The sequence below is a fragment of the Pseudomonas sp. 2995-1 genome (assembly GCF_002742505.1).
GTDB classification, from domain to species: domain Bacteria; phylum Pseudomonadota; class Gammaproteobacteria; order Pseudomonadales; family Pseudomonadaceae; genus Aquipseudomonas; species Aquipseudomonas sivasensis.
Genome location: NZ_LJSA01000377.1, coordinates 230,011 through 285,672, shown reverse-complemented (window position 1 = coordinate 285,672; position 55,662 = coordinate 230,011). Strand labels below are relative to the sequence as shown.

The following is a 55,662-nucleotide window of genomic DNA, read 5'->3' as shown; positions in this document are numbered from 1 at the left end:
ACAACGAAAAAGCCCAGCAGTCGCGCTGGGCTCAGATATGAAAACTCAATAAAAAATATGAGCCGTGCTACTTAATCCTTGCAACGCGTTTGCGGCGACTCCGTACCTGCGAGCCTTTTTGGCAATGCAAACGGCAGGTTAGGGATAGAGGTAAGCTCGACTACGCCAAACATGCACATAAGCGCCGCATTCCCATCCGCGTTTGGTGCGCTGCTGAGTCCAACCAGGGCCTCATAGTCTTTCCCGGGCTCCAGAGTGAATACTTTCGCCTGGCCTGGGCAAACAGCGTAAGTGCTGCCGTAGCTGCCGGCGGACGCACCCAATGTTGCTATCTGAAAGGGTGCATCCGTTTTAACGCGGTACTCAGCCACAATCTCGGTGTATAAGCCTTCGGCCATCCGAACAGATCCGATGTACTGCTGAAGCTTGGGTGAAACCCTTCCCGGCATTCCAAGACTGGCGGGCTTAAGTGGGTACTGGGGGTAGTTAATGCTCGGCTGCCCTTCCTCTGAGAAGCGGCCAGCTTCAGCCATTTTGTGGCGAGTATCCGGGGCGCAGCTGCCCGTCACACTATCGCCAAACACATTAGAATTGGTGATCACACGAACGCGAGCCGTATTGTCGGCCTTAGGTGGATCGACATAGGGAACAGAGGGGAACCCGCCACAACCAGCAAGGGCGATAGACGAAGAAAACAGGAGCAACCAGGTATCACGCATGTACTACATCCTTGAACTTACCTAAGCGCCATCGTGTGCGAATCAGACTAAAAACTCTAGACATTAATCCTCAGTAAAAACCTGACAACGCGCTTTATATTTTCTTGCTTGCCCGGTTTGTCCCGCCTCTTGGGCATCTAAAGTATCTGCGCTGCGACGGCAATAACAGTTTGCGTTTTTGAATCAGCTCAGGCATCACTCCCTGCTCAGAGCGGAAGATGTGGTGGGGTCGAAAAAGAAAGGACCTTAGTGACAGCTAAAGCCTCCAAAGGCTGCATGAAATTGATAGACCGAACGATCGGAAGGCTAACTAGTCCAACGCTTACCGGATCAGATAACGCAGCGTCCGCAGTTCGGCCATCACCCTATCTCTCGGTATCACCACCCGACAGACCTCTCTGAATTCCAGTTTCCAGGATTGACCCTTTTGGGTATGGCTTCGGCCAAGAGGCTCTAATGGAAAATTTAATACCCTATAAAATTCATTATCTACACGATGGGAAGCCGGAGCACTTCTATACGAATGCAACGGCGTTCAGCGAAAGCGATGCGATTCGCATGGCCACAAGACACGCTGGTGAGGGCCCTGAATATTGGATACCGATAGGTCTGTCTCGGGACTCAATATTAAAAATTGCCGACAAGCTGGGTATTACGAAGGTCCGTTGGAATAAAGCCGGGTAAAACCACGGGCGCCGCCGCAGTTCTAACTCGCAAAGTTCGCGAATAAAAAACCCGGCGCGGTGGCCGGGCTTAGTTGGATGATCTCCAGCGCAAGCTCGGCCGTTGAATAAGCCCGAACCGCCCTTGGACGAGATTGAAAAAGAGACGAAGACGGCCCACGTCTGTCGCGGCGTCGCCTGGGGGGAAGTGGTGGAGCGCACTAAAACGGGTGCAGACCGCTTGGTTTTGTGGAATGCCCCTGCCATGCCACCCCTTAAAATCGTCGGTGAATACGCAGAGCGTCAGAAAAAGGGAAAGCCACAGGGCCTTGAGACGCCTTTTATTTTCCTGCCGTCATGGACTCCAGAGCCCCCTAACTCGAACGTTACCTGCAAAGGCATTAATAGGGGCCCGGCGCCGAAAGTTCTTAATACCCGTCGTCCTCTGCCATACAACTGTCGTCACACATATGCGACAATGCGCGCCAAATTCCAACACACATCCCCATTTTTTTGCTCAGCGACCGGGTTTCGCGCCTTGATGTCGCTGTTGATGCATGCCTGACGGCGCCTGCTGCCATGCTCGCAACCCATTGATAGGTAAAGTAATTGATCTCCACAGCTAACATCACCATGCGGTATGAAACGCATTCTGATGATTACTGCTGATCAGTGTTTACTGGGCCAAGTCGTCATGAGTAATCAACGATAAAGTACCGAAATGCACCCGTTGGTCCCAAGATTGGTCCCAACGGGTAAATTTCAGCCCATGCCGAAACTGCATAACCCTTCCCCGGCGGCCTGCCGACTGAACACAAACCACCAAATAGCCCCACTACTCCTGAGACATCTCACATCGCAGCATTCGGTCAAAAGCGGACCTTCGCGATGACTTCTCCAATCCTGAAACCCACGCAAGTGCGTTGCTGGCCACAGGTATTGCCTCAATCGATTGGATCGCTGAACAAATGGGGTATAGCAACGGGAACATGATTCGCCAGCACTATGGAACGTTGATCGACGAGGATGGGCCAGACGTGGTGGGGATACTGCAGTTGGCCCTAAAGCTTTCGCCGGTCACAGCTCTACACTGAACCCAGTGATACCCACCGTTCGGCAAAGCGGCCCACCGCCGTCAGGCTTGCCCAGGTGCGCAATGGCTCACGCCGCGAGCGCACCGGTACCAAGCTCGCAGTTGGGCCGCCCAGTCGGATAGACAATGTCCACTTGCTGATTTGGCCGGCAACACGGCCGACGACGGCTTCCCGGATAGCCTACTGGCTTGCTAGAGCCTTTAGCGTGTCCGATTGGATCGCCTCGCCGATCACGGTGCCAGCTCCTTACGGCGCAAGTCGGCGGCGACATCTACCGCAATAAATAGCGCCTCGACGGTGGACGGGGTCAGCGTGCGCGACGCTTGCACACCTTCCACAAAGCCTTCGGCTCGTTCCTGAGCCAGTTCCAAAGCGCGCAAATCTGCAACACGCCCGAGGCGTGCCAAGTGATTGGCCAACTTGGTGCGAATCAAATCTGGCAGGCTGATGCCGTTAAGAGAGAGCACTCCGCTCATACGTTTTTCGCCACCGTATTGGCTCCCAAGCGATCCGCGACAGCCATCCACACCTCCGCCAGAGTAGATGTCATGGCCAGTTCTGTTTCATTCGCAATCAGTTCCGCATCCCGCAGGGCCTGCGTGTAGCCAACGGTGTTATGGTAGTCACGTATAGCATCCGTCTGGTCTGCAGCAGCATGTAGAGCGTTCAACCGTAAATACCAAGCGCTCTGGGTCCTGGCGTTTGGTAAGCCTGGCTGATCGTTAGTCACGAGTACGCTGTTGGCTTGCATGCCCTAGTCCCTGATGTTATGCGCTAATCAGTACACGGGGCACTGGTACGCCAGTATAGGGGAGCATGGTTACCGCAGCCAACGAAAAAGCCCCCCCAATCAAGCCTTGGTGTGGGGGCCTTTTGAACATAAGCGGCGTATTAGAAACAGTTGTGACGCGGGCTATCAGCCAAAATTTTGCGGAACAAATGCCAGACCTCAGTATCTTTTACAAAAATAACGCATTTGTAGAGATTTTCATGGCCGCGCAAGGCGACTTGATCAATTGGAACAGCAGATGGCAAATTTCCGGAGGTGTCGTTTCCTGTAGGAGTTGCCGCTCCCAACAACTTGAGCATGAAAGAAGCGAGCCGTTTTTACACGCGTCCAACTGCTGATACCAGGGACAGCAACGCAGGCCATGGGATGAGCTGCAAGCTATATTTGAAAAGCTTCAGAGTTTTTAAACGCTAGTCAGATACTACCTACGTCTTGTCAAACGCGCCTGACGATACAGTCCACTAGTTCCGTAATTATCCTGCGCTCATGCAGCGGCAATCTGTTTAGTGCCACTGCAAAATCACTTTCCTCAGGTCGACGTAACCGTTGACCGGTCAGAACGTACAACACGTCGACTCCGATTTGAGCTAGCCGGGCCAAATACAAGGCGCTCGGGCTTCGCTCCCCCCGCTCGTACTTAGACTGTGCATTCGACAGCACGCCGCCAATCGCTGCGAACCTCTGCTGTGTGTACTTCAACCGAGTGCGTTCTTCTTTGAGCCGCATCCCAATTTTGTCCATACATGAACCCCACAAAATTCTCAGATGACTAAAGAATTTTAGGCCACCACTGCAGAGACGGAAACCCGTTATCGATCGCAAAAAGGGGCCATTCGGCGACTCATTGCTACAACGTACAAACGTGGCTCAAGTACGCTCGCCTATCGACACAAGTTCGCACCAAAATGGCGCGACAGTCCCATGGTGGCCCAATGGGGCTATTTCTTAGATGGAAAAACCAAAAATACAAGATTTTCTCTATTAAAATCATGGATTTGCGTGTTTTAAATTGGCGGTGAGGGAGAGCTTCGAACACAGCACGCGTTATCTCGACCTAGGCAAAACCTAAATTATTTACTCGCTCAAAATTTCAAAAAGTCGCTTCTCAAGCGCCACTTTGAACAAGATTCGTAGATTGTCTGCATCGAGATTGGAAATAGTCTGATCTAGTTGAAGTCTTAAAATCAGGTCATGCGTGCGAATCTCACGCCTCCGTGCTTCAAGTGAGGTAGGTGCGTACGCAATCCCGTCGAGTAAATGAGCCGACACGCCATTCGCGGGATGAACACTGGTCCTGGCAACAGACATGGCTTCTTACCCTCGGTCTCAAACGGCTGGAAAAACACGCATATGAATCTGCGCTCACCTGTAGTGAGTAGTGGGTCTAACACTAAGTTCATAAAGAAACGAGTGCCCCCATGTTGCTAGAAAAAATCGCACCAAAAAGACGCGCTAGTCCCATGGTGGTCCCATGGTGGTCCCATGGACCCATTTTTTGGACACCAAAAACCAAAAATCACAGACTTTATCCATTAAAATTAGTGACTTGCGCTTCTTAAATTTGGCGGTGAATGATAGATTCGAACCTTCAATAATTCACTCAGCTAAAGTATTTCACTCGACGCCCGTTCAATGACGGCGTCCGGCCATTAGCCGCCATTTACTAAAAGCCGCTTTCGACGCAAAGCTGGCAATGGCGATACCCCAGACTGATTCCGGCCCGATACGATAGAAGCATTTACAACACTTGGTCGTGCCCAGCCCCATTGTTCGGGAACCTTCTGGCCACTTAATAAGAACTAATGCTGATCGTCTGGAGGGACGGTAACGGGATTAAGAAAAGAGTTCCAGGCCTTGTATGCTTCATGATGCTTTTTGACTTCCTCATCCCAATCAGGCCCTGAAACTCTCTTCGAGACCACCATCATCATTTTGGTGTTGGCGGCATCAAGCTCAACTAGTAGCTCGTGGCATCTAAATCTAAAATCATCTATGTCTTCCATATACTCACCTTGCGACAGGTCTAGCCGGATATACCGGGTCATGCCCATTTTCGTAATGACAAGTCCCCAAAGACAAAGGTTCATTGAGCAGCCGAGTTTCTATTCGGCATGTTTTGAACAGACTGCATCGCACAGCAGCTCCAACAACTCATTCGCCAGGACCGCCGCTTCTTGTCGATAGTCGGTGTTCCAGCGGCACGACCAGTTATCAGGTTTTCCCTCATCCTCCCATTGCGCCAATGCAAGCCCGTTGAGTATTTCCAGCTCGAACCAAACACGCTGCCAAGCGACGGCGTCCTGGACTGACGCCGTGTCTTGCCATAGGAATTCTGTTTGCACGACAAATGCCGACCATGCAAACAGATCCTCTGAGGCTCGCTCACCGATCATTCGGAAGTATTTTGCGCTAGCCAATCAACGATTCCTTGTAGTCGTTTACCTGTTTAGTAAACGTCTATCCCCGGATAGAGATCCGCGGGTGGACGATAATTGGGGTTCTCAAAGCGGCTGTTCTCGTAATGGGTTTTGGCCGTCGGTCCATCGCCGTTATAGGTCACCTGCGGGTTTGGCGTGAGATGCCAACCGCTTCCTTCCTTGTCGCGCTCGATCAGTGATGCGTACAAGCTACAGTTGCCTGATGAGCCGGATGTCAGCCTGAACTGGTAATAGCGTCCGGCTTGGGGCGTGAACTTCGTCGAGACATAGCAGGAACGAGTGCGTGTCCCCTCCCAGAATAGATCCACTTGCGTTTCGATACCGGGTCGGATCTGCGTTTCGTAATAGTCCCATGTAAGGTCTTGCCCTGCCTTTGGCATGCCCACGTCCTGTGTGTGGGTGAACGGCAGGGGGCCGGTGCGAACGGCGCCGCCCGAACGTTTGCCGTTTTCGTATTGGTAAATTTCGGCGTGCTGCGTGTAGTCGACGATACGTACCCAGGCAGGGTTAGGCTCGTTTTCGGGCGCGGTAAAGTAGTTGGTATGGGGCAAAAACTGGCAGCCTGCGAACAACGGCAATACAAGCAGGCAGAGCAGAGGGCGTATCGACATGAAGCCTTTCCTTTTGCGGAGTCAGGGTTACAGACCGCAAAAGAGGAGGCGCATTGCGTAAAGGCTGAAAATTTTGTGGCTGAATCGTCGCGACGATATCGGTTTCAACCGGTCGCGACAGGCAGAAATCGGCCAGCAGCTGCCAGCCGCATGCGTCTTGAAAAGTAGCGGCGCTTCACTCCTTCCACATTTAATTATCTTCGCTGTGCATCTAGTGAATGGGTTGATCCGTATGTGCTCTTGAGGGCTCGAGTGCGATGAGTATCCGAGATTATCAAGCGATGCAGTGCGATGAGTGGTTAGGCATTTCATGATCCGAACCGTCATCTCTGCCAAGGACAGCTACGATCATGATACGACCACAGTTAGGTACTGCCATGAACGCCAAGGATGACGCTCATTTTTTGGACCGCCTATTGCGCGGAGAACAAGACGCATATCGTGATTTGGTGTGCACGCATCAGGGAGCCATGAAGGCCATAGCTTATGGAATCGTGGGGCGGCACCATGCAGATGACGTAGTGCAAGAGGCATGGCTTGCGATTGTGAAAGGCATAGGCAAATTTCAGAGACGATCTAGCTTAAGAACCTGGATGATGGCCGTCACGTCCAATACGGCGAAGTGCCGATATAAAGCTCGGCGAAGTGAGTCGAATTGTATTCCATGTACCTCGTGGATTGAGGGAGGAGGCGTTTTAGTCGTAGGTGATTATTCCTACACTCCTTCCGTGATATCGCATGAAGATAGCCCTGAAGCACTTCTGAGCGAATCCGAGCTATATGCTCGCATCAACATTGCTCTCGAGACTCTACCGGAATTGCAGAGAAGCGTATTGATATTGAGGGAGCGCTCTGGGTTGGATCTAAACGAAATTTCTACGCTTCTTGGGATATCGCTGACTAACGTAAGAGTGCTATTGCACCGAGCTCGTTTAAAGGTTTTTTCTGCAATAGCGAAGTACCAGTCCGCTCTTGATATGTGAGCATTAGGAGGATTTTTCCAACGGTCTGGATGGCTGATTGAATAGCCCCTGTTTCTGTAGACACCTGATGACCGCTTTTGGCCGATTCCTGCCTTCCATGAGGGGCAGCTTTGGGTCGGAAGCAGTCAGTCGCATGTACCTATAAATACTTGGGCCAATTCACCCTAAAGAGTTCAATGCCGACTCCCTCAATACCGTGCGACGCCTTTATGGCTTCATTGCGCCGACTCACAGGCCTTCAACGGCTCCTTCGGGTGCAATGCACAGATGTCGAAACCGTCACGCCGGGTATAGCCCGCACGCTTCATACATACAAATCGCTGGGCCATCTCTTGGAAGCTGGCATTAGGATCGATGCCGGAGCCATTTTTCTCACCGCAAGCTAGCATGGACGCCAAGACATCATTCCTGCTCGCTCCCGGCTTCTCCCATAAGTCAGCATCAGCCGTAGGGGGCTGAAAAGGCTCGCTGAAACATGCGGTGACGAGGGGGCAAATCAACAGCGCAAATGCCACATGTTTGAGCCACATGATCAATCTCCTTATTTTCTGGTGCTGACGGGCATCAGCGCGGGCTCGCCTTCCGGCTAATAATCTTGCACAGGCTCGTGTATCACTTTCATAACAGCTGTGCATAGTCGTGACACCGATGAAGATGTTACCCAACTCCTTTAACAAGCTACTGCCCTCAGGTAGCACGCTGAATCGTCCAAAATTTCGTAGGGACGACTGACCGCTTTTGGCCGCAAGCAGACCTTCATCGCCGCATAACTCAGGAAAATGCATCCTCTACAAATGCCTCTAACGCCTTGTCTTCCAAGATTTCGATGGAGAAGTGCCCAAAGCGCTTGGGCAACCAGATAATGCGTGTCCCCGATGGGGATTGCAGGTTCGCGCGGGCCAATGGCTTTCCGTTTTCGTCTTGTGGCTGAACACCGGCGACCATCAGTTCGTCGTAGGCCTTCTCGATGTCCGGCGTCGAATAGCAGTGGCGATAAATCATCCCTTCTCCCGCGGAGTCTAATAGCTCCCTCAGATTCCCCGCCAATGGCTGTACCAACATGAAACGCTCTTGACCGATCAGCGCTATTGCGTAGCGCACATGCAGGCCACCTCGTTCCCAAACGAGCGTTTTGGATATCCGGGCATTAAGTATCTGTGCGTAGTAAGCACAGGCTTCTTCGAGATTATTGACCAATACATCTACGTGACTGAACTTCAGATCCATTGCAGCCTCCCTGTTGAACCGGCGTCAATGTTGAGCCGGAGACCCTCAAAATTCCATGGACTTCATGAGTCCATATTGTCGGTGTAGCAATGCGCCAATTCGGCGATAAACCCGCGTTCAAACTGGGGTAAGCGAGGAGCTGTCCATCGCTTGATGGCGAACAAAAGTGACTGCCCGCGTATGGCCGAAATCCGTCGTTCATAAGGCGCGGCTCCCGACCCAAAGCCGCCGTTCGCGAAATGCAACGATTGGCCAAAAGCAGACATCGATATATCCCGCTCCGAGGCCACTACTCAAAACGCTGCCCGTCATGCTCCCCTATAGCTGCATTACGGCGAGCGCCCTGCGCAGGGGTTCGTCGGATATTTGGATAGGACCGTGAAATGGCACGTCCATGTCCAACACAAGGTATACGGAAGCCGCAATGAGCAATGACGAGACGATGAACATTCCTATCACCATCGAATTACGGGGTGCGCGGTATCCAAAACTAGCGAAAATGAGCGTCAACCAAGCAACAAGCATCCCAATAAGGGGGCCAGGAATCGCTCCCTCCGACTGCTCGACGATCCTCCAGCGTTGCTCGATGAGCGAATGATATTGCTGGCGAATATCCTGAAGCATCGTTTCATGGTAGCGGTCCGGGGGTTTGATAACAGCCAATGACTTGCCTATGTCATCCAGGTATTTAGCCGCCTCGCTGTTTCGATGCTGCAGCGCCTCGTCTCCCCGATACGGGGTCTCGATAGCGCGCTCAAGATAGGTGATCAGACGATTGCGCGTGTCTTGTGCCGCATCGCCATAGCCCCGCAGTGTCCGATCAAAAATGATCATGCTGGTTGCGTACCCATGGAAGTTTGCATCAATGGACTCGAAGGTGTTTTTGGCAGAATTAATCATCAAGCCAAAGACCAGCGATGTCATAACCACAAAAATATTGGCGACTAGACGAATTACGGTGTTGGTGTCGTCATCCCTGTGGTGGGATGCCAGTCTTGGGTACCAAAACATCATGAGAAGCGAGGAAGCAACCAGGCACCCAAAAATGGCCAATGCGATCCAGAGAGCGTTCATACATCAGGGCCCTGATCAATTTGCGTCAAGTCTTGAAGGATAGACCATTGGGTGTTTTCAGAACTCTGCTCGGCAGTTACCGTCCAGAAATGACTTCAGTATTGGTTTGAACACCGGCGGTGATTATCAGTCGGTATTGGTCTAGCTCTGCCCATCATGAAAGGCAGCAGATCACGAGCGTCTGCTTATGGTCCAGAGTGTGTCAAAGCGCACGTCGAGGTGCATCGCATCCAGCTAGCAATCTGGGCCGATCGCCGGAACACTCTGTCGAATATAGTAATTGTCGAACTCACTGCTTCCGATGAATTGGAAGCCATGGCGGATATAAAAGCGATTCGAAGCGCTTTCTTTGAGAGCACCCACTTTAATAGGGAGCGCAGCCGCATCCGCCTCTTTGAAAATCTGAGTGAGAACAGCAGACCCTACCCCTGACCCTTGCGCGCTCGGTCTCACATACAAGTGGTCGAGCAAGAGTTCATTGTGTTGATGCTTGATCACGACGAAACCAACCCTCTCTCCAGACGCCTCGATGTAGCGTGTGTTGCGAGCCTCAAAACCGCTGAGAAACCGCTCGCGCGCGCGGACTGGATCAAATCGACCAACACGCTCCAGACTTTCGCGCATGGCCTCAATTCGAATGGCTACAAGATTATCCAAGTCGCTCTGTTGAGCCAGGACCAAAATGATTGGGGAATTCTGATTGGGTGCGACGGGCATATTTTGTGCTCCAACTTTTATCCTGGGGAGCCATTGAAGCGGCCCAGATACCGTAGACAAATTTGAGAGTCCACTTCTGGACCAGAGTGTGTAAAACCGCTTAGCCAAAATTGAAGTGTGCGCATCTACGTTAAATCCGAAATTTATCGGCACATCAGCAGATGTGAATTTCGCACAGAAGCGCGATTTTCAGTCCAGTTTTGAGTGCCTATCGCGTAGAAAAACGTTTTTACACAGCCTCGGCCAAGAGCAACCGTTGCGCCTATTCAATAAACCAAGGGCGATTCACCTTTATTTCAAACCGGGTCAGGTATCTGTCCTTCTCACTTACTGCTTGACCCATTCTGATTCATCAGGCTAGTTGAGGCCGCCCTTTACCGACCTTGATAAGGAAATTATGAAGCCTCTCTACCTGTGTTCACTTCTGCTGCTTGCAGGCTGCGCCCCAGCACCGAAATACCTCGTGCCCGCGGGGGCGCCTCAGGCGCTTATCCGTAGCGAGTTGGTGTCGATGGAGAATTATCGAAACAGCGTGTCCCTGGTCGAGGCGCCTCCAATGGCCTGCAAATACGGCAGAACCGTGGCGACTGCGCAGGGAGGGCAGTTGGTTTCCGTTTATAAGAACGTATCGACGCCGGAGGGCTTCTTTCCGATTGAAGCCGGCAAGCCGCTGCACTTGGTGATGCGCGGTGCGGCCAATGCCAATCGCTCGTGCAGCATAGCGTTTGTCAGCCAATTTGCGCCGGGCGCGCGTTACGTGATCAAAGGAGGAATTGTCGACAGCCCGGGCGCGCTGAGCGGTTGTCACATTGACATATTCAATGTCGATTCGGGCGCGCGCGTCCCCATGGCCGATGAGCCGAAAATGGACCGAAATTGTGCGCTGGACCGACTACCGACGCTCCAGTGAGACATTGCACCTCTGCACTGCGCGACCGCTTGCCAGAACCCGAACGATATTAAACGGGCCTCATGGTCGCGCATGGCGAATTACTCAATAGGCCCTCAATAGTCATACGACCTCTCCTGCTCAGCCCTGTCTATCTCTACCTCAACGCAATCACCTAAACAATCTTGTTAAGTCCATAAGAAACAACACTCGCAGTCATCCCACAAAAAACCTCCCTTGCCCATTCGCCCCAAACACGCTACAAATCCGCCATAACGTTGTACGACAACCTAAAAATAATTTGCCATCCTCGACGATGGAAGCCACTGCCCGAGCCCTTACCATGACGCCCCCTGCCCCCAATCTTTTCCCCCGCCACATCGCCGTGTTGATCCTGCTCTGCATGGGCTGCGCCTTCGCCGGCAACCACATCGCCGCTCGCGTGGCCTTCGACGACGGCGCCGGTGTTCTCCTCGCTATTCTGCTGCGCTCCGGCGGTACGTTGTTGGTGCTGGGCGCGCTGGTACTCTGGCAACGGCAAAGCCTGCGCCTGCCTTCGGGTGCATGGCGCTGGCAGTTACTGCTGGGCCTGCTCATCACCGCGCAAAGCCTGTGTCTCTATTCCGCCGTAGCCCGCGTACCGGTAGCGCTGGCGTTGCTGGTGGCCAACGTTTTCCCGATTTTGCTGGCGCTGCTGACCTGGGCACTAGGCGGCCCACGTCCGACGGCGCGCACCGCCTTGCTGATGGGTTTGATTCTGGTGGGTCTGGTGTTCGTGCTGGACGTGCCCACTCGCCTTTCAGCCGACGCCGACATCGGCCCGCAATGGCTGCTCGGCGTCACCCTCGCCTTCTGCGCCGCCTTTGTATTCGCTTGCGCGCTGTGGATCACCGATCACAAGTTGTCCCAGGTACGGGGTTCGGTGCGCAGTCTGCTGACAATCTTCATTGTGTTCAGCAGCGTTAACCTTGCGGGCTGGAGTGGCACCCTTGCCGACGGCCTGAACCCACCGGCCAGCCTGACCGGTTGGCTAGCGCTAGCCACGTTGGTCGTGCTCTACGGCACCGGTTTTATCGTGCTGTTCATGTCGGTGCCGCGTCTGGATATGCCGCGAAATGCGCCGGTGATGAACATTGAGCCGCTGGCGACGTTGCTGATGGGCTGGCTCGTGCTCGATCAAATGCTCAGCGCCGGTCAGGTGACTGGCGGCGTCATCGTGGTGACAGGAATTGTGCTGCTGACGTATCGCACGTCCGCCCAGCGTTCCGCCAAGGCCTGAAGCGTGCCTCTAGCCCTTGCAGAAAGTCGCTGCTGACTACGCGGAGGACTCTTTTGAACCCCGCCGTCTGGCCGCCGCCTCGGATAATCAGGCATCCCCCTGCGCATTCCGAGGCCTTCCCCCATGACGAGCTCATCCACCGAACAGGTCAGCCCCCAAACCCTGCAAAAGGTCATCATCGCCGCCGGCATCGGTAACTTCGTCGAGTGGTTCGACTTCGCCGTCTATGGCTTTCTTGCCACCACCATCGCGCAACAATTCTTCCCCAGTGGCGATGCCAGCGCAGCACTGCTCAAGACCTTTGCCGTGTTTGCCGTGGCCTTCGCCTTTCGGCCGTTGGGCGGGATTTTCTTTGGCATGCTCGGCGACCGCATCGGCCGCAAGCGTACCCTGGCCATGACGATTTTGCTGATGGCCGGTGCGACCACCTTGATCGGCCTGCTGCCCACTTACGCCGCCATCGGCGTGACAGCGCCGATTCTGTTGTCGCTGATTCGCTGCGCCCAAGGCTTCTCCGCCGGGGGAGAATATGCCGGTGCCTGCGCCTATCTGATGGAGCACGCGCCGAGCAACAAACGCGCCTGGTACGGCAGCTTCGTGCCGGTGTCGACGTTCTCCGCGTTCGCCGCTGCCGCAGTGGTGGCCTACGCCCTAGAGGCGTCGCTGTCCGCCGAGGCGATGGGCAGTTGGGGCTGGCGCCTGCCGTTCCTGATCGCCGCACCGCTGGGTCTGGTCGGGCTGTATCTGCGCTGGAAACTGGATGAGACACCCGCCTTCCAGGCCGTGAAACAGGAACACGCGGTCGCCCACTCTCCGCTCAAGGAAACCTTGCGCAACCATGGTGCGGCGATTTGCTGCCTGGGAGCGTTTGTATCGCTGACGGCGCTCTCGTTTTATATGTTCACCACCTACTTCGCGACATACCTGCAGGTGGCAGGCGGGCTGAGTCGGGCGGCGGCGTTGCTGGTGTCGTTGATCGCGCTGATTTTCGCCGCGGCAATCTGCCCGCTGGCAGGGCTGTATTCGGATCGGGTGGGTCGTCGGGTCACGGTAATGACCGCCTGCGTGTTGCTGATGGTGGTGGTGTATCCGTCGTTCCTGATGGCCAGTTCAGGTTCGTTCGCGGCCTCGATCGTGGGGGTGATGCTGCTCGCGGTAGGTGCGGTGTTATGTGGGGTGGTCACGGCGGCGTTGCTGTCGGAGACCTTCCCGACTCGGACGCGGTATACCGCCTCGGCAATCACCTACAACATGGCCTATACGATCTTCGGGGGTACCGCGCCGCTGATGGCGACGTGGTTGATCAGCACCACCGGCAGCAACCTGTCACCCGCGTTTTATCTGATAGCGGTAGCGTTGCTGGCGCTGGCAGGCGGGTTGGCGTTGCCGGAGACATCGAGGATCTCCCTGCATGACGTGGGCGCTGAGGAAAAAGGCGCAGCAGCGGTGCTCTCGCGTTAGTGCCACATGACGTAATGCCCACGAATGCGGTCGGTCAGGTAAGAATACTTCGCCTGTACCGCCGCCTTCGAAGCCTCGCTAAAGCTCGACATCTCCCACAGGAAACTGGGTAAAGCAGGTATCAGCGCTTCACGCAGACAAACAAAGCATTCCCGCTCGTGCCCTCCCAGGACGTGATGCATTCGTAGTCATGCTCGAAGATGTGCACCTCGAACTGTGGCGTCAACAACTGCTGCAACTCGGTGAAACTGAAGGCGACCATCGGATGTTCGTCCTGCCAAGCCTCAGTCACACCCGCGGTGGTCTTCTCGATACTCAGGCGCAGCGCCTGCTGCTCGCCCTCCTCGCTGTAGTGCCAGCCGGAACCGAAGGTGAAGTGGCTGCCTTCAAACTCAACGCTATGGCGTACCAGCAAACGGTTGTCGATGTGCAGCTTGTCCACCGCGTTGAAACAGAACACGCCATTTTCGGCGAGCGCCTCGTGCACGCTGGTCAGGCACATGCGCAGTTTGGCCAGGCTGGCGTTGTAATGGGTCGAGTAGAGAAAGCAAGTGATCAGATCTTGCGCGTCGTCCACCTGGAAACCCGCCATGTCCTGGCGGCTGAACCGCGCCTCCGGGCAGCGCAGTTGGGCGAGGTCCAGCATCGGTTGGCTGATGTCCAGGCCGGCGCTGTGGTAGCCAAAGTCGAGGAAATGACGCACATGAGGCCCGGTGCCGCAGGCCAGGTCCAAGTGCCGACGCCCGTTATTGCCGAACAGTTGGTGCAACCGGCGAACGCTGTGACTCTGTGCGCGATAGTCGATGTCGGCGCACATCAGGTCGTAGTAGATGGAAAGATCGGTGTACAGCGCGTTGGAGGACATAGGTAGCCAGAGCGGTCGGCGGGAATTTCGCGGCGGCATGGTAACTCAGTCCGTCGTCAGAACCGTTACACTCGCGCCTCAATCATCCGCCAAGGAGGCAACCATGAGCGTTCGTGGTCAAGACCGTCAGATCGACAACATAGAATTCAACGTGGGCGACATTGCCCGTAGTAAAACCTTCTACGGCGCCGTTTTCGGCTGGACATTCGTGGACTACGGGCCCACCTACACCGAGTTCAGCGATGGGCGGCTGACGGGCGGGTTCACCACGGGAGAACCCGTTCGGCCAGGGGGGCCGTTGGTGATTTTGTTTGCGAATGACCTCGAAGGGGCGCACCAACGAATCACGGCTGCAGGCGCTGTGATAAGCCGCGAGACGTTTGCGTTCCCCGGTGGGCGCAGGTTCCACTTCATTGATCCGGATGGTTATGAACTGGCGGTTTGGTCGGATCAGTGAGTGATCGCTGCACCACGAGTGCAGGCCACGCAGTTTAAGTGGCCCGCATCGCACCCCCACGTCACGCCCAGACCGAGCACGCCGGTGTCCTTGATCGCCGATGGGCCGTTACTGCCGAAGCTGGTTTTGCCAGCAACATCCGCCACGTAGTTGACCACCGAACGCACCTCTTCATCGCGCAACTCATGGCGCCAGGTCAGTGCGCTGCGGGTTTGGTCTCGTAGTCGTGCTGCACAACGCCAGCGGAAAGGTTCAGATACCGGGCGTTGGCGGTGTAGGTCGCGACGAACGGTTGTTCCGACCCGGCATCGCCTTTATGCTCACGCAGCAAATTACCGGCGACGTGCCCGCTCAGAGCGAGAGCACGATTAAAAAAGCACGACAACGCCGCTTATGCGGCGTGAAATTTGAGCTGGAGTCCGTTGTTACGGCGTAAACGGCTACAAAAAGTGATGTTCAAGGAAATCAAATAAAACTCAAGGAAGTCAAATGAGCACATGGTTCAGTAACATCCAACTTGGCTTTGATATGGCAACAAGCTTGACAATTGTAGGTGCGGCAATCACTTGGACTGTTCAACAGAAGACACAAGCCGAAGCTGAAAAGGTTCGCGGAATTAATCAACGCGCAACATCAACAGACCTATTTTAAATAAAATAAAAAATCATACTTCAGGTCAATTCATGAAAAATCTTTTGATTGCATCTATCTTATTTGGCTCCGCGCTTTCCTTGAAGGTATTTGCGGGCGGACTGGAAGTCGAGCATAAACTAATTGAGCAGCGCTGGTACTCTTTCAATGACATCATAGAAAAGAGAAAGAAATATAGCAGGGTAGATATTTCGCGAGGGTATATCGAATATTACTTCGAGGGTGATGAATACAGCGCCAAATACCCAGAAGAAAAGTTGTCGCCACGTGCAAAATTCTATTCCAATCATGGGACCGTTGGAACCTATGCGGCTGCTGATTATGAGACCGAGCTAGACAAAGCGTGCGTAGATGTTGTCTCAGGCTCTCTAGGAACATTTAAAGGCAGCTATGAAAACTCTAAAAGACCTGATAGGCAACACTATAAGCGCATGGTTGTTGGCATCAGGTCTCTAACATACAAAGGCCCTGAGTATAACTTCAAGAGCCCTTCATCTTGGTCGCCTGTGGAGTTGCCCAAGGACAAAAGAAGTCTTCTGTGTGAAATTTATGAAGTCAAGAGTGACGCGAGCGATCTGAAATACATTGTTTATGCTGCTTCAGTGGCAACCGCTATGTATGACGAAATTCATACGGCGCCACTGCCAGATAAGTCGAGTAACTAAAACTCCTCGCACTCATGCTGCGGCAACCATTGCTGCGGCATTAGCTGGATCAACCTTGAGGCTGTGAACGGGTTCTACCCCAAGCCCTGCAGTGTTTCTATGTCAGCATCCCGCCCCCCCTTCACATAACGCGGCGAACGACTATGACCGACTTCGACTTCAAAACACATTTCATCTCGGTACTGCCTCCCGACCCGCCCGGCCTGGACCTCGGCTTTGACGAATTCATCACCTTCAACCCCAGTGACCTTGCCACCCTCCCCGGGCCAGACGCTGAATTCCTCCTCAAGCACGGCCTGCCGCGCGACGCCGCGCCCTTTCTGAGTTTCGAGGCCTACAGCCAAGCCGAAGCACAACGCAGGTTGGCAATATTCGCCATCGCCAACCACTATTACCCTTTGGGGCACACCGGCTCCGGGGACGTCATCGCGCTTGATCGACACAGTGGGACGATTGTCTATTTCAACCACGACGCCCATCACGCGCGCGTACTCATCAATACCTCGCTGCCCCAGTTCGCCCGCAGCTTGTGCGTGTTCCAGGCACATCTGCGAGACAACACGATGGCGCGCTGTTTACCCGAGATCCAATGCATCGATCCTGCCGCCGCCGTGCCGGGCACGATGTGGGCGGATGAGGTCAGCGCAGAACTCAACGGGTAGAAGTGAACGCTGATGACCCACCACGAATTGGCCGACCTCTATCGAGCCTATAACGCCGACCTCAACCGTCTCGACTTGATAAGGCCGCCATTGAAACGCAGCTAAACTCCACAGACCCTTGACTGCGTGGAGACTGCTCATGACACACAAAAACGCCCTCTGCCTCTGGTACAACGGGAGCGCCGAAGAGGCTGCCAAGTTCTACGCCAACACCTTTCCCGACAGTGCGGTGAACGCCGTGCATCGTGCACCAGCGGATTACCCGTCCGGCAAGCGGGGCGACGTCTTGACCGTCGAATTCACGGTACTCGGCATCCCCTGCATCGGCCTGAACGGCGGCCCGATCTTTCCCCACACCGAGGCGTTTTCCTTCCAAGTGGCCACCGATGACCAAGCCGAAACCGACCGGTACTGGAACGCAATCATCGACAACGGCGGCCAGCCGAGCGCCTGCGGCTGGTAGGCGCAATTGTCGCGTCGGCCCATGCGCCAAAAAAAGACAGCGAGCCGACGGTCCGGTTGCGACTCACCCAATACCGACCTAGTGTTTCATGTCTCCTCTGCGCACCCAGGTGACGCCATGCCCGCACTCTCACGCCCCGCCGTACTCGAACTGATCGGCAACACGCCGTTGGTACGGGTCAGCCGTTTCGATACCGGCCCCTGCACGCTGTTCCTCAAGCTGGAATCCCAAAACCCCGGCGGTTCCATCAAGGACCGCATCGGCCTGGCCATGATCGACGCCGCCGAGCGTGACGGCCGCCTGCGTCCCGGCGGCACCATCATTGAGGCAACCGCCGGCAACACCGGCCTGGGCCTGGCGCTGGTGGGCAGGGCCAAAGGTTATCGGGTGGTGCTGGTGGTACCCGACAAAATGTCCACGGAGAAAGTGCTGCACCTCAAGGCCATGGGCGCCGAGGTGCATATCACCCGCTCCGATGTGGGCAAGGGCCACCCCGAGTACTACCAGGACATGGCTGCGCGCCTGGCCCAGGAGATTCCCGGCTCATTCTTCGCCGACCAGTTCAACAACCCGGCCAATCCCCAGGCTCACGAGACCAGCACCGCGCCGGAGATCTGGGCGCAAACCCAGCATGACCTGGATGCCATTGTGGTCGGCGTCGGTTCGGCAGGTACCCTCACCGGCCTGACCCGATTCTTTAAGCGCGTGCAACCGGAGCTGGAAATGGTGCTGGCCGATCCGGTGGGTTCGGTAATGGCTGAATACAGCCGCAGCGGCCAGTTGATAACACCCGGCTCGTGGGCCGTGGAAGGCATTGGCGAGGACTTCATTCCGTCGATTGCCGACCTGTCCAGCGTGCGCCACGCCTATTCCATCAGCGATGAAGAGAGCTTCGACCACGCGCGCCAACTGCTCAAGGCCGAGGGCATTCTCGGCGGGTCCTCCACCGGCACCCTGCTCGCCGCTGCCTTGCGCTATTGCCGCGAACAAACCACGCCCAAGCGCGTGGTCAGCTTTGTGTGCGACACCGGCACGCGCTATCTGTCGAAGGTCTACAACGACCAGTGGATGACCGACGCGGGGTTGCTGCATTACAAACACTACGGCGACCTGCGCGACCTGATCGCACGCCGCTTCGAAGACGGCCGCGTGATCAGCGTGAGCCCCGACGACACCCTGCTCACCGCCTTCCAGCGCATGCGCCTGGCCGACGTGTCGCAACTGCCTGTGTTGGTCAACGGCCGCGAACTGGTGGGCGTGATCGACGAATCCGACATCCTGCTGGGCCTGCACCACGATGCCGCGCACTTCACGATGATCGTCGCCAGCGCCATGACCGACAACCTGCAAACCCTGTCCCCCAGCGCCAGCCTGGCCGAATTGCAAACTGAGCTGGATCGCGGCTTGGTCGCCATCATTGCCGATGCAGGAGGCTTTTATGGCCTGATCACCCGCGTCGACCTGCTCAACCACCTGCGGAGATCCCTTGCATGAGCCAGCCTGATAAAAGTGCGTTTGCCACCCGTGTGATCCACGCCGGGCAGTTCCCAGACCCAACCACTGGCGCGCTGATGCCGCCGATCTACGCCAACTCCACCTACCTGCAAGACAGCCCCGGCGTGCACAAGGGCTTCGACTACGGCCGCTCCCACAACCCCACGCGGTTTGCTCTGGAGCGTTGCGTGGCCGACCTTGAAGGCGGCAGCCAGGCGTTTGCCTTTGCATCCGGGCTGGCGGCGATTTCCACGGTGCTGGAGCTGCTGGATGCGGGCGCCCATATCGTTTCCGGTAACGACCTCTATGGCGGCACCTTTCGGCTGTTCGACAAGGTGCGCCAACGCAGCGCCGGGCATCGTTTCAGCTTTGTCGATTTGAGTGATGTAACGGCGTTTGAAGCATCCTTGCAGGACGACACGCGCATGGTCTGGGTCGAAACCCCGAGCAACCCGCTGCTCAGCCTCACCGACTTGGCCGCCATCGCAGGTATCTGCCGCAGTCGCGGGATCATCTGCGTGGCTGACAACACCTTCGCCAGCCCCTGGATCCAGCGCCCGCTGGAGCTGGGCGTGGATGTAGTGGTGCACTCCACCACTAAATACCTCAACGGCCATTCCGATGTGATCGGCGGTATCGCCATTGTCGGTGACAACCCCGAATTGGCTGATCGCCTGGGTTTCCTGCAGAACTCAGTGGGCGCCATCGCCGGGCCCTTCGACGCGTTCCTGACCCTGCGCGGCGTGAAAACGTTGGCCCTGCGCATGGAGCGTCATTGCAGCAACGCGCTGGACCTAGCCACCTGGCTGGAGCAACAACCGCAAGTGGCGCGGGTCTATTACCCAGGCCTGGCATCCCATCCGCAGCACGAACTGGCACGCCGGCAAATGCGCGGGTTTGGTGGGATGATTTCAGTGGATTTGAACAGCGACCTGGCGGGCGCCACCCGCTTTCTGGAACACGTGAACATCTTCGCCCTGGCCGAAAGCCTGGGAGGTGTGGAAAGCCTGATCGAACATCCGGCGATCATGACCCATGCCAGCATCCCGGCGGCGACGCGGGCGCAGCTGGGGATTGGCGACGGGTTGGTGCGGTTGTCGGTGGGGGTTGAGGATGTGGAGGATCTACGAGCGGACCTGGCGCAAGCCTTGGCCCGTATATAACCCCCCCCAGAAAACAACAATCAAATGTGGAAGGGGGCTTGCTCCCGATAGCGGCGTGTCAGGCACTGAATATTTGTCTGAACCACCGCCATCGGGAGCAAGCCCCCTCCCACATTGGGTATGCGTTACACCTGGACGATGTTGGCACGCGCCGAATGCAGCTTCTTGTAGCTGTCAATCAAACGCAAATGCCGGTCCAAGCCTTCCAGCTTGATGCTGGTCGGCGTCAACCCATAGAACCGCACACTGCCATCGACCGAGCCGATCACCGCATCCATTCGCTCATTACCAAACATGCGGCGGAAGTTGGCTTCGTAATCCGCCAAGTCCAAGTCGTCGTCCAGTTCCATCTCCAGCACACCGTTCAACGCCTGGTAGAACAGGCCGCGCTCGGCGGTGTTGTCGTTGTACTGCAGGAACATCTCCACGCACTCCTTGGCCTCTTCATATTGCTGCAAGGCCAGGAAAATCAGCAGCTTCAACTCCAGGATGGTCAGTTGGCCCCATACCGTGTTGTCGTCGAACTCGATGCCGATCAAGGTGGTGATGTCGGTGTAATCGTCCAGTTCGCTTTCGATCAGGCGCTCGACCAATGCCTGCAATTCTTCCGTGTCCAGGCGATGCAGGTTGAGAATGTCCTCGCGGAAGAACAGCGCTTTGTTGGTGTTGTCCCAGATCAGGTCGTCCACCGGGTAGATTTCCGAGTAATCCGGCACCAGGATGCGGCAAGCGGTGGCGCCGAGGTGCTCGTACACCGCCATATAGGCTTCTTTGCCCATGCCTTCCAGGATGCCGAACAAGGTCGCAGCCTCTTGGACGTTGGAGTCTTCGCCTTCACCGGAGAAGTCCCACTCGACAAACTCGTAGTCCGACTGCGCGCTGAAGAAGCGCCACGACACCACACCGCTGGAGTCGATGAAGTGCTCGACGAAGTTGTTCGGCTCCGTCACCGCCTGGCCTTCGAAGGTCGGCTGCGGCAAGTCGTTCAAACCCTCGAAACTGCGGCCTTGCAGCAATTCGGTGAGGCTGCGCTCCAGCGCCACTTCCAGGCTCGGGTGGGCACCGAACGAGGCGAATACCCCGCCGGTGCGCGGGTTCATCAGGGTCACACACATCACCGGGAATTCGCCGCCCAGGGATGCATCCTTGACCAGCACCGGGAAGCCCTGGGCTTCCAGGCCTTCGATGCCCGCCACAATGCTTGGGTATTTGGCGAGCACCTCAGCCGGCACGTCCGGCAGGGCAAATTCACCTTCGATGATTTCACGCTTGACCGCGCGCTCGAAAATCTCCGAAAGGCACTGCACCTGGGCTTCAGCCAGGGTGTTGCCCGCGCTCATGCCGTTGCTGAGGTAGAGGTTTTCGATCAGGTTGGACGGGAAGTAAACCACCTCGCCATCGGACTGGCGCACGAACGGCAGCGAAACAATGCCGCGCGCTTCGTTGCCGGAGTTGGTGTCGAACAGATGCGAACCGCGCAGCTCGCCTTCGCGGTCGTAAACCTTGCGGCAATAAGCGTCGAGGATTTCAGTCGGCAGCTCGTCGTTGGGGCCTGGCTGAAACCAACGCTCGTCCGGGTAATGCACGAACGGCGCGTTGGCCAGTTCTTCACCCCAGAATTGGTCGTTGTAGAAGAAGTTGCAGTTGAGCCGCTCGATGAATTCGCCCAATGCCGACGCCAGCGCGCCCTCTTTGGTCGCGCCCTTGCCGTTGGTGAAACACATAGGCGAATGCGCATCGCGGATATGCAGCGACCACACGTTGGGCACGATATTGCGCCACGAGGCGATCTCGATCTTCATGCCCAGGCCGGCAAGGATCCCGGACATGTTGGCGATGGTCTGTTCCAGCGGCAGGTCCTTGCCCGCGATGTAGGTGCCCTGCTCCGACAGGCTGCTGGGCATCAACAAGGCCTGGGCGTCAGCGTCGAGATTTTCCACCTCTTCGATCACAAATTCGGGACCGGCCTGCACCACTTTTTTCACCGTGCAACGGTCGATGGAGCGCAGGATGCCCTGGCGGTCCTTATCGGAGATATCCGCGGGCAACTCGACCTGGATCTTGAAGATCTGGTTATAGCGGTTTTCCGGGTCAACGATGTTGTTCTGGGACAGGCGGATATTGTCGGTAGGGATGTTGCGGGTCTGGCAGTACAGCTTCACAAAGTACGCCGCGCACAGCGCCGACGATGCCAGGAAGTAGTCGAAGGGCCCCGGTGCCGAACCATCGCCCTTATAGCGAATAGGTTGGTCGGCAATCACCGTGAAGTCATCGAACTTGGCTTCAAGCCGGAGGTTGTCGAGAAAGTTGACCTTGATTTCCATGGGGGCACACCAGAATTACGGGCTAAACAAAAATGGCCGCCATTATGAGGTTTTTCATCAATAAGTTTCAGGCTTTTGACCAAAGGCTGGCGAAATAGCCAATGTGGATTAATCTTCTGCACGTTGGCGCCGATGCACTGTGTGCAACCAGGGAGTAGCCGGAATGCGCAACAACCAGCCAGTAACACAACGTGAGATTTCACTCGCGCCTTCGCAAAAACTTATCTCCGCCACCGATATTCACGGGGGCATCACTTACTGCAACGACGCCTTTGTCGAAATCAGCGGTTTTGAACGGGCCGATCTGATCGGCGCGCCGCAGAACATCGTGCGTCACCCCGATGTCCCACCGGCCGTGTTTGCCCATATGTGGCGTGCGCTCAAGCAAGGCCTGCCGTGGATGGGCATCGTCAAGAACCGCTCGAAAAACGGCGACCATTACTGGGTTAACGCCTACGTCACACCGATCTTCCACGGCCGCGAAGTCGTTGGTTTTGAATCGGTGAGGGTCAAGCCCAGCGCCGATGAAATCCGCCGGGCCCAGGTCCTGTATCGCCGCCTCAGCCAAGGCAAATCCACCGCGCTAATCAAGGACACTTGGCTGCCCGCGGCGTTGAGTGCCGTGCCGTACGTGGCCACCGGCATCGCCGGCAGCATTGCCGGGCTTTTCCTCACTGCACCGATCGCCATTGCGGTGGCCGTGGCCGTTGCCGTGCCGGTGGGTATGCTCTGCTCACGCGTACGCCAAGGCAGCACCTTGCGCCTGCTGGCGGGTGTCGAGCCCTCGACGTCGGATGCCTTGATTGCCCAGATGTACAGCGACGCCAGCGGCCCCCAGGCACGCCTGGAAACCGCGTTCCTCAGCCAAAACTCGCGCCTGAAAACCTGCCTCACACGCTTGCAGGACAGTGCCGAACAACTCAGCGCCCTGGCCGGGCAATCGGATCAGTTGGCCACCGCCAGCTCCAAAGGCCTGGATCGCCAACGCGTTGAAACCGAGCAGGTCTCGGCGGCCGTCAACCAGATGGCTGCGACCACTCAGGAAGTCGCCAGCCATGTGCAGCGCACCGCCGACGCCACCCAGCAGGCCAACGTGCTGACCGGACGTGGCCGTGAAGTCGCGCGTGATACCCGCCTGGCCATTGAGCGCTTGTCCGCCGTCGTGGGCGAAACCGGCACCACCGTGGCGCAGTTGGCCAAGGACAGTGACGAAATCGGCAGCGTGGTGGACGTGATCAAAGGCATCGCCGATCAAACCAACCTGCTCGCCCTCAACGCCGCCATCGAAGCGGCCCGCGCCGGTGAGCAAGGCCGCGGGTTTGCCGTGGTGGCCGATGAAGTGCGCCAACTGGCGCAGCGTACTTCCCAATCCACCACTCAAATCCATGCGCTGATCACTCAGTTGCAGGCATCGTCCAACAATGCCGTGCAAAGCATGGAAAACGGCCAACGCCAGGCGCAGGAAGGCGTAGCCTGGGTGCTGGAAGCAGACCAGGCGTTGGTCGGCATCAGCGAAGCGGTGTCTCATATCACCGAAATGACCACCCAGATCGCCGCCGCCACTGAGGAACAAAGCGCGGTCGCCGAGGAAATCAGCCGCAACATCACCACTATCGCGGAGCTGGCTGACCAGACGTCGATACAAGCCCATCAATCCACCGACCTTAGCAAGCAGCTGACCAATACGGCGGCCACTCAATATGCGTTGGTAGAACGCTTTAACCGCTGATCAGCCGCTGCATGGCGCCAGTCATTGAGCCTGGCGGGCGCCATGCCGCAGTTTTTTTTCGACGAATCCGCCGTCATGACCTAACCTTGCAAAACGCCTCGATGGCTTGAGCCATCGGTTGCTGAAATCATGGATGAGAGAAGGACAAGCCGTAACGCAAACGGGTGATCGTCCCAATGTCGTAGCACAGTCCCAAGCCGTTGTGCGCAAGGCGCAACCTGATGTATTCCCGCGTTCCTCCCCTGCATTACCTATCCGCATTATGGCTTTGGCTCGGGCGAGTTTTCATTTCGACTCTCTCTTCTAAAGGATGAACCCATGAGCGACTCAATCAGCCCCTCCAAGGACGACAAACCTTTCGAACCCAAGGGCGGTCCGCTGCCCCCTCGCAGCGGCAGCCAGGCTTTACCAGAAAACAAGTGGTACTACCTCAAGCTTCAATACGTCGATGACAACGGCAAGGTGCAGGATAGTTTTGCCTATTTCGTAGGCAACCAGGCCAGCTGGAGCTTTTGGGACTACATCAGCGCAACGCCGTCCAACGGCGACAAAGCCAAGTTCAAAAATGTCTCCAGCGACGGCAACCGCATGCAGCTTCAGCTTCAGGACGGCAACTACCTGTCCTGCCGCGCGGCGCCGCGCCTCTGGCTTTATCGGTCAACGCAGGGGTACTCCGTGCGCTGGGAGATTACCGGTGGGCAGTTGTTCACCGATTACCACGACGGGCCGGTGGGCACCTCCCATGAACGGATCGCGGTTCCAGACGCCTATTACATGCGCGTCGGGGATGGAACGCCGCTCATAAACTGCGAATGGGTTGAAGCCACCGACTGACCCGCGCGCACGGCAAGGCCGCTCGCTTGTCGGGCGGCACTGCTTTAGGTTGTTCGCTGGGTAGTTTCCGGCATTCAAATCACCCATCGATGTTAAGCGGCTGGCTCAGCATCTGCGCTATTGCTTGCGATACATCCCCGTGAAGTAATCCGGAAAGTCCGGCGCCGAGTTGTGGTTGATCACCGCAAAACCCTTCACCAGTTGAATGTGATACGGGCCGGCGCGCCGGGTCGCCAACGGCTCGCGCACGATAATCAGGTTTTCGGTTTCCATCGGCACGCTGTGGTGCGCGCTGACGATGACCTTGTCGGTACCGGTTTCCTTGAGCGTTACGGTGAACTCCGCCACTTCGCGGCCCTGGGCATCGCGGTCGGGGAGGATCTTCAGGTCCAGGTCGCCGTCACGGTCGAGGAAATCGTTGCGCATCTGGTAGTGACCGTCACGCTGATCGCGGGCAACGTCACCGAGTTTCTTGTACTCAGGCTCACGGTCCTCGCGATGCAGTTGGATTTGCAACTCTGGCTTGTCACCCTGGGCGCCACTGACCCACGTGCCGGAGTAAGCATAGGGCTCGACGGTTTCCCGCGTGATGCGCCAGATGCCGGTTTGATGACCATCGTCGGCATATTCGTGCAGATAGACAAACGACTGGTCGCCGTATTCACCCAACTCGCCTACCAGCTTGATCGGCTTGCCGCTGCCGCTTTTGGTGTAGCGCAATTCACCAATCAACACCGCGCCCTGTTGCTGGTACCAGAGTTGCACCGGGATCTTGCCGTTGAGGGTGCCGGCCAGGAACTCGGGGTCTTCGTTTACCGGCCCTTCCAGCCTTGGCGTTTCCAGCCATTGGCCGTCCTTCCACTCACCGGTGGTGCGCAGCATGTAGCCGCTGGGCATGCTGTTGTTGGCGTCATCGTCCGTCGCAGGCACTTGGGCCTGGGTGTACGCGCTGAGTCTCACCAACTCACCGTCGCGCATCTGATAGCGGCTGGCGCGGGTCCAGCAGCAACCCTGGTCGGTCTGCGAATGGATAACGCCGTCCTTGGGATTGACTGAGAACATACCGCCGGAGGTTTCGTTCGCAAGATCGGTCAGGGGGCCGTTGAGCACCCACTGCGTTTTGTGCGGGTCTTGCAGGTACACATCGTAACTGGACTGGAAGTCTTTATCCGCGCCGGTGCCATTGCGGATCGCCAAGTCCTGGCGGCCATCCTGATTGATGTCGGCAAAGTAGACCACGCCGTTCTCGCCCATCAAACGCCAGTCGACGGTTTTACCATTCTGGTCCAGCGGCACCTGGGCGTCCGGAGTCTGCAACTGCTGGAGGATTTCGAGGGTAGTTGCGTCGCGTATCGTGATCAGGGCTCGCGCCAGGTACTGCAAGTCCTGCGGCACCTGCGGGAACAACACTTCGACCAGGTATTTGCCGCTCGGGTCATTGACCGAGAACGAACGAGGCTCGGCCATGGCCGGGGCCGCCAGGGTCATGGAGAGGAGCACAGCGCTGACGAGCGAACGCATTCAAAGCATCCTTGCTGAAATTCGGGGGCGGCAGTGTAGCGGTTTCGCTGGCGGCTATGTGGCGTACCCCACGAGCGAAGGGAACCTAAAGCATTTCATCGCAGCGTTTAGCGTGCCGTTCGAGGGCGAAATCCACCAACGCATCTGCAATACCGCCATGCTGTACCCACACAGCTTCCCCCTTATTGACCTTACTGCGCAGCTTGTTCAAGTTGATGCTTTTCTGCCCACGTAATTGCTCTCGGTCAAGAATGTAGAAGCTCCAGTTATCGAGTTCCAACACCGATTTCACCAACGCCTGCTTATTGAGCTTGAACCGCGCTTTCTCCCTCGGCAGTGCACGAGATGGATTGGGGTTCCACTTATCATGAAGACGCTCGTTCTCCTGACACTTTTTATTATCCAATGCGAGATAAGCGAAGATGTAAAAGTCTGACCAATGCTCAGCGGGCAGCGGACTATTGGAGACACAATCGAATCCTTCAGCGAAGGAGGTATCGAACACCTGAGATTTGCTATAGGAGTCTTTCGATTTAACTTGGATAGTGAATTTTTCATCATTCATGAAAAACACGAGGTCATGAACATCGCCTTCCATCTTGGTTGAAAAATGCGAGGTGGGTACCTTGAAATCGGGGGTAGGCATGTTGAACAGCGCCCGATACACCAAAAACTCTGCCAGATAACCTCGTAGCAGGGGGTTATCCAATGCTGAAAAGCCCCAGCCCCAGAAAGCCGTTAGAAACCCAGGCTCTATGGGTCTCCCCGATTGAGTCAACGCTTCTGTTCCAGTCAACGGATCGAGTAGATTCATATTTCTAACTGCACTCTTCACGCGAAAGTTAATAAAAGTTGGCGCCAATGCGGCTGAACGCTCTCGCCTCTCAACTGGGTTGACGCAGCAACCGCTCGATGGCCTTGCGCAAATCCCCATGCACCTCTTCGGCATAAGGAACAGCATTCTTCCAGTCATAAAACCATGCCGGCATCCGGCGCTTGTCGTCGGGTTCCGAGGCGTAGCGCGGGAATATATGGCAGTGCAACTCAGGCTCGGAGTTGCCCAGGATTTCGTAATTCATGCGCTGGGCGTCAGTGGCGTGCAACACCGCATCACCGAGGCGCGCCATGTCCAGCAGGTAAGTCGCGCGGGCTTCGGTATCCAGGTCGTTCAAACTCGCGACCACCGGATCGGGCAGCAGCAGGCAGTAGCCCGGCAGAAACTGCACATCCCCCATCACCGCCCAGCCCGAGGCCATGCGGCAGATAACCTTCTCATTGGCGCCGATGCGGGCCAGGGCTACGCGTTCCGTGATCAGTGGCATGTAGGGTCCTTGATGGGGGCAAGATGCGGGCGGCATTTTAACGCTTGCCCCCTGCTTTTCAGCAACGGGAACAGTCCAAGGGAGTTATCTGACAGGCCACCTGAGGAAACGCCTGTTGCCCCACCAACAGCAGTTGCACAGCTTGTGCTGAATCCAAACAGGCTCTCCCTTTTAAAATTAAACGTATCCCTTTGAAATAAAAGCATTTATCCCCCTGGCATGGCGCGTGCAATCACCTTTGCATCGACCCAAAGGACACACCCATGCCCCAGACACTGCCCCAGGCGCTGCTGCATCAAGCCCACACCCGAGGGTCGGCGATTGCCTTGCGTTACAAGCGCCTGGGCATCTGGCAAGAGCGACGTTGGAGCGAACTGGCAGACGACATACGCCAACTCGCCGCAGCCCTTCACCAGCGCGACTTCGGGCCTGACGATGATCTGCTGATCATCAGTCAAGCGCGCCCCGAAGCCTTGCTGCTGGCACTGGCCGCGCAGTGGTTGGGGGGGAGCGTCACGCTGCTCGATCCCGAGCGCGACAATCGTGCGCTGCTGGTGCAACTGCGGCCGACATTTGTTCTCGCCGAAAACGCCGAGGCGATTCCGTCAATTAGTGGGCCCGGTGTGGTGGTGTACCTCGATGGGCGCGGTCTGGATCAACACAAAGGCCCCCACTTGGTCGCTTATGCGGACTTGCGCACGAACCTCCCTGCCCCGGCGTGCGCCACTCAGTCAACCGCCCTCGCCTTTGTGTTCCACGCCGATACCCGCGTGCAGTTGACCCACGGGCAGTTGCTCATGGACGCGCGCACTTTGGTGGCCCGCGAACACCTCGACGCCAATGAGGAAGCCCTGGCCGCGCGGGTTTTCGCCGCCAGCGGGCAGGCGCGCTACTTGCTGGCGCCCTGGCTGCACGCTGGTTTTCGCCTGAACTTCCCCGAAGCCCTGGCCACCCGGGACACCGACCGCCGCGAGCTGGGCCCAACCTTGGTGCTGGGCACCCGTGAATCCTACGGCCGTCTGGAACAGTGGGCACGTGAGCGCCTGCCGCTGCCGGGCACATTCAGTCATCGCCTGTACCGCTGGGCGATGCAGCCAACCCCATCGATCATTCGCCGCTGGCTGGGCCACTGGCTGGTGCGTCGACCATTGCTCGATGTGCTGGGCATGAGCCGCCTGCGCGTGCCTTTGCTGGTAGGGCCAGCGTTGAGCCCGGACAGTGCGGCGTTCTTTACCGCCCTGGGCATCGATCCCGGCCGTTGGCAAGAGCCAGCGCCCCAACACCAACCCGCCGACCAACGACTGCCTCACGCTGTCTGACGAGCCCAACCATGCATGCAACCACTCAAGCGGTCTTACTGCGGCTCGATGACATTACCCTGTCGTTCAAGGGCATCAAGGCCATCACCTCCATCAGTTTCGACGTCAAGGCCGGGGACATCTGCGGGCTGATCGGCCCCAACGGCGCCGGCAAGAGTTCGCTGCTCAATGTGATCAACGGCGTTTACCACCCCCAAAGCGGCAGCATCCACTACGCCGGCCACACCCGACGGCGCATGCGCGCGCATCAGGCGGCCGAAGGCGGGATTGCGCGAACCTTCCAGAACATCGCGCTGTTCAAGGGCATGAGCGTGCTCGACAACGTGCTCACCGGGCGCAACCTCAAGCGCCGCAGCAGCTGGATCGAGCAGATGCTGCGCCTGGGCCGAGCCCCGCGCGAGGAGGACGCGCACCGCCTGCACGCCGAAAATGTCATCGCGTTTTTGCAGATCCATCCCTGGCGACACGTGCTGGTGGGCACCCTGCCCTATGGCCTGCAAAAGCGTGTCGAACTGGCCCGCGCCCTGGCGTCCGAGCCGACCCTGTTGCTGCTGGATGAGCCCATGGCCGGTATGAACGCTCAGGAGAAAGCCCAGATGAGCCAATTCATCCGCGACATCAACCGCGAGTTCGGCACCACCGTGGTGCTGATCGAGCACGATATCGGTGTGGTCATGGGCTTGTGCGACCACGTAGTGGTGCTCGACTACGGCCGCAAGATCGGCGACGGCACACCCGAGCAAGTGCGCGCCAACCCCGATGTCATCGCCGCCTATCTGGGAACTTGAGCATGGAATTTTTCTTTGAGGTGCTGATCGGCGGCCTGTTGGCGGGCGTGATGTATTCCCTGGTGGCGATCGGTTTTGTGCTGATCTACAAAGCCTCGGGCGTCTTCAACTTCGCCCAGGGCGCCATGGTGCTGTTCGCCGCACTGACCTTTGTCAGCCTGCTGGAGCGCGGCTTTCCGTTTGTCTTCGCGTTTTTGCTGACCCTGGTGAGCATGGTGGTGCTTGCGCTGATGATCGAGAAAGTGGTGCTGCGGCCCCTGGTTAATCGCCCGCCGATCATCCTGTTCATGGCCACCCTTGGGCTGTCCTACATGATCGAAGGCTTCGCGCAATTCCTCTGGGGTGCGCAGGTGCATGGCCTGGATTTGGGCATTGCCGACGAGCCGCTGGAAATCCGCGGCATGCTGCTCTCGCAGTTCGACCTGTTCGCTGCCGGCACCGCCGCCGCGTTGGTGCTCGCCCTGTCATTGCTGTTCAACAAAACCCGTATCGGCCTGTCGCTGCGTGCAGTCGCAGACGACCCGCTGGCGTCCATGGCGGTGGGCATTCGCCTGCCGCGCATCTGGGCCCTGGTGTGGGCCGTGGCGGGGTTTGTCGGACTGGTGGCCGGGTTGCTTTGGGGCGCGCGATTGGGGGTGCAATTCTCGTTATCGCTGGTGGTACTCAAGGCATTGCCGGTGCTGATCATCGGCGGATTTTCGTCCATCGGCGGCGCGATTGTCGGCGGCTTGATCATCGGCGCGAGCGAAAAAATCGCCGAGATCTACCTCGGCCCGATCATCGGCAGCGGCATTGAAAACTGGGTGCCTTACGTCCTTGCCTTGCTGTTCTTGCTGGTGCGCCCTGCCGGGTTGTTCGGCGAGCGCGCCATCGAACGGGTCTGATCGTTTTTTGAGGAAATGCCTGCATGCTGTATCAAGAAGTCGGTCAAATCAGTACCTCCTACGCGGCCGAGCGCCGCACCTTTCGCCTGCGCCAGGACCGCATCGCACTGTGGCTACTGCTGGGCTTTGCCTTTGTGGTGATGCCGTGGCTGGGCAACGACTACTGGTTCAGCGCGATCCTCGTGCCGCTGCTGGTGCTGTCCCTGGCCGGCCTCGGCCTGAACCTGCTGACTGGCTACGCCGGGCAACTCTCTCTGGGCTCGGCGGCGTTCATGGCGGTGGGCGCATTTGCCGCCTACAACCTGCAATTGCGCGTACCCGGTTTGCCGCTGCTGGTGAGCTTTGGCCTGGGCGGCGTGATCGCTGCGCTGGTGGCGGTGTTCTTCGGTCTGCCGAGCCTGCGCATCAAGGGCTTTTACCTGTTGGTAGCGACCCTGGCCGCCCAGTTCGTGGTGGAGTGGGTGCTGACCCGCTTCAGTTGGTTTACCAACGACAACGCATCCGGGGTCATCACCTCGCCGCCATTGCTGATCGCCGGGGTTGATTTCAGCTCGCCATGTGGCCGCTACTTGCTGACCCTCAGCGTGGTCGTGGCGCTGTTCTGGCTCGGTAAAAACCTGGTGCGCAGTGAGCTGGGCCGCAACTGGATGGCCGTGCGCGACATGGACACCGCCGCCGCCGTGATCGGCATTCGGCTGCTCAAGGCCAAGCTGCTGGCGTTTGCCATCAGCGGCTTCTACCTGGGTGTCGCGGGGTCGCTTTGGGCCTTCGCCTACCTGGGCACGGTGGAGCCTCACGGCTTCGACCTGAGCCGCTCATTTCAGGTGCTCTTCATCATCATTATCGGCGGCCTGGGCAGTGTGCTCGGCAACGTCCTCGGCGCGGCCTTCATCGTGTTGTTCCCGATCCTGCTGGGCAACCTCTTCGCGTTGCTGCCGGCCGGATTGATGGACGCCGGCCAGCTGGAAAACCTTCAGAAGATGCTGTTCGGTGCACTGATCATCACCTTCCTGATCAAGGAGCCGGAGGGGCTGGCCCGACTGTGGCAGCGCTTTCGTCAACGGGCCAGGGTATGGCCGCTGCGTTACTAACTTACTAACCCCCGAGCTGAACCCCGAGGAACTGCCTCCATGAGACACCCCGCACCGCTGCGCCGCCTGGCCTTGGGCCTGGCCTTGATCACCGCCACGCTCACAGGCACCGTCCAGGCCGCCAACCAACAATACTTTCCGTTGCAGAGCTATCGGGTCGGGCCCTATGCCGCCGGTGGCACCGGCTTCTTCGGTGGGTTTATCGACTACCTGCAATACATCAACGCCAACGGCGGCGTGAACGGCGTCAAGTTGACCTGGAGCGAATGCGAGACCGAGTACGTGGTGGAAAAAGGCGTCGAATGCTACGAGCGCCTCAAGGGCGGTCTCAACGGTGCGCCCGCAGCGGCCACCAACCCGCTGTCGGTGGGCATCGCCTACGCCACGCTGGATCGCTCGACCGCCGACAAACTACCGCTGATCACCATCAACCACGGACGCACCGACTCCACCGACGGCAGCGTCTTCCCCTACGTGTTCCCGTTGCAGCTCAACCCGTATTCGGAAGTCTCGGCGATCATCAACTACATCGGCCAGCGCGAAGGCGGTGCCGACAAACTCAAGGGCAAGAAAATCGCCGTGCTCTACCACGGCTCGCCGTACGGCAAGGAAACCAACGGGGTACTGGAAACCCTGGCCAAAAATGCCGGCTTCGAATTGACCCTGCTGGAAGTGCCACACCCTGGCAACGAGCAACAATCGCAGTGGCTGAACATTCGCCGTCTCAAGCCGGACTGGGTGATCCTGCGCGGCTGGGGCGTGATGAACCCGGTGGCGCTCAAATCTGCGCAAAAAGTCGGTTACCCGGCTGATCACATCATCGGCAATATCTGGAGCAACTCGGAAGAAGACGTGTTGCCGGCCGGCAACGCAGCCAAGGGTTTTATCTCCATCACCACCCACCCGTCCGGCACCGATTTCCCAGTGCTGCAAGGCATCAAGCAAAGCGTGGTGGACGCGGGCAAAGGCAACCTAGCCGATCCGAAGCGCTTCGGCACGGTGTACTACAACCTCGGTGTGGTGAACGGCATTCTCAACGTCGAAGCCGTGCGCCTGGCCCAGGAAAAATACGGCCACCAGCCCCTCACTGGCGAACAAGTGCGCTGGGGGTTCGAACACCTGAACTTGGACGATACGCGTCTTCAGGCCCTGGGCGCAAAAGGCCTGGTGCAACCGCTGAAACTGTCCTGCGCCGACCATGAAGGCGGCGGCGCGGTACGCTTCCAGCAGTGGGATGGCCAGCGCTGGAACCTGATCAGCGATTGGGTACAAGCCGACCGCGCGCTGCTGCGGCCGATCATCGAAGCCTCGGCGGCGCAGTACGCGAAGGAGAAAGGCATTACCCCGCGTGATTGCAGCAAAGAGCAGTAGGATTTCTCAGCGGCAATGCGGTTTTATGTGGGAGGGGGCTTGCTCCCGATAGCAGTGGTTCAGCCATACCGATGTTGACTGACACACCGCCATCGGGAGCAAGCCCCCTCCCACACTTGGACCGAGGTCGATCAGCTCACTGCGAGTTCCACCACACCCTCATTCAATCGCACCGGCCACACCTGCAATCGCTGGTGTGGCGCTTCCAGGCACTGGCCATCCTAGTACGCGAAGGAGAAAGGCATTACGCCGCGTGATCGCAGCAAGGAGCAGTAGGATTTCTCCACTGCGATGCAGTTTTTTATGTGGGAGGGGGCTTGCTCCCGATAGCAGTGGTTCAGCCATACCGATATTGACTAACACACCGCCATCGGGAGCAAGCCCCCTCCCACACTTGGACCGAGGTCGATCAGCTCACTGCGAGTTCCACCACGCCCTCATTCAATCGCACCGGCCACACCTGCAGTCGCTGGTGCAGCGCCTCCAGGCACTGGCCGTCCTAGTACGCGAAGGAGAAAGGCATTACGCCGCGTGATTGCCGCAAAGAGCAGTAGGATTTCTCCACCGCAATGCGGTTTTATGTGGGAGGGGGCTTGCCCCCGATAGCAATGGTTCAGCCATACAGACGTTGACTGACACACCGCCATCGGGAGCAAGCCCCCTCCCACATTTTGACCGAGGTGTATCAGCTCACTGCGAGTTCCACCACGCCCTCATTCAATCGCACCGGCCACACCTGCAATCACTGGTGTGGCGCCTCCAGGCACTGGTCGTCCTAGTACGCAAAGGAGAAAGGCATTACGCCGCGTGATTGCAGCAAAGAGCAGTAGGATTTCTCAGCTGCGAAGCGGTTTTATGTGGGAGGGGGCTTGCTCCCGATAGCAGTGGTTCAGCCATACCGATGTTGACTGACACACCGCCATCGGGAGCAAGCCCCCTCCCACACTTGGACCGAATCAGCTCACTGCGAGTTCCACCACGCCCTCATTCAATCGCACCGGCCACACCTGCAATCGCTGGTGTGGCGACTCCAGGCACTGGCCGTCCTAGTACGCGAGGGAGAAAGGCATTACGCCGCGTGATTGCAGCAAAGAGCAGTGGGATTTCTCAGCTGTAATGCGGTTTTATGTGGGAGGGGGCTTGCTCCCGATAGCAGTGGTTCAGGCATACCGATGTCGACTGACACACCGCCATCGGGAGCAAGCCCCCTCCCACATTTTGACCGAGGTGTATCAGCTCACTGCGAGTTCCACCACGCCCTCATTCAATCGCACCGGCCACACCTGCAATCGCTGGTGTGGCGACTCCAGGCACTGGCCGTCCTGCAAGCGGTAATGCTGCTTATAGATCGGCGCAGCCACCACCAAATCGCCCTTGATACTGCCGACCAATCCACGGCCAATTACATTCGCTCCCGACTCCGGGTCATGGTTGTCGATGGCGAACAGCGTCTGCTCCTGCGCACCCGGCAGGTAGAACAGCGCCACTTGAGCGCCGTCCAACCACACCACTACGCCGGAGTTGCTCACCAGGTCTTGCTCACTGCACACCCCTTTCCAGGTGGACAGGTGGTGCTGAGTGTCAGGCTGGCTCATCAGGCAATCTCCTCGATGACGGGAATCAGGTTGAGTTCGGCGGCCATGATCGGCCGGCGCTGGCCGCGTTCCTGGACAAAGTGGATGTCCGGGTCGGGGCGTTTGTCGTTGACGAAGGTGCGGAAGCGCTTGAGTTTTTCCGGATCCTTGAGGGCGTTGGCCCACTCGCATTCGTAGCGGTCGACGACCAGCTGCATCTGCGCTTCCAGCTCCGCGCCCAGGCCGAGACTGTCGTGCAGGATTACGTCTTTGAGGAAATCCAAGCCACCTTCCAGGCTTTCGCGCCACACAGAGGTGCGTTGCAGTTTGTCAGCGGTGCGGATGTAGAACATCAGGAAGCGGTCGATGTACTGGATCAACGTGGCGTCGTCGAGGTCAGTAGCGAACAGTTCGGCATGGCGCGGACGCATGCCGCCGTTGCCCGCGATGTAAAGGTTCCAGCCCTTCTCGGTGGCGATCACGCCCACGTCCTTGCTCTGGGCTTCGGCGCATTCACGGGTGCAGCCGGACACCGCGAACTTGAGTTTGTGCGGCGAACGCAGGCCCTTGTAGCGATCCTCGATCAGCAGCGCCATTTTCACGCTGTCCTGCACGCCGTAGCGGCACCAAGTGCTGCCCACGCAGGACTTCACCGTACGCGTGGATTTGCCATACGCGTGCCCGGTCTCAAAGCCAGCGGCGATCAGCTCGGCCCAGATATCCGGCAGCTCATGCAACTGCGCGCCAAACAAGTCGATGCGCTGGCCGCCGGTGATCTTGGTGTAGAGGTCGTATTTCTTCGCCACTTCACCGATTACGATCAGCTTGTCGGCCGTGATTTCACCACCGGGAATCCGTGGCACCACCGAGTAGGTGCCGTTCTTCTGCATGTTGGCCATGAACGTGTCGTTGGTGTCCTGCAACGGCACCAACGAGGCGTCCATGATTGGCTGGTTCCAGCACGACGCCAGGATCGAACCCACCGCCGGTTTGCACACGTCGCAACCGGTGTGGCCACGGCCGTGTTTGGCCAGCAGTTCTTCGAAGGTGGTCACCCCTTCCACACGCACCAGGGCATAGAGCTCCTGACGGGTGTAGGCGAAGTGTTCGCACAGGCTCTTGTCGACGCTGACGCCACGGGCAATCAACTCGTGTTCGAACACTTGCTTGAGCAAGCCCGCGCAACCGCCGCAACCGGTGCAAGCCTTGGTCTGGGATTTGAGCAGGCCGAGGTCGCTGCAACCGCCGTCGATGGCCGAGCAAATCGCGCCTTTGGTCACGTTGTGGCACGAACACACCGTGGCCGATTCCGGCAACGCGCCTGGGCCGAGGGTCGGTGCACCGGCGGACGACGGCAGGATCAGGCTGGCCGGTTCCGCAGGCAGTGCAATCGCGTTCTGCATGTATTGCAGCAACGTGTCGTAGTAGCTGTTGTCGCCAACCAGCACTGCGCCGATCACATGCTTGCCCGATGCGTCCACCACTAGGCGCCGGTAACTGGCGCTGGCCTCGTCGATGAACTGATAGCTGCGCGCACCCGGCGTGTGGGCATGGGCGTCGCCGATGGAACCCACGTCCACGCCGAGCAGTTTGAGCTTGGTGGACATGTCGGCACCGACAAAGGGCTCGGCGACCTGCCCGCATAACAATGCGGCTACCCCACGGGCCATCTGGTACCCCGGTGCGACCAGGCCGAACAGGCTGCCGTTCCACGACGCGCACTCGCCAATCGCGTAGATGTGCGGATCGCAACTCAAGCACTCATCGTTGATCACCACCCCGCCACGCGGACCAATCTCCAGGCCAGCCTGGCGCGCCAGGGCGTCCTGTGCGCGGATACCTGCGGAGAACACGATAAGGTCGGTTTCGAGGAACTCGTCGTTGGCAAAGTTCATGCGATAGCGGTACTGCTCGCCCGCGCTGATCGACTGCGTGGCACGGGACAGGTGCACGCCGACGCCCAGCCGTTCGATCTGGGCCTTGAGCGCCAGGCCGCCGAAATCATCCAACTGCACTGGCATCAAGCGCGGTGCGAACTCCACCACATGGGCTTCCAGCCCCAAGCTTTTCAGGGCGTTGGCGGCTTCCAGGCCCAGCAGGCCACCGCCCACCACCACACCACGTCGGGCATTGGCTGCCGCTGCACGGATGGCATCAAGGTCGTGCAAGGTGCGATACACCAACCGCGAATCCCCTTCGGCGCCTTCGATCGGCGGCACGAACGGATAGGAGCCGGTGGCCAGGACCAATGTGTCGTAGGCCACGCAGCCCTGAGCCGTGATCACCTCACGGCGAACGCGGTCGATCTCCAGCACCGGCACGCCCAGGTGCAACGTCACTCCCGGCGTCTGGTACAGCGACGCCTCGGAAAGTGCCAACGACTCGGCATCGCGGCCCGTGAAATACTCGGACAGGTGCACACGGTCATAGGCGCGCATCGGCTCTTCGCTGAACACATGCAGGTGGTAGTGTTGCAGCGCGCCGCGCTCGATCAGTTGCGCCACACAATGGTGACCGACCATGCCATTGCCAACGACGATCAGGGTTTTCATCGGTTTGTTCATATCAGCACCTGACAACATTCATCACGGTTTAAAAAGCAAAAAAAAACGCCTGAAACCTTGCGGTTCCAGGCGTCTTTGCCTGTTCTTATGCGGGATCTGTTCGGACGACTTCGCCGGATCCATCGCTTTATGCCCATGACCTCAATGGCCTGTCGATCGTCGTTGACCGAGTGGGGTTGACGGGGAGCTTGCAGGCTCTATGCCAATTGGCCGCGGAGCCGTACGTGGCGCCGCTGAAGTCTCCTCGCGTTGCCTGAACAACGTGGATTGCGCATCCAACTGGTGCGCGTTGCATCAAAAAGGCGCACTTGCATCATCAATTTCCAGGCTGATGAGTGTTGGGGCTGCTTCGCAGCCCAGCGCGGGCGGTGCGACGATTCGACTAGCCCGCACACCCCAACAGCCAGCTCACCGGAACAAGCCGGCTCTTCACAAAAAAGCACCCATTGCAGCGTTCGAAAAAACCTGGCGCGTGACTTGCTAGGAACACCTGCATAAAGCAGTCAACGCTGATTGCCCATTCACGACAAAGGCGCCGTGCAACCCCCGTTTCCAAACGGAGGGTTGCAGGGCGCTTTTTTGTTGGCGGGTAAAAAAGTTTAGAGGGTGACGGATGGCAAACCAAAGCGTACGTAGCGTGTGTCCTTATTGTGGCGTCGGCTGCGGCATCGTGATGCAAGTGGAAAACAATAAGGTGGTCAAGGTGATCGGCGACAAGGCCCACCCCACCAACGTTGGCCGCCTGTGCACCAAAGGTACTACGTGCGGCCAAGCCATCGCCGAGTCCGGGCGCATGGAAAACGCTTACCTGCGTGAGCAGCGCGATCACGACCCGGTGCGGGTCGCCATGGACACCGCCATCAGCGAAACAGCCGGCCGTTTGCGCCATATCCTCGACCGTGACGGCCCCGATGCGTTGGCGTTCTACGTGTCCGGACAAATGTCCCTGGAGGCGCAATACCTGATCAACAAATTGGCCAAGGGGTTTGTGCGCACCCGCAATATCGAATCCAACTCGCGGTTGTGCATGGCCAGTGCCGGCAGCGGCTACAAGCTGTCCCTCGGTTCCGACGGGCCACCGGGTTCCTATGAAGACTTTGACCGCGCCGACCTGTTCTTCGTGATCGGCGCCAATATGGCTGACTGTCATCCGATTTTGTTCCTGCGCATGATGGACCGGGTCAAGGCCGGGGCGAAGCTGATCGTGGTCGACCCCCGGCGCAGCGCCACCGCCGACAAAGCTGATCTGTACCTGCCGATCAAATCCGGCACCGACCTCGCGCTGCTCAATGGCCTGCTGCACCTGCTGGTGAAAAACGGCCACACCGACCCCGGCTTTATCGCCACGTTCACCGAAGGTTGGGAGGTTATGCCCGGTTTTCTTGAGGACTACCCGCCCCACAGCGTCGCTGCCATCACGGGTTTGGCGGAAGCGGATATCCGCCAAGCCGCCGACTGGATCGGCCAGGCCGCAGAATGGATGAGCTGCTGGACCATGGGCCTCAACCAAAGCACCCATGGCACCTGGAACACCAACGCCCTGTGCAACCTGCACCTGGCCACCGGCGCGATTTGCCGCCCCGGCAGCGGGCCGTTTTCCCTCACCGGCCAACCCAATGCCATGGGCGGCCGCGAAATGGGCTACATGGGCCCGGGCCTGCCAGGACAGCGCTCGGTCATGGTCGACGCCGACCGCACATTTATCGAAGACCTCTGGCAAATCCCGCCTGGCCACCTGCCGCGCCAAGCCGGCAACGGCACCGTGGCGATGTTCGAACAGATGGCCGCCGGGCAGATCAAAGCCTGCTGGATCATCTGCACCAACCCGGTGGCCAGCGTGCCCAATCGCCAGACCGCTATCGACGGTTTGCGCACAGCAGAACTGGTGATCACCCAGGACGCCTACCTCGACACCGAGACCAACCGCTACGCCGACATCCTGCTGCCCGGCGCGCTGTGGGCCGAGGCCGAAGGGGTGATGATTAATTCCGAGCGCAACCTGACCCTGATGCAAAAGGCCGTCGATGCACCCGGTGAAACCTTGCCGGACTGGCAGATCATCGCCCGGGTCGCCTGTGAAATGGGCTTTGCCGACGCGTTCACGTATGCCAGCGCCGCCGACGTTTTCGAAGAAATCAAACGCGCCTGGAACCCCAAGACCGGCTATGACATGCGCGGCGCCAGCCATGCGCGCCTGCGTGAACAACCGCTGCAATGGCCTTGCCCTTCAGCCGACGGCGCAGACCGAAACCCGATCCGCTACCTGAATACCGGCACGCTCAGATTCGCCACCGACAGCGGCAAAGGCCAATTCTTCCCGCGCCCCCATATGCCGCCTGCGGAAATGCCCGACGACCGCTTCCCTTTCGTGCTCAACACCGGCCGCCTGCAGCACCAGTGGCACACCCTGACCAAGACCGGCAAAGTCGCCACCCTGAACAAACTCAACCCCGGCCCGTTCGTGGAGATCCATCCCGACGATGCCGCGCGCCTCGGCATCACGGCCAAGGATCCGGTAGAGGTGCGCTCCTTGCGTGGGCGTGCCGTGCTGCCTGCGGTGATCACTGACCGCGTGCGGCCCGGCAACTGCTTTGCGCCCTTCCACTGGAACGATGTGTTTGGCGAGCACCTGGCGATCAATGCGGTGACCAACGATGCCGTCGACCCGATTTCCCTGCAGCCCGAGTTCAAGTGCTGCGCGGTCGCGCTGGCCCGAGTCAAGCTGATCGACCATCAATTCCTCGACCAACCGGCGCCCACTTCCCATGACCTTCCGGAGGACCTCACCATGTCGCGCCTTGACGCCTTCGCTGATCTCACCGGTATCCGTAACAGGCCGGCGCCGTCACTGAGCGACAGTGAACGCACCTACCTCGCCGGCTTCCTCAGTGGCCTGCACTCCAGCGCCGCGCGGCAGGACGCTGGCGTCCCGGTGATGCCGGCAAGCGCGCCATTGGCCCAGGACACCCGCTTATGGCTGGACGGGTTGCTCGGTGGTTTGTTCAGTCGCACAGGCGCTGCACCGCTCCCCTCCCCGGACGTCACCCTGTTGTGGGCCTCGCAGACCGGCAACGCCGAAGCCCTGGCCGAGCGCTTCGCCAAACGCCTGCGCGAAGCGGGCATCAGCGTGGAACTGAGCGCCATGGCGGACTTCCCGACGAGCAAACTGGCGAGTACCCAGAACCTGGCGCTGATCAGCAGCACCTTTGGCGACGGCGACCCACCGGACAATGGCGAAGGTTTCTGGCACAGCCTCAGCACCGTCGACACGCGCCTGGAGTCCCTGCGCTTTGCCGTACTGGCCCTGGGTGATCCGAATTACGACCAGTTTTGCAGGCACGGCAAAAGGCTTGATCAGCGCCTAGTGGAACTGGGGGCGACGCGCCTGCTGGAACGCGTCGACTGCGATACCGAATTCGAAGAACGCGCCGATACCTGGCTGACGAAGTTGCAGCAAACCCTCAACCCGGCAAAGCCCGTCACACTGGCCGCCACACCCGCCGGCAAAACCAAACTGCATCAATCACGCCTGCTGCTCAACCGGCACCTGAACCCCCAGAACGCCCACAAGGAAACTCGCCAATTCGCCCTGGACCTGGCGGACTCCGGCCTGACCTACGAAGCCGGAGACGCCCTCGGCGTGCGGCCGCGCAACTGCCCGGAACTGGTGAGCGAACTGCTGGAGCTGACCCACCTGAGCCCTAGCGCCTCGGTAAACATCGACACCTTTGGTGAGGTATCGCTGCAACAGGCGCTGACCCAGCACTTCGAGATCGCCCGTCCTGGCAGCGAGACCCTGGCCTTTATTGCCGAGCGCAGTGCCAATCCGGGCCTGGAACAACTGCTGCGGCCCGAGCGCAAGGCTGAACTCAAAGACTGGCTATGGGGCCGACAGCTCACGGATGTGCTGCAGCAATATCCCATCGACTGCTCGGCGGACGAGCTACTGGGCACCCTCAAACGTCTGCAACCGCGTCTGTATTCGATTGCCTCCAGTGCCAAGGCCCATCCCCACGAAGTGCACCTGACGGTGGCCGCCGTGCGTTATGGCAAGCGCAAAGGCGTGTCCTCCACCTTCCTCGCCGACCGCGTCGGCGACGGCGAAGTGCCGGTGTTTGTGCAGCCGTCCAAACACTTCCGCACGCCCAACGACGGTGACGTGCCGATGATCATGATCGGTCCCGGCACCGGTGTGGCGCCGTTCCGTGCGTTCTTGCAGGAGCGTCGGGCCCTGGGGCATCAGGGGCGTAACTGGCTGTTTTTTGGCGAGCAGTACGCCGCCAGCGATTTTTATTACCAGGACGAACTGCAAGGCATGCAGCGCGACGGCCTACTCACCCATCTGAGCCTGGCGTTTTCCCGCGACCAGGCGCAGAAGATCTACGTGCAGGACCGCATCCGTGAACACGGCGCCGAGCTGTGGCGCTGGTTGCAGGACGGCGCCAAGCTGTACATCTGCGGGGATGCCAGCCATATGGCCAAGGACGTTGACCAGGCACTGCGCCAGGTCGCAAATACCCACGGCGGACTGGGCGTAGAGGACGCCGTGGAGTACTGGCGCCAACTGAGTGAGCAGAAGCGTTATCTGCGTGATGTCTACTGATTGGATACAGAACAATCGCCGATTGTATTGTGTACAAAAAACCCTAAAGATTTGCCGGCATCTAGCCGAAACAGCGGTGATAGCAAATCGCCGCGCTGCGGGTGCAGAATGCGACGGTTTCACCACCCTCCGTGCTGATGGTCGTCTCGATGAAAATAAAAAATAAGCTTGTACTGGCGTTTGTCTCTGTCGCGTTTATCCCGGTCAGCCTGGTGGCGGTGATCTCTGTCATGAACACGCGGACCCAGGCGGTCGATCAGTTCATCGACGGCAGCACCCGCGAAATCCGCCAGATCGATGGCAATATCCGTCAGTTCTTCGACGGCACGCTGCAGAACGTCGATCAAATGGCCACGGATCCTGTATACACCTCCGTCAACACCCTCAAGAATTACCAACCCGCCGACGCTGCCAGCCAACCGATGCCTGCGGCCGCGCAAGAGGTGATCGACCGATTCGCCCGGTTTGGCGCCACCCATCCGGCGGCGGCCATCCTGTCCATCGGCCTGGAAGACGGCACCTACGTCAAATGGCCCGATGATCCACAACTGGCTAAATACGATCCACGCACACGCCCCTGGTACAAAGCCGCGATGGCCAGCCCCGGCAAGACCGTGCGCACCCCGGCGTACTATTACGACAAAGACGACGTGGCCCTGGTGGGCACAGCGCGGGCACTGCTGGATAACGCCGGCAAGGCCAAGGGTGTGTTCGTGGTCAGCGTGTCGCTGAAGAACCTCACCGAGTTGGTCAAGAGCATCAAGCTCGGCGAAAGCGGCTACGTAATGCTGATCGAGGACGGTGTGGTGCTGGTCGACCCGCGCGACGCCGCCCACAGCTTCAAGCCGCTCAAGGAGCTGGGTGCCGCCTATGCGCACTTGGCCGAGACACCCCAGGGTTCTACCGAAGTGGAAATCAACGGCGTGCGCTACATGGCCAACGTGTGGACCTCCCCCGGCCTGGGCTGGCGCTATATCGGCCTGATCGAACACCGCGAAGTCATGGCCGAAGCCACGCGCATGACCTACCTCACCGCCGTCATCGTCGGCGTGCTGGTGCTGATCTTCGGCGTGCTCGCGGCGGCGTTTTCCAAAGTGATCGTCAAGCCCATCGGCCAGGTCAGTACCGGTTTGCAGTCGATTGCCGAGGGTGAAGGCGACCTGCGCCACGAACTGCACGTGCAGGGCAAGGATGAAACCGCTGAACTCGCTGGCTGGTTCAACAAGTTCCTCGCCGCCATCCGCCAATTGATCCAGCACATCGGCGCGGCCTCGGCCAATTTGCACAACGCCTCCAAGGTCAACAGCGAAGTGGCGCACAACATGAACGAAGCCGCCGGGCGGCAGCGTGAGGCCGTGGAACTGGTATCCACCGCATTCAACGAAATGGTCGCCACCGCTAACGAAGTCGCGCGCTCCTGCAGCAGCGCGGCAGAGTCGGCGGAGAACGGCCATCGCCGTGTGGCCGAGGGCAAGCAACAGATCGAGGTCACCACCGATAACGTCAACCGCCTGGGCCGCCGTCTGACCGAGTCGTCCGACGCCATGGTCGAACTCGAAGCCGGCAGCCGCAGCATCAACCAGATCATCGGCACCATCCGCGCGATTGCCGAACAGACCAACCTGCTGGCGCTCAACGCCGCCATCGAAGCAGCCCGCGCCGGTGATCAGGGTCGTGGTTTTGCGGTAGTGGCCGATGAAGTACGGGCGCTGGCCAAGCGCACTTCCGACTCCACCGGCGAAATCGAAAACCTGCTGGGCACCCTGGAAAACAAGACCCAGGAAGTCACGCAAAAAATGGGCAGTTGCCTGGACCTGTCACGGGCCAGTGTGTCGTCCATTGAAAGCGCGCGGGACAGCTTTGAAGGCATCCAGTTGTCGGTCAACGAGATCCGCGACCAGAACCTGCAAATCTCCGCCGCCGCCGAGGAACAACACAGCGTGGCCGAAGAAATCAACCGGCATATCCAGCAGATCTACGACGAAGCGCGCCTGGTGGAAAGCCTGGCCAACTCCGCGCAAGACGACTCGGGGCGCTTGTCGAATTTGTCGGATGAGCTCAATGGGTTGGTGGGACGCTTCAAGTCCTGAGGGTTGGCAAGCACATTGATCAACGCTGGGAGCGGGCTTATCGAATCGTCGCACCGCCCGCGCCGGGCTGCAGAGCGGCCCCAATAAGACCGCCGCGATTTCTTAGTAAAACCCAGTGCCAGGTTTTGGGGCTGCTTCGCAGCCCAGCGCGGGGCAAGCCCGCTCACCACAAGTGTTATGTGTCAGCCTTTAGGAAGTGTGTAGATGCTCATGCTGCAATGGTCGTGGGCATCTACACATCTGCGGTGAAGACATAACCTGACAAAACGACGCTCTTGTGGTGAGCGGGCTTGCCCCGCGCTGGGCTGCGAAGCGGCCCCAATAAGACCGCCGTGATTTCTTAGTAAAACCGCGTTGGCAGGCTTTGGGGCTGCTTCGCAGCCCAGCGCGGGGCTAGCCCGCTCACTACAGGGTCATGTGTTGGCCTTTAGAAAGTGCGGAGATGGCCATGCTGCAGTGGGGGCCTCACGGCCAACACCTTTATTGCTGTTGCGAGGCCATCCAACCCAGAAAGGTCTGCAGCCGGGTCGTGAAGTTGTCGACTTCGGCTTCAGGATTTCGCGCTTCAAACAGAAAGAACGCCACCTGCGTGATCATCGTCGGATAACGCCTGACGAACAGTGCAACATGCTCTTCAAGTGTCTGCGGCCACGTTGTTGCATCCTGCGAACGCAACACATGCGTGGCCCGCACCACCTTGCGTGATGCTTCACGCTGCAAGCGCAATCGGTCCTGCTGGGTAGCGGCTTGCGCAATACGCGTGAGGTAGCCGGCCAGCACGTGTTCAAAGTCGGCATTCAACGCCACGGCAATGTCGCGGGACGGCCGAAACCGCTCGAAATGCAGGGAAAGATCATTGCCCCACAGGCAGCGGCAATGGTGCTTGAGCCAGAAGCCCCAACTGTTGCTGTTGTCAGCCGCTAACACTTGCCCACGACTGCCGATGTCAAAATCGACCTTAATGACTTGCGGGTGCCGTTGCTCCAACGCCCTGCGAATCGCTTCCAGACGCGCCAGCAGCGGCGCGGTGGGCGGTTCGCGCAGCACCAGCGTGAGGTCCAGGTCAGAGACACCGGGCGTGGCGTCTCCCCTTGCGACACTGCCGTACAGATAGAGGCTGTCCAGCCCCAAATCATCCGGCGACAGCGAAGCGCAGACATCCTCAAGCAATGCCTGAAACTCAGGCTGCATAGGGTTGTGGGGGACGCTTAGGATATAGCCATCCGGGTCAATACCCGAGCTGTTCGACGTCATCACGACTGTCTCTTCCAGTGCTCATAAAACGCCAGCGCTGCCACGTTTTTGTCCTTGGATTCCAACATGATGTCGAAGCGCTCCAGAAACTGCAGCGCGTAGTTGTTGGTCCAGCGGTTCCACATCTGCGCGCTGTGGGCATACAGGTCACGCTTGGAGACCACCTGCAACAGCGCGTCCATTTCCAACTTGTGCTCGGCGTCGAAGCCCAGTTCCTGGAGGACTTCCTGGGGCTGGGAGTAGTGCATCGTCGGCCGCACGCCGCGCCAGCTGTCGATCACGCGAGTGACGCGTTCGCTGCTGGGATCGATGTACTCGTTTTCGTTGATCCAGCAGTGGTGAATATCGAGCACAACCGGCGCCAGATCGGCGACTTGCAGGCAGTGGTCGAGCCCGTAGGTCTTTTCATCGTTCTCGAAGGTGATGCAGTTGCGCGCCACCTCAGACAAGCGCGACCACACCGCGCGAGTGCCCTCAACGCCCAGGCGTCCGGCGATGTGCACGTTGCACTTGAGGTCCTGGAACTGCCGCCCGTAGCCCATCATGCGGATCATGTCGGCGTGGTATTCGAATTCGGCGAGGCTGTTTTCAACCACGCCGGGGTTTTCCGAACCGAGCACGCAGTATTGGCCAGGGTGGAACGACAGCCGAATATCCGAGGCACGCGCCAGCTCGCCGATGGCGGCGAAACCTTCAATCAATTGGCGCTCGATGGCGGGATCTTTATAGACGTCGGCGACTTTCGGATGGCTGTAGAACGGCAGCAGGTCGCTGCTCAAGCGCAGCATGCGCAAGGTTGGCGGCAGTTGGGCGACATAGGCCAACAGGCGCAATTGCGCTGCCAGATTATGGGTGACCACTTCGACCAATTTTTCGCGGGCGACCTGCGGCGTAACCCCGTCCATCCAGCGCAAGGTGGTCGTGCGGGGGTTGAACGGGCCTTCGATCAGCTTGAGGGCGCTGGGCGACAACAGGCGTTCGGGGTGCTTGTACTGGCATGCGAAGCCAATGCGAGGGTGTGTCATAGAGGCGCCTGGCGAAAGGAAAGTACACGATGATACGGCCTTATGCATGGGCTCTGGCAGCGGGCTCATAATATTTAGACACCAATCACCCTGAACTTTCCGACAAGCGCCGCGCTCATTTCCTATGCGCTGCCCCGCCCAGGGGCGTTGGATAAAAAGGAGCCGCCCCCCCATGACTACCCTCTCCACCTATCGCCCCACGCCAGGTCCGCTGCATGCGACCTTGCTCGCCGGCACCGTGCCGCTGTTTCTTGGCGCGTTGCTCAGTGACATCGCCTACACCCAGACCTACCAGATCCAGTGGGCGAACTTCGCCTCCTGGCTGATCGCCGGTGCGTTGGTATTCGGTGGTTTTGCGCTGCTGTTTGCACTGGTCAACCTGCTGCGCGCCGAGCGTAAGGCCGGGCAACCTACTCGGTATGTCCTGCTGTTGTTGGCCACCTGGATACTCGGTCTGGTCAACGCGTTCCAACACGCCAAGGACGCTTACGCCTCCATGCCGACCGGCCTGGTGTTGTCGGCGATCGTGATGCTGCTGACGCTCGCAGCGACCTGGACCGGCCTGCGTTCGGGAGGTGTGAAATGAAAACCTCCAGCACATTGACCCTGTTGAGTGCCGCCCTGCTGTTAAGCGCCTGCGGTGGCGAAGGCGATAAAACCCAGGCCCGCGGCCCTGATCCCAAATTGCCGGAACAACAAAGCAGCCTGCTGCCGAGCATGAAGATCGCCGAGCCCGCGCCATGGGGCGATCAGAAACCCAAAGTGCCCGAAGGCTACAGCGTCACGGCCATCGCCACCGACCTGGCCATCCCCCGCCAGACCCTGGTGCTGCCCAACGGTGACATCCTCGTCGCCGAAGGCCGTGGCGGCAGTGCGGCCAAGCTCAAGCCCAAGGATGTGATCGCCAGCCTGATCAAGGCCGAGGGCAACACCAAGGTCAAGAGCGGCAACCGCCTGACCCTGCTGCGCGATGCCGACGGTGACGGCACCTACGAGCTGAAAACCGTGTTCGCCGATAACCTCAACGCGCCCTATGGCCTGGCATTTGCGGACGGCAAGCTTTACGTCGCCAATCAGGATGCGCTGGTGCGTTTCGACTACACCGACGGCCAGACCAAGGCCAGCGGTGCGCCGGTCAAAGTCACCGACCTGCCGGCACAGATCAACCACCACTGGACCAAGTCCCTGGCCGTGAGTGCCGACGGGCGCCAGCTGTACGTGGGTATCGGCTCCAACAGCAACGTCACCGAACGCGGCATGGAAGTGGAGATCGACCGCGCCATGGTCTGGCAGATCGACGCCGCCACCGGCGCGCACAAGCCCTACGCGACCGGGCTGCGCAATCCCACGGCGCTGACCATCCAACCCGACTCCGGGCAACTGTGGACAGTGGTCAATGAACGCGATGAACTCGGCCCCGACCTCGTGCCGGACTACCTGACGTCGGTGCGTGAAGGTGCCTTCTACGGTTGGCCCTACAGCTACTGGGGCCAGAACGTCGACCCGCGTGCACAACCACAGAACCCGGCCAAAGTCGCTGCTGCGATCAAGCCGGATTACAGCTTGGGCTCTCACGTGGCGGCACTTGGTGTGGACTTTTCCATCCCGGCCATGGGCGAAAAATTCGCCGACGGCGTGTTCGTCGGCGAGCACGGCAGTTGGAACCGCGAGAATCCGGTGGGCTACAAGGTGATCTTTGTGCCGTTCAGCAATGGCAAACCTGCGGGTGAGCCGGTTGACTTCGCCACCGGCTTCCGTGGCGACGACGGCAAGACCCGTGGCCGCCCGGTGGGCGTGACGGTGGACCCCAAAGGTGCGCTGATCATTGCGGATGACTTGGCCAACACGGTGTGGCGCGTGACGCGTAACCAATAACAGCGCATTGAGTGTGCGACAGCTGATCAGCCGTCAGCTGTCGCCCTTTAATTGCTCCTGCAACCAGCCCAACAACGCCGCGATCTCTGGGCGGTCGCCCGCGCCTTGATGACGATAAATCGAAATCGCCTCGGGTAAATGCACGCTCTCCACACAGGGCCTGACCAGCGCCCCACTCTCGATCAGCCTGCTTGCCGTACGGCGCCAGCCCATGGCAACTCCATGCCCTTCCACCGCTGCCTGCAACATCAATGGATAACTGTCGAATGTGGCACTGCGCGCATTGGCGGCCACTGCCTGCCCGAACACCTGCAACCAACTGTCCCACTCCATCAAGTGCGGAGGCTGGGAGCTGTGGTGCAAAAAAGTGGCCGACTGTAATTCGGTGAGCGACAGCGGTTGTCGCGCATCGAAGTAGGCCGGGCTGCACACCGGGAACACTTCGTCAGCAGCGGTGAACATCAAGGGATGTGCGCCACTGGGTCGCCGCGAACTTTGCAGAGCAACGTCGAAGTGCGCATTGAACTCCGTCAGCGGCCGGGTTGAGGTCACGACCTGGATATCGAGATGCGGGTATTGCTGGTGGAAACTCGACAGACGCGGCATCAACCAATAAAACGCTTCGCACAGTTGGCAGAGCAGCACCACCCGGTCGCTGCGTTGCGCGGCGCGCAAGAGGGCTGCGCTGTCACCGATGCTGTGCAATGCGTCGCTAACCACCCGCGCCAGGTCACGCCCTTCTTGCGTAAGGGATACCGCGCGGTTGCGCCGGTAAAACAGCTTCACCCCGAGGTTGTCTTCAAGCCCACGAATCTGTCGGCTGACAGCCGCCTGTGTGATGTGCAATTCATCCGCCGCCCTGGAGAAACTGCACAGGCGCGCCGCTGCTTCAAAGGGCAACAAGCTGGCAAGAGGCGGCAAGGTTTTACCGAGCGTATTCATAATCTGAAGTTATGCATTCAGGGCCGAGAACTCGTTTGTAGCACAGCCTCGCGGCTAGGCACCATGGATCTCTCGCCTGATGGATAACCCTGATGACCTTACCGAAGAGCTCGATATTTGTTGGCGTAACCCTGGCGGTCATCTCGACCCTGGGCTGGGCGCTGAACTTCATCACGCCTTACGTCAGTGGCGAATACACCCTCTACGACCTGATGGTGATGCGTTTTTTGATCGCGGGCGCACTGGGTGTATTGGGCGTGATTCTGTGCCGGGCGCACCTGCGTTTGTTGCGGCCTGGCCAGCTCTGCCTCGCCGCAGCCCTCGGCGCCTTGGGCTGCCTGGGGTACGGCGCGTGCATCGCTGCGGGAGTCATGTTCGGCGGCCCGGTGCTGACGCCGACGCTGGTGGGGATGGTCCCCGTGTTGCTGGCTCTGCTCGGCAACGCCAGGGACAAAACCGTGCAGTGGCGCAGGCTGGCGATGCCGTTGACGTGCCTGACCCTGGGGCTGTTGTTGGCCAATCTGAGCAGCCTGCACCAGCCTTCATTGAGCCTTGCTTCCTGGGGGTTGGGGCTGTTGTTTTCGTTGAGCGCGGTTGGCTTGTGGATAGGCTTCAGCGTGATCAATCAAAAGCAATTGATGCACCTTCCCGCGTCGAGCATTGGACTCTGGAGCGCGTTGATGCTGCTCGGTGCAGGCACCGCCACACTGGGCTTGCTGCCGCTGATACAGGGCTTCGGCCTGCTCAAGCTTCCGACGTTGGGCCTTGGGCTCTCCCGCGCTGGGCCGCTGTATGCCTGGAGCCTGATCATCGCGCTGATGTCGACCGTGGTCGGCGCCTGGGCCTGGAACGCCGCAACACAGCGCTTGCCTATGGTACTGAGCGGCCAATTGATCGCCCTTGAATCACTCTTCGCCACCCTGCTCGGCCTGGGGTTTCACGGGCGCTGGCCAACGCCGATGGAAACCGCAGGCTTGGCCGCTGTGCTAACCGGTGTGGTGATGGCGGTGCGGATCATCCTGACCAGGGCAGACCCCGCCAGCACCCGCGGGGGTGCTGAACGGGTGTGAGGCGCAAGTGCACCTCGCGACCTGTGGTTTTCACAGGTCGGTGATTTCCTTGTGACGCGGTACCAGGGTCTTCATCACGCTCCACGCCACCAGGTAGGCCAGGGCGCAGATAGCAAACATGATCATGTAGCCGGTGTGGATGTCGTTGATTGACTTGTAATAGTCAAACACCCATCCGCCGATCTTGGTCATCACCACGCCGCCGATCCCACCGGCCATGCCACCGATACCGACCACCGAGGCCACGGTTTTCTGCGGGAACATGTCGGACACGGTAGTGAAGATGTTGCACGACCACGCCTGGTGCGCAGACGCGCCCACGCCGATCAGCAATACCGGCACCCAGAAGCTGATGTAGCCCAGGGGCTGCGCCAACAACACCACCAACGGGAACAGCGCGATCACCAGCATGGCTTTCATGCGGCCGTCGTACGGGGCATCGCCGCGCGCCATAAAGTAGCTGGGGAACCAGCCGCCGCCGATGCTGCCGACCATGGTCATGCTGTACAGCACCGCCAGCGGCATCACGATATCGGCGCCCTTCATGCCGTATTGCGCGGACAGGTAAGTCGGCAGCCAGAACAGGAAGAACCACCACACGCCGTCAGTCATGAACTTGCCAAAGGCAAAGGCCCAGGTCTGGCGGTAGGTCAGCAACTTGAACCACGAGACTTTCTTTTCGGGCGCGCCAGACGGGGCTTTGGTGAACGGCTGTACGGTCTGGTCACTGCGGATATAGGCCAGTTCTTCGGCCGACAGGCGTTTTTGCTGCTCGGGTTTTTCATACACCGCGGCCCACACCGCCACCCACAGGAAACCGAGCATGCCGATCACCATGAACGCGGCTTCCCACCCCCACATGCCAGCAATCAGCGGCACGCAGATCGGCGCCAGGATCGCGCCGACGTTGGCGCCGGAGTTGAAGATGCCGGTCGCGAAGGAGCGCTCTTTCTTGGGGAAGTATTCGGCAGTGGCTTTGATCGCAATCGGGAAATTACCCGCCTCGCCAATCGCCAGCACCGCTCGGGAGAGCATGAACCCGGCAATCGATACCGGAATCACCGCCAGCCCAATCGCACTGCTGACAGCGGCAATGCCCTCGCCCATTTGCACCGAGAACGCATGCATGACGGCGCCGGTGGACCAAATGGCGATCGCGACCACGTAAGCGGCCTTGGTGCCGATCTTGTCGACAAAGCGCCCAGCGAACAGCATGGAAATCGCATACACGAACTGGAACACCGCCGCGATGTTGGCGTAATCGGTATTGCTCCAGCCAAATTGCGTGGACAACTGCGGTGCCAACAGGCTGAGCACCTGGCGGTCGAGGTAGTTGACGGTGGTGGCGAAAAACAACATCGCACAGATGGTCCAGCGATAGTTGCCTACCGCCTGGCCAACGCGCTGGGCGCTGATGGGCTCGTTCAGATTCATGGCATCACTTTTTATTTTTGTTAGGTAGGACATATGTAACGTCATATGTCGTCGTACAACTGCGACTTTTATATCGAGACCCATGAGCGGTGTCAATCTGAAAGATTGCCGCCTGTCTAGGGACTACGTAGTTACGAGAAGTTTCAGAGAGAGGTAGTTGTAGGATGACAAATGCGTAACACCAGACTCGGTGCCTGACCGGGCACATCGTCGAGGACGCCAATGTGCTGCAGGCCCACCTTTTCCAACACGCGGATCGAGGCGGCGTGATCGGGCCGAACCAGCCCGAACACTTCGGGCAGGTTCAGGGTTTCAAACGCCAGCACCAGCGCATCGCGGGCAAGCTCAGTGGCATAGCCCTGCCCCCAGGCCTCCACGGCAAAACGGTAGCCGAGGTTGATACGCCGCTCAGTGAGGTAGTTGAGCGGTGCGATACCGCCAAAGCCGATGAGATGCTCTGGGGATTCACGCCGGGCAATCGCCCACCAGCCATAACCGTCGCGCGCCCATTGTGCGAGCCAGTGGTCGAGCAACCGCTGCGCATCGGCAAGGCTTGCCAAGGGACCGGAAGGATTGAACCGGTTGGTCTGAGGGTCACCGAAGATCGAGAACAATCGCGGCAGATCCTCGAGTGTTGGTGGGCGGTAGATCAGACGTGAGGTGGGCATTGGGGTGGTTCTCTCTAAAGGATGTCACTCTTTTTTTGTGGTGAGCGGGCTTGCCCCGCGCTGGGCTGCGAAGCAGCCCCAAAACCACACAACCCGGTTTGTCTGGAAAACCGGGTTGGCGTTGATGGGGCTGCTGCGCAGCCCAGCGCGGGACAAGCCCGCTCACTACAGGGGTAGCGGGGTCGTGAAATAGCGCTTTTCACAGGTAGATCTGCTGCCAGTTGAGAAAAAGTACAGCAACGGGTGAATTTTTTCGTGTCCGCTTGTATCTGAAGTGACAGAGCGGTGCTATCGCAGTGATAGCACCACCCCTGTTCTGTTTTAGAGTGGTTCGCATGAAATTACGTAGAAAAAGCGTCAAACCCATCGGGTTGAAGGACATCACCATCGTCGACGATGCCAAGGTGCGCAAAGCAATTACCGCCGCCGCCCTTGGCAATGCCATGGAATGGTTCGACTTCGGTGTCTACGGGTTTGTCGCCTATGTGCTCGGTAAAGTGTTCTTCCCGGACGCCTCCCCCAGCGTACAAATGATCGCCGCGCTGGGTACGTTCTCCGTGCCTTTCCTGATTCGTCCGCTGGGTGGCCTGTTCTTCGGCGCGCTGGGCGATAAATACGGACGGCAGAAAGTCCTCGCCGCCACCATTGTGATCATGTCCCTGAGCACCTTTGCCATCGGCCTGATTCCCGGCTATGCGTCCATTGGCATCTGGGCGCCGATCCTGCTGCTGCTGTGCAAGATGGCCCAGGGCTTCTCGGTGGGTGGTGAATACACCGGCGCGTCGATCTTCGTCGCCGAATACGCCCCGGACCGCAAGCGCGGCTTCCTCGGTAGCTGGCTGGACTTCGGCTCGATTGCCGGTTTTGTGCTCGGTGCCGGCGTAGTGGTATTGATCTCCAGCGTGCTTGGCGAAGCTGAATTCGAATCGTGGGGCTGGCGCCTGCCGTTCTTCCTGGCTCTGCCTCTGGGCATCATCGGCCTGTATCTGCGCCATGCGCTGGAAGAAACCCCCGCGTTCCAGCAACACATGGACAAGCTCGAACAAGGCGACCGCGAAGGCCTGACCCACGGTCCCAAGGTCTCCTTCAAGGAAGTCGCCACCAAGCATTGGCGCAGCCTGCTGACCTGCATCGGTATCGTCGCGGCCACCAACGTGACGTACTACATGCTGCTCACCTACATGCCGAGCTACCTGTCCCACAACCTGCATTACAAAGAAAACAGCGGCGTGCTGATCATCATCGCGATCATGGTCGGCATGCTGTTCGTGCAACCGTTCATTGGCTTTATCAGTGACAAGATCGGCCGCAAGCCTTTCATCATCGCGGGCAGTGTTGGCTTGCTGTTTCTGTCGATCCCGGCGTTCATGCTGATCACCAGCGGCAAGATCGGCCTGATCTTCGCCGGCCTCTTGATCCTCGCTGTGATCCTGAACTTCTTCATCGGCGTGATGGCTTCGACCTTGCCAGCGATGTTCCCCACTCACCTGCGCTATAGCGCGCTGGCCAGTGCGTTCAACGTCTCGGTACTGATCGCCGGTGTAACACCGACGGCCGTGGCGTGGCTGGTGGAAAGCACCAACGACCTGTTCATGCCCGCCTACTACCTGATGGTGTTTGCAGTGGTCGGTTTGATCACCGGCCTGACGATGAAGGAAACTGCCAACAAGCCTCTGCGTGGCGCGGCGCCGGCAGCTTCGGACATGGAAGAAGCCAAGGAGTTGCTGCAGGAACACCACGACAATATCGAGCAGAAGATCGAAGACATCGACGCCGAAATTGCGGAATTGGAAGCTAAGCGCCAGAATCTGGTGCAACAGCACCCGCGAATTAATTAAGACTTGACCGTGCGTGGTGGCCCCGGCCACCACGCCTTTGGAGAGCTCAGCATGCTTCCCAGCTTCACCGCAGCACATTCGCTACTGAGCGCAGACGAACGCGCCGCCATCGCCGAAATAGAAGCCACCACCAGCATTCTGCAGTTGGTCACCCGCCTGACCGGGATGCGCTTTGCCGGCATCGCCAAGTTCACCGACCTGGAATGGGTGGTCTGCTCGGTCCACGACCCTATGGAAATGGGGATCAATGTGGATGACGTGCTTAACCTGGAAACCACCCTGTGCAGCGAGTTCTGCATTAATCCACAGACCTTGTTCATCCCGCAGGTCAGCGCAAACGGCCGCTTCGCTTCACGCCCGGTAGTCAAGCAGTTCGCTATCGAAAGCTACGCCGGCGCGCCGATTTTCCTGCCTGATGGCCGCCTGTTCGGCGCGCTGTGTGCCTTGGATTCACAGGCGATGCTGTTTGACGACCCCAACCTGCCGGAAACCCTGAGCCTGTTTGCCCGACTGATTGGCTGCATCTTTTTCGCTAACTTGACACAGAGTGATCGTTAAATTTCGGCTTGCCGCGTAACCCGGCGATGTCGCGCTTGGGCGGCACGCCAAACAGCCGGCTGTATTCGCGGCTGAACTGCGACGGGCTTTCATAGCCCACTTTGAACGCCGCGCTGGAGACATCCTGATGCTCGTTAAGCATCAACCGGCGCGCCTCGTTCAAACGCAGCCACTTCTGATACTGCAACGGACTCATCGCCGTGAGTTGGCGAAAGTGATGATGGAACGTGGCCGCGCTCATCTGCACCCGCGCCGCCAAGTCTTCCACGCGCAGCACTGCGTCGTAATTGAGTTTGAGCCAGTCAATCGCCTTGGCGATACGGTAGCCCTGCCCGTCCACTGAACAAATCTGCCGCAGTCGTCCAGCCTGGTCGCTTTGCAATAAGCGGTAGTGGATCTCGCGCTGGATCAATGGTGCGAGTACCGGGATCGCCTCGGGCTCATCGAGCAACGCCACCAGCCGCGCAAACGACGCCAGCATGCCGTCGGTGACAACCCCGATGCCGACCCCTTTGAGCACTGAACGCTCGCGCTTGGGCGGCAGCTCACTCTGGGCGATCAGCTCGGCCAATATGCGCAGGTCCAGCTTAAAGGTCAGCCCCAGGCACGGCCGCGTGGGG

The 55,662-nt window shown here is 58.8% G+C and carries 51 protein-coding genes and 7 pseudogenes (1 of these 58 only partly in view); 27 read left to right on the top strand and 31 right to left on the bottom strand.

What is annotated here, in order from left to right; genetic code table 11:
- Positions 1-71 precede the first annotated feature (71 nt).
- Positions 72-719: a hypothetical protein gene (locus tag AOA61_RS18575; RefSeq protein ID WP_099602358.1), complete on the bottom strand. Its 648-nt coding sequence runs from the start codon at positions 717-719 to the stop codon at positions 72-74.
- Between the two features lie 456 nt (positions 720-1,175).
- On the opposite strand from AOA61_RS18575, the gene AOA61_RS32870 reads away from it, so the two are divergent.
- Together AOA61_RS32870 and AOA61_RS32285 are read left to right on the top strand one after the other, a co-directional pair.
- Positions 1,176-1,403: a DUF6555 family protein gene (locus AOA61_RS32870; protein ID WP_032891251.1), complete on the top strand. Its 228-nt coding sequence runs from the start codon at positions 1,176-1,178 to the stop codon at positions 1,401-1,403.
- A gap of 886 nt (positions 1,404-2,289) precedes the next feature.
- Positions 2,290-2,475 (top strand): annotated as a pseudogene (locus AOA61_RS32285) (site-specific integrase); the annotation flags it as partial.
- Here the strand turns inward: AOA61_RS32285 and AOA61_RS32280 are convergent.
- The 8 genes and pseudogenes from AOA61_RS32280 to AOA61_RS18530 all read right to left on the bottom strand — a co-directional run bounded on the left by AOA61_RS32280 (position 2,459) and on the right by AOA61_RS18530 (position 6,314).
- Positions 2,459-2,652: pseudogene (locus AOA61_RS32280) on the bottom strand (hypothetical protein). The pseudogenes AOA61_RS32285 and AOA61_RS32280 overlap by 17 nt on opposite strands.
- 53 nt (positions 2,653-2,705) lie before the next feature.
- A complete protein-coding gene (locus tag AOA61_RS18555; protein ID WP_099602356.1) occupies positions 2,706-2,951 on the bottom strand; it encodes a hypothetical protein in 246 nt (81 codons plus the stop codon).
- Positions 2,948-3,226, bottom strand: coding sequence for a hypothetical protein (locus AOA61_RS18550; RefSeq protein WP_099602355.1), 279 nt, complete (start codon positions 3,224-3,226; stop codon positions 2,948-2,950). The genes AOA61_RS18555 and AOA61_RS18550 overlap by 4 nt, the downstream gene beginning before the upstream one ends.
- A 140-nt stretch (positions 3,227-3,366) precedes the next feature.
- Positions 3,367-3,564 carry a hypothetical protein gene (locus AOA61_RS30900; RefSeq protein ID WP_143521221.1) on the bottom strand — a complete coding sequence of 66 codons (198 nt, stop codon included), beginning with the start codon at positions 3,562-3,564 and terminating at the stop codon, positions 3,367-3,369.
- Positions 3,565-3,811: 247 nt separating this feature from the next.
- Positions 3,812-4,006: pseudogene (locus AOA61_RS32275) on the bottom strand (helix-turn-helix domain-containing protein); the annotation flags it as partial.
- 1,058 nt (positions 4,007-5,064) lie between these two features.
- Positions 5,065-5,268: a hypothetical protein gene (locus AOA61_RS18540; protein ID WP_241150260.1), complete on the bottom strand. Its 204-nt coding sequence runs from the start codon at positions 5,266-5,268 to the stop codon at positions 5,065-5,067.
- Positions 5,269-5,367: 99 nt separating this feature from the next.
- A complete protein-coding gene (locus AOA61_RS18535; protein WP_099602352.1) occupies positions 5,368-5,658 on the bottom strand; it encodes a hypothetical protein in 291 nt (96 codons plus the stop codon).
- Positions 5,659-5,711: 53 nt separating this feature from the next.
- Positions 5,712-6,314 carry a hypothetical protein gene (locus AOA61_RS18530; RefSeq protein WP_099602351.1) on the bottom strand — a complete coding sequence of 201 codons (603 nt, stop codon included), beginning with the start codon at positions 6,312-6,314 and terminating at the stop codon, positions 5,712-5,714.
- Positions 6,315-6,691: 377 nt separating this feature from the next.
- Between AOA61_RS18530 and AOA61_RS18525 the strand changes: the two genes are divergently transcribed.
- Complete coding sequence (locus AOA61_RS18525) at positions 6,692-7,297, top strand: RNA polymerase sigma factor (RefSeq protein ID WP_065881608.1); 606 nt, start codon at positions 6,692-6,694, stop codon at positions 7,295-7,297.
- A 215-nt stretch (positions 7,298-7,512) separates the two neighbouring features.
- On the opposite strand, the gene AOA61_RS18520 is transcribed toward AOA61_RS18525, so the two are convergent.
- The 4 genes from AOA61_RS18520 to AOA61_RS18505 all read right to left on the bottom strand — a co-directional run bounded on the left by AOA61_RS18520 (position 7,513) and on the right by AOA61_RS18505 (position 10,315).
- On the bottom strand, positions 7,513-7,827 hold the full coding sequence (locus AOA61_RS18520; RefSeq protein ID WP_099602350.1) for a hypothetical protein: 315 nt from the start codon (positions 7,825-7,827) through the stop codon (positions 7,513-7,515).
- A gap of 241 nt (positions 7,828-8,068) precedes the next feature.
- Entirely contained in the window at positions 8,069-8,524 is a 456-nt protein-coding gene (locus AOA61_RS18515; RefSeq protein ID WP_032885278.1) for a VOC family protein, read from the bottom strand.
- Positions 8,525-8,842: 318 nt separating this feature from the next.
- Complete coding sequence (locus AOA61_RS18510; RefSeq protein WP_095184640.1) at positions 8,843-9,598, bottom strand: DUF4239 domain-containing protein; 756 nt, start codon at positions 9,596-9,598, stop codon at positions 8,843-8,845.
- Between the two features lie 234 nt (positions 9,599-9,832).
- Positions 9,833-10,315 (bottom strand): GNAT family N-acetyltransferase, encoded by a 483-nt coding sequence (locus AOA61_RS18505; protein WP_099602349.1) that lies wholly within the window; start codon positions 10,313-10,315, stop codon positions 9,833-9,835.
- 397 nt (positions 10,316-10,712) lie between these two features.
- Here AOA61_RS18505 and AOA61_RS18500 point away from each other — a divergent pair, with 397 nt between their 5' ends.
- The 3 genes from AOA61_RS18500 to AOA61_RS18490 all read left to right on the top strand — a co-directional run bounded on the left by AOA61_RS18500 (position 10,713) and on the right by AOA61_RS18490 (position 13,944).
- Positions 10,713-11,225, top strand: a complete 513-nt coding sequence (locus tag AOA61_RS18500) for a hypothetical protein (protein ID WP_164444851.1) — start codon at positions 10,713-10,715, stop codon at positions 11,223-11,225.
- Between the two features lie 322 nt (positions 11,226-11,547).
- Positions 11,548-12,483 carry a DMT family transporter gene (locus tag AOA61_RS18495; protein ID WP_099602348.1) on the top strand — a complete coding sequence of 312 codons (936 nt, stop codon included), beginning with the start codon at positions 11,548-11,550 and terminating at the stop codon, positions 12,481-12,483.
- A 123-nt stretch (positions 12,484-12,606) separates the two neighbouring features.
- Positions 12,607-13,944 (top strand): MFS transporter, encoded by a 1,338-nt coding sequence (locus AOA61_RS18490; protein ID WP_099602347.1) that lies wholly within the window; start codon positions 12,607-12,609, stop codon positions 13,942-13,944.
- A 121-nt stretch (positions 13,945-14,065) separates the two neighbouring features.
- Here the strand turns inward: AOA61_RS18490 and AOA61_RS18485 are convergent, their stop codons facing one another.
- Positions 14,066-14,809 carry a class I SAM-dependent methyltransferase gene (locus tag AOA61_RS18485; RefSeq protein ID WP_163033213.1) on the bottom strand — a complete coding sequence of 248 codons (744 nt, stop codon included), beginning with the start codon at positions 14,807-14,809 and terminating at the stop codon, positions 14,066-14,068.
- 103 nt (positions 14,810-14,912) lie between these two features.
- On the opposite strand from AOA61_RS18485, the gene AOA61_RS18480 reads away from it, so the two are divergent.
- Complete coding sequence (locus AOA61_RS18480; protein ID WP_099602345.1) at positions 14,913-15,266, top strand: VOC family protein; 354 nt, start codon at positions 14,913-14,915, stop codon at positions 15,264-15,266.
- Here the strand turns inward: AOA61_RS18480 and AOA61_RS18475 are convergent.
- Both AOA61_RS18475 and AOA61_RS32270 read right to left on the bottom strand, forming a co-directional pair.
- Positions 15,260-15,448 carry a hypothetical protein gene (locus tag AOA61_RS18475; RefSeq protein ID WP_099602344.1) on the bottom strand — a complete coding sequence of 63 codons (189 nt, stop codon included), beginning with the start codon at positions 15,446-15,448 and terminating at the stop codon, positions 15,260-15,262. The genes AOA61_RS18480 and AOA61_RS18475 overlap by 7 nt on opposite strands.
- A gap of 14 nt (positions 15,449-15,462) precedes the next feature.
- Positions 15,463-15,597: a hypothetical protein gene (locus tag AOA61_RS32270; protein WP_256583450.1), complete on the bottom strand. Its 135-nt coding sequence runs from the start codon at positions 15,595-15,597 to the stop codon at positions 15,463-15,465.
- 158 nt (positions 15,598-15,755) lie between these two features.
- Here AOA61_RS32270 and AOA61_RS31230 point away from each other — a divergent pair, with 158 nt between their 5' ends.
- From AOA61_RS31230 to AOA61_RS18445, 6 genes and pseudogenes are all read left to right on the top strand, one after another.
- On the top strand, positions 15,756-15,917 hold the full coding sequence (locus AOA61_RS31230; RefSeq protein ID WP_158234810.1) for a hypothetical protein: 162 nt from the start codon (positions 15,756-15,758) through the stop codon (positions 15,915-15,917).
- 32 nt (positions 15,918-15,949) lie between these two features.
- Positions 15,950-16,582 carry a hypothetical protein gene (locus AOA61_RS18465; RefSeq protein WP_099602342.1) on the top strand — a complete coding sequence of 211 codons (633 nt, stop codon included), beginning with the start codon at positions 15,950-15,952 and terminating at the stop codon, positions 16,580-16,582.
- A 143-nt stretch (positions 16,583-16,725) separates the two neighbouring features.
- The gene (locus AOA61_RS18460; RefSeq protein ID WP_099602341.1) at positions 16,726-17,244 is read left to right on the top strand and encodes an SUKH-4 family immunity protein; all 519 of its coding nucleotides are present in this window, start codon (positions 16,726-16,728) and stop codon (positions 17,242-17,244) included.
- A 139-nt stretch (positions 17,245-17,383) separates the two neighbouring features.
- Positions 17,384-17,704, top strand: a pseudogene (locus AOA61_RS18455) (VOC family protein); the annotation flags it as partial.
- A 120-nt stretch (positions 17,705-17,824) separates the two neighbouring features.
- Positions 17,825-19,201 carry a cystathionine beta-synthase gene (locus AOA61_RS18450; RefSeq protein ID WP_099602339.1) on the top strand — a complete coding sequence of 459 codons (1,377 nt, stop codon included), beginning with the start codon at positions 17,825-17,827 and terminating at the stop codon, positions 19,199-19,201.
- The gene (locus AOA61_RS18445; RefSeq protein ID WP_099602338.1) at positions 19,198-20,364 is read left to right on the top strand and encodes a cystathionine gamma-synthase; all 1,167 of its coding nucleotides are present in this window, start codon (positions 19,198-19,200) and stop codon (positions 20,362-20,364) included. Before AOA61_RS18450 ends, AOA61_RS18445 begins: the two co-directional genes overlap by 4 nt.
- A 125-nt stretch (positions 20,365-20,489) precedes the next feature.
- Here the strand turns inward: AOA61_RS18445 and AOA61_RS18440 are convergent, their stop codons facing one another.
- Positions 20,490-22,688 (bottom strand): OsmC domain/YcaO domain-containing protein, encoded by a 2,199-nt coding sequence (locus tag AOA61_RS18440; RefSeq protein WP_032885296.1) that lies wholly within the window; start codon positions 22,686-22,688, stop codon positions 20,490-20,492.
- Between the two features lie 163 nt (positions 22,689-22,851).
- On the opposite strand from AOA61_RS18440, the gene AOA61_RS18435 reads away from it, so the two are divergent.
- Both AOA61_RS18435 and AOA61_RS18430 read left to right on the top strand, forming a co-directional pair.
- Positions 22,852-24,417, top strand: a complete 1,566-nt coding sequence (locus AOA61_RS18435) for a PAS domain-containing methyl-accepting chemotaxis protein (protein WP_099602337.1) — start codon at positions 22,852-22,854, stop codon at positions 24,415-24,417.
- 318 nt (positions 24,418-24,735) lie between these two features.
- The gene (locus tag AOA61_RS18430) at positions 24,736-25,251 is read left to right on the top strand and encodes a hypothetical protein (protein ID WP_095184627.1); all 516 of its coding nucleotides are present in this window, start codon (positions 24,736-24,738) and stop codon (positions 25,249-25,251) included.
- A gap of 117 nt (positions 25,252-25,368) precedes the next feature.
- Here the strand turns inward: AOA61_RS18430 and AOA61_RS18425 are convergent, their stop codons facing one another.
- The 3 genes from AOA61_RS18425 to AOA61_RS18415 all read right to left on the bottom strand — a co-directional run bounded on the left by AOA61_RS18425 (position 25,369) and on the right by AOA61_RS18415 (position 28,094).
- Complete coding sequence (locus tag AOA61_RS18425) at positions 25,369-26,772, bottom strand: hypothetical protein (protein ID WP_099602336.1); 1,404 nt, start codon at positions 26,770-26,772, stop codon at positions 25,369-25,371.
- A gap of 85 nt (positions 26,773-26,857) precedes the next feature.
- Positions 26,858-27,586, bottom strand: coding sequence for a hypothetical protein (locus tag AOA61_RS18420; protein ID WP_143521220.1), 729 nt, complete (start codon positions 27,584-27,586; stop codon positions 26,858-26,860).
- Positions 27,587-27,656: 70 nt separating this feature from the next.
- A complete protein-coding gene (locus tag AOA61_RS18415; RefSeq protein WP_032885300.1) occupies positions 27,657-28,094 on the bottom strand; it encodes an HIT family protein in 438 nt (145 codons plus the stop codon).
- A gap of 263 nt (positions 28,095-28,357) precedes the next feature.
- Between AOA61_RS18415 and AOA61_RS18410 the strand changes: the two genes are divergently transcribed.
- The 5 genes from AOA61_RS18410 to AOA61_RS18390 are packed head-to-tail and all read left to right on the top strand — an operon-like array spanning position 28,358 to position 33,547.
- On the top strand, positions 28,358-29,413 hold the full coding sequence (locus AOA61_RS18410; RefSeq protein WP_099602334.1) for an AMP-binding protein: 1,056 nt from the start codon (positions 28,358-28,360) through the stop codon (positions 29,411-29,413).
- Positions 29,414-29,424: 11 nt separating this feature from the next.
- On the top strand, positions 29,425-30,201 hold the full coding sequence (locus AOA61_RS18405) for an ABC transporter ATP-binding protein (RefSeq protein ID WP_099602333.1): 777 nt from the start codon (positions 29,425-29,427) through the stop codon (positions 30,199-30,201).
- A gap of 2 nt (positions 30,202-30,203) precedes the next feature.
- Complete coding sequence (locus AOA61_RS18400) at positions 30,204-31,085, top strand: branched-chain amino acid ABC transporter permease (protein ID WP_099602332.1); 882 nt, start codon at positions 30,204-30,206, stop codon at positions 31,083-31,085.
- Between the two features lie 23 nt (positions 31,086-31,108).
- Entirely contained in the window at positions 31,109-32,176 is a 1,068-nt protein-coding gene (locus AOA61_RS18395; RefSeq protein ID WP_095184622.1) for a branched-chain amino acid ABC transporter permease, read from the top strand.
- 39 nt (positions 32,177-32,215) lie between these two features.
- Positions 32,216-33,547, top strand: a complete 1,332-nt coding sequence (locus AOA61_RS18390) for an ABC transporter substrate-binding protein (protein WP_099602331.1) — start codon at positions 32,216-32,218, stop codon at positions 33,545-33,547.
- 131 nt (positions 33,548-33,678) lie between these two features.
- Here the strand turns inward: AOA61_RS18390 and AOA61_RS32265 are convergent.
- The 5 genes and pseudogenes from AOA61_RS32265 to nirB all read right to left on the bottom strand — a co-directional run.
- Positions 33,679-33,768, bottom strand: a pseudogene (locus AOA61_RS32265) (nitrite reductase (NAD(P)H) small subunit); the annotation flags it as partial.
- A gap of 188 nt (positions 33,769-33,956) precedes the next feature.
- Positions 33,957-34,046, bottom strand: a pseudogene (locus tag AOA61_RS32260) (nitrite reductase (NAD(P)H) small subunit); the annotation flags it as partial.
- 457 nt (positions 34,047-34,503) lie between these two features.
- Positions 34,504-34,593, bottom strand: a pseudogene (locus tag AOA61_RS32255) (nitrite reductase (NAD(P)H) small subunit); the annotation flags it as partial.
- 186 nt (positions 34,594-34,779) lie between these two features.
- Complete coding sequence (gene nirD / locus AOA61_RS18365) at positions 34,780-35,142, bottom strand: nitrite reductase small subunit NirD (RefSeq protein ID WP_099602330.1); 363 nt, start codon at positions 35,140-35,142, stop codon at positions 34,780-34,782.
- The gene (nirB, locus tag AOA61_RS18360) at positions 35,142-37,685 is read right to left on the bottom strand and encodes a nitrite reductase large subunit NirB (protein WP_099602329.1); all 2,544 of its coding nucleotides are present in this window, start codon (positions 37,683-37,685) and stop codon (positions 35,142-35,144) included. Before nirB ends, nirD begins: the two co-directional genes overlap by 1 nt.
- A gap of 613 nt (positions 37,686-38,298) precedes the next feature.
- Here nirB and AOA61_RS18355 point away from each other — a divergent pair.
- Positions 38,299-42,288: a bifunctional nitrate reductase/sulfite reductase flavoprotein subunit alpha gene (locus tag AOA61_RS18355; RefSeq protein ID WP_099602328.1), complete on the top strand. Its 3,990-nt coding sequence runs from the start codon at positions 38,299-38,301 to the stop codon at positions 42,286-42,288.
- Positions 42,289-42,437: 149 nt separating this feature from the next.
- Positions 42,438-44,378: a methyl-accepting chemotaxis protein gene (locus tag AOA61_RS18350; RefSeq protein WP_032885309.1), complete on the top strand. Its 1,941-nt coding sequence runs from the start codon at positions 42,438-42,440 to the stop codon at positions 44,376-44,378.
- Between the two features lie 480 nt (positions 44,379-44,858).
- Here AOA61_RS18350 and AOA61_RS18345 read toward each other — a convergent pair whose 3' ends face one another.
- Together AOA61_RS18345 and AOA61_RS18340 are read right to left on the bottom strand one after the other, a co-directional pair.
- Positions 44,859-45,632 (bottom strand): nucleotidyltransferase domain-containing protein, encoded by a 774-nt coding sequence (locus tag AOA61_RS18345; protein WP_099602327.1) that lies wholly within the window; start codon positions 45,630-45,632, stop codon positions 44,859-44,861.
- Complete coding sequence (locus AOA61_RS18340) at positions 45,632-46,657, bottom strand: UV damage endonuclease UvsE (protein WP_032885311.1); 1,026 nt, start codon at positions 46,655-46,657, stop codon at positions 45,632-45,634. Before AOA61_RS18340 ends, AOA61_RS18345 begins: the two co-directional genes overlap by 1 nt.
- Before the next feature lie 172 nt (positions 46,658-46,829).
- On the opposite strand from AOA61_RS18340, the gene AOA61_RS18335 reads away from it, so the two are divergent.
- Both AOA61_RS18335 and AOA61_RS18330 read left to right on the top strand, forming a co-directional pair.
- Positions 46,830-47,243: a DUF2231 domain-containing protein gene (locus AOA61_RS18335; RefSeq protein ID WP_032885312.1), complete on the top strand. Its 414-nt coding sequence runs from the start codon at positions 46,830-46,832 to the stop codon at positions 47,241-47,243.
- Positions 47,240-48,532 carry a sorbosone dehydrogenase family protein gene (locus AOA61_RS18330; protein ID WP_032885313.1) on the top strand — a complete coding sequence of 431 codons (1,293 nt, stop codon included), beginning with the start codon at positions 47,240-47,242 and terminating at the stop codon, positions 48,530-48,532. The genes AOA61_RS18335 and AOA61_RS18330 overlap by 4 nt, the downstream gene beginning before the upstream one ends.
- A 33-nt stretch (positions 48,533-48,565) precedes the next feature.
- On the opposite strand, the gene AOA61_RS18325 is transcribed toward AOA61_RS18330, so the two are convergent.
- On the bottom strand, positions 48,566-49,474 hold the full coding sequence (locus AOA61_RS18325) for a LysR substrate-binding domain-containing protein (RefSeq protein WP_099602326.1): 909 nt from the start codon (positions 49,472-49,474) through the stop codon (positions 48,566-48,568).
- 92 nt (positions 49,475-49,566) lie between these two features.
- Here AOA61_RS18325 and AOA61_RS18320 point away from each other — a divergent pair, with 92 nt between their 5' ends.
- Positions 49,567-50,544, top strand: coding sequence for a DMT family transporter (locus AOA61_RS18320; protein ID WP_099602325.1), 978 nt, complete (start codon positions 49,567-49,569; stop codon positions 50,542-50,544).
- A 30-nt stretch (positions 50,545-50,574) separates the two neighbouring features.
- Here the strand turns inward: AOA61_RS18320 and AOA61_RS18315 are convergent, their stop codons facing one another.
- Positions 50,575-51,978: an MFS transporter gene (locus AOA61_RS18315; protein ID WP_032885315.1), complete on the bottom strand. Its 1,404-nt coding sequence runs from the start codon at positions 51,976-51,978 to the stop codon at positions 50,575-50,577.
- A 143-nt stretch (positions 51,979-52,121) separates the two neighbouring features.
- Positions 52,122-52,646, bottom strand: a complete 525-nt coding sequence (locus tag AOA61_RS18310) for a GNAT family N-acetyltransferase (RefSeq protein ID WP_099602324.1) — start codon at positions 52,644-52,646, stop codon at positions 52,122-52,124.
- A 335-nt stretch (positions 52,647-52,981) separates the two neighbouring features.
- Between AOA61_RS18310 and proP the strand changes: the two genes are divergently transcribed.
- Together proP and AOA61_RS18300 are read left to right on the top strand one after the other, a co-directional pair.
- Complete coding sequence (gene proP / locus AOA61_RS18305) at positions 52,982-54,484, top strand: glycine betaine/L-proline transporter ProP (RefSeq protein ID WP_032885317.1); 1,503 nt, start codon at positions 52,982-52,984, stop codon at positions 54,482-54,484.
- Between the two features lie 51 nt (positions 54,485-54,535).
- Positions 54,536-55,042, top strand: coding sequence for a GAF domain-containing protein (locus tag AOA61_RS18300; protein WP_099602323.1), 507 nt, complete (start codon positions 54,536-54,538; stop codon positions 55,040-55,042).
- Here the strand turns inward: AOA61_RS18300 and AOA61_RS18295 are convergent.
- A protein-coding gene (locus AOA61_RS18295; RefSeq protein ID WP_095184611.1) for an AraC family transcriptional regulator crosses the window boundary here: on the bottom strand, positions 55,017-55,662 show its 3' portion. 269 nt of this gene lie beyond the right edge of the window; 646 of the gene's 915 nt are visible here — the last part of the coding sequence; the start codon falls outside the window, past its right edge — the gene reads right to left on this strand; the stop codon is at positions 55,017-55,019. The genes AOA61_RS18300 and AOA61_RS18295 overlap by 26 nt on opposite strands.

Coding starts and splice junctions, on each gene's coding strand:
- AOA61_RS18415 (WP_032885300.1), bottom strand. CDS start 28,094: ATGCCACTGATCACGGAACGCGTAGCCCTGGCCCGCATCGGCGCCAAT.
- AOA61_RS18400 (WP_099602332.1), top strand. CDS start 30,204: ATGGAATTTTTCTTTGAGGTGCTGATCGGCGGCCTGTTGGCGGGCGTG.
- AOA61_RS18490 (WP_099602347.1), top strand. CDS start 12,607: ATGACGAGCTCATCCACCGAACAGGTCAGCCCCCAAACCCTGCAAAAG.
- AOA61_RS18500 (WP_164444851.1), top strand. CDS start 10,713: ATGAAGCCTCTCTACCTGTGTTCACTTCTGCTGCTTGCAGGCTGCGCC.
- AOA61_RS18310 (WP_099602324.1), bottom strand. CDS start 52,646: ATGCCCACCTCACGTCTGATCTACCGCCCACCAACACTCGAGGATCTG.
- AOA61_RS31230 (WP_158234810.1), top strand. CDS start 15,756: ATGAGCACATGGTTCAGTAACATCCAACTTGGCTTTGATATGGCAACA.
- AOA61_RS18525 (WP_065881608.1), top strand. CDS start 6,692: ATGAACGCCAAGGATGACGCTCATTTTTTGGACCGCCTATTGCGCGGA.
- AOA61_RS18495 (WP_099602348.1), top strand. CDS start 11,548: ATGACGCCCCCTGCCCCCAATCTTTTCCCCCGCCACATCGCCGTGTTG.
- AOA61_RS18390 (WP_099602331.1), top strand. CDS start 32,216: ATGAGACACCCCGCACCGCTGCGCCGCCTGGCCTTGGGCCTGGCCTTG.
- AOA61_RS18355 (WP_099602328.1), top strand. CDS start 38,299: ATGGCAAACCAAAGCGTACGTAGCGTGTGTCCTTATTGTGGCGTCGGC.
- AOA61_RS18420 (WP_143521220.1), bottom strand. CDS start 27,586: ATGAATCTACTCGATCCGTTGACTGGAACAGAAGCGTTGACTCAATCG.
- AOA61_RS18460 (WP_099602341.1), top strand. CDS start 16,726: ATGACCGACTTCGACTTCAAAACACATTTCATCTCGGTACTGCCTCCC.
- AOA61_RS18430 (WP_095184627.1), top strand. CDS start 24,736: ATGAGCGACTCAATCAGCCCCTCCAAGGACGACAAACCTTTCGAACCC.
- AOA61_RS30900 (WP_143521221.1), bottom strand. CDS start 3,564: ATGCTCAAGTTGTTGGGAGCGGCAACTCCTACAGGAAACGACACCTCC.
- AOA61_RS18530 (WP_099602351.1), bottom strand. CDS start 6,314: ATGTCGATACGCCCTCTGCTCTGCCTGCTTGTATTGCCGTTGTTCGCA.
- AOA61_RS18335 (WP_032885312.1), top strand. CDS start 46,830: ATGACTACCCTCTCCACCTATCGCCCCACGCCAGGTCCGCTGCATGCG.
- AOA61_RS18535 (WP_099602352.1), bottom strand. CDS start 5,658: ATGATCGGTGAGCGAGCCTCAGAGGATCTGTTTGCATGGTCGGCATTT.
- AOA61_RS18315 (WP_032885315.1), bottom strand. CDS start 51,978: ATGAATCTGAACGAGCCCATCAGCGCCCAGCGCGTTGGCCAGGCGGTA.
- nirB (WP_099602329.1), bottom strand. CDS start 37,685: ATGAACAAACCGATGAAAACCCTGATCGTCGTTGGCAATGGCATGGTC.
- AOA61_RS18480 (WP_099602345.1), top strand. CDS start 14,913: ATGAGCGTTCGTGGTCAAGACCGTCAGATCGACAACATAGAATTCAAC.
- proP (WP_032885317.1), top strand. CDS start 52,982: ATGAAATTACGTAGAAAAAGCGTCAAACCCATCGGGTTGAAGGACATC.
- AOA61_RS18320 (WP_099602325.1), top strand. CDS start 49,567: ATGACCTTACCGAAGAGCTCGATATTTGTTGGCGTAACCCTGGCGGTC.
- AOA61_RS18555 (WP_099602356.1), bottom strand. CDS start 2,951: ATGAGCGGAGTGCTCTCTCTTAACGGCATCAGCCTGCCAGATTTGATT.
- AOA61_RS18540 (WP_241150260.1), bottom strand. CDS start 5,268: ATGGAAGACATAGATGATTTTAGATTTAGATGCCACGAGCTACTAGTT.
- AOA61_RS18350 (WP_032885309.1), top strand. CDS start 42,438: ATGAAAATAAAAAATAAGCTTGTACTGGCGTTTGTCTCTGTCGCGTTT.
- AOA61_RS18395 (WP_095184622.1), top strand. CDS start 31,109: ATGCTGTATCAAGAAGTCGGTCAAATCAGTACCTCCTACGCGGCCGAG.
- AOA61_RS18300 (WP_099602323.1), top strand. CDS start 54,536: ATGCTTCCCAGCTTCACCGCAGCACATTCGCTACTGAGCGCAGACGAA.
- AOA61_RS18410 (WP_099602334.1), top strand. CDS start 28,358: ATGCCCCAGACACTGCCCCAGGCGCTGCTGCATCAAGCCCACACCCGA.
- AOA61_RS18340 (WP_032885311.1), bottom strand. CDS start 46,657: ATGACACACCCTCGCATTGGCTTCGCATGCCAGTACAAGCACCCCGAA.
- AOA61_RS18450 (WP_099602339.1), top strand. CDS start 17,825: ATGCCCGCACTCTCACGCCCCGCCGTACTCGAACTGATCGGCAACACG.
- AOA61_RS32870 (WP_032891251.1), top strand. CDS start 1,176: ATGGAAAATTTAATACCCTATAAAATTCATTATCTACACGATGGGAAG.
- AOA61_RS18550 (WP_099602355.1), bottom strand. CDS start 3,226: ATGCAAGCCAACAGCGTACTCGTGACTAACGATCAGCCAGGCTTACCA.
- AOA61_RS18515 (WP_032885278.1), bottom strand. CDS start 8,524: ATGGATCTGAAGTTCAGTCACGTAGATGTATTGGTCAATAATCTCGAA.
- AOA61_RS18435 (WP_099602337.1), top strand. CDS start 22,852: ATGCGCAACAACCAGCCAGTAACACAACGTGAGATTTCACTCGCGCCT.
- AOA61_RS18425 (WP_099602336.1), bottom strand. CDS start 26,772: ATGCGTTCGCTCGTCAGCGCTGTGCTCCTCTCCATGACCCTGGCGGCC.
- AOA61_RS18520 (WP_099602350.1), bottom strand. CDS start 7,827: ATGTGGCTCAAACATGTGGCATTTGCGCTGTTGATTTGCCCCCTCGTC.
- AOA61_RS18485 (WP_163033213.1), bottom strand. CDS start 14,809: ATGTCCTCCAACGCGCTGTACACCGATCTTTCCATCTACTACGACCTG.
- AOA61_RS18465 (WP_099602342.1), top strand. CDS start 15,950: ATGAAAAATCTTTTGATTGCATCTATCTTATTTGGCTCCGCGCTTTCC.
- AOA61_RS18330 (WP_032885313.1), top strand. CDS start 47,240: ATGAAAACCTCCAGCACATTGACCCTGTTGAGTGCCGCCCTGCTGTTA.
- AOA61_RS18325 (WP_099602326.1), bottom strand. CDS start 49,474: ATGAATACGCTCGGTAAAACCTTGCCGCCTCTTGCCAGCTTGTTGCCC.
- AOA61_RS18345 (WP_099602327.1), bottom strand. CDS start 45,632: ATGACGTCGAACAGCTCGGGTATTGACCCGGATGGCTATATCCTAAGC.
- AOA61_RS18505 (WP_099602349.1), bottom strand. CDS start 10,315: ATGCCCGTCGCACCCAATCAGAATTCCCCAATCATTTTGGTCCTGGCT.
- AOA61_RS18445 (WP_099602338.1), top strand. CDS start 19,198: ATGAGCCAGCCTGATAAAAGTGCGTTTGCCACCCGTGTGATCCACGCC.
- AOA61_RS18440 (WP_032885296.1), bottom strand. CDS start 22,688: ATGGAAATCAAGGTCAACTTTCTCGACAACCTCCGGCTTGAAGCCAAG.
- AOA61_RS18510 (WP_095184640.1), bottom strand. CDS start 9,598: ATGAACGCTCTCTGGATCGCATTGGCCATTTTTGGGTGCCTGGTTGCT.
- nirD (WP_099602330.1), bottom strand. CDS start 35,142: ATGAGCCAGCCTGACACTCAGCACCACCTGTCCACCTGGAAAGGGGTG.
- AOA61_RS18575 (WP_099602358.1), bottom strand. CDS start 719: ATGCGTGATACCTGGTTGCTCCTGTTTTCTTCGTCTATCGCCCTTGCT.
- AOA61_RS18405 (WP_099602333.1), top strand. CDS start 29,425: ATGCATGCAACCACTCAAGCGGTCTTACTGCGGCTCGATGACATTACC.